The sequence below is a fragment of the Lentzea sp. HUAS TT2 genome (assembly GCF_051853195.1).
Classification (GTDB): Bacteria; Actinomycetota; Actinomycetes; order Mycobacteriales; family Pseudonocardiaceae; genus Lentzea.
Genome location: NZ_CP196667.1, coordinates 5,411,113 through 5,467,588, shown reverse-complemented (window position 1 = coordinate 5,467,588; position 56,476 = coordinate 5,411,113). Strand labels below are relative to the sequence as shown.

Here is a 56,476-nt window from a genome sequence, read left to right as displayed (position 1 = left end):
GGGCGGACGAGGCGGCTGTCGACGTCATCGAAGCCGGCCTCAAGGCCCACGGGATCGACGTGTTCAGGGACCGCGACATCCACGTGTTCGACCCGATCACGGACAGCCTGCGCGACGAACTCGACAGGTCCGACCTGCTCGTGGCGTACTACTCACGCCGCTATCCGACGCGCTACGCGTGCCAGTGGGAGCTCACCAGGGCGTTCCTGGCCGCGCAGCACAACGGTGAGCGGCCGACTGACCGAATCGTCGTGGTCAACCCCGAGGGTGACGACCGGCACATTCAGCCGCTGGACTTCACCGACGCCGCGTATCTGCCATGGCGGCACAATTCCGATGTGGACACACTCGCGAAAGCAGTGCTGGGCAAGGCGAAAAGGCTAACGACACCGATGGGCGGCGTGCCCGACGCCTCCAAGCGCGAGTTCCACGAACGCCTCCGGCACCCGCGGCGCTTCATCGGCCGCTACCCCGCGCTGTGGGACGTGCACAGTGCCTTGCAGGGCAACGGCCGCTTCGCCTCGCAGGCGCCGAAGTCGCACTCCGTCGCGCTGGTCAAGGCACCGCCCGGCATGGGCAAGACGGCACTCGCCGAGCAGTACGGGTTCCTGTTCCGCGACGCCTATCCCGGCGGGCAGGAGTGGACCGGGTTCGGCGACGTGTCTGACGTCCGGGCGCACTGGGCGGCGGAGCTCAACCGCGTGGCGCGCAAGCGTTTCCACATCAGCCTGAGCGGGCTGGACCTGCGGCAGGCGCTGGCCACGCTGGGCGAGAGGATCACCGACGGCGGCCAGGACGTGCTGTGGGTGCTCGACGACGTGCCGGACGGGCTCGGCAAGGACGTGCTCAAAGAGCTGATCATCCCGTCGCCGTTCGTCAAGACCGTCGTCACCAGTCGCACCGCGAGGCCGGACTGGCCGGTGCGCGCGGTGCCGCTCGACGGCCTCACCCAGGTCGAGGCGGAGGAGCTGTTCAAAGCGGAGTGGACCGATCTCGCCGACGACGAACGCTCGGCGATCGCGGACCTGGTCGAGCGCTCGCACGGCCACCCGCTGATCATCACCGCCGCCGTCAAAGAGTTGCGGAGTGGCCAGGGAACCGGTGCGCTGCACCAGATCCAGGCTGATCCGGGGGCGGTGGTCGGCACGCTCGCGCCGATCGTCAGGGACCGCAGCCAGCACGCACGGGTGGTGCTCGGCTTCGCCTCGTTGCTCGCCAGGGCGCCGTTCGGGGGTGATCTGCTGGTGGAGGGGCTGTCCGCGCAGCTGGGTGAGCGGACGCCGGTGCTCGTGGCCGAGGCGCTCGACGAGCTCGACGCGCACTGCCTTCTGCACCGCGTCCACCACGGTGAGGGCACGCGCAGGCAGTTGTGGCAGTTGCACGCGCTGGTGGCCGACGCCGCCCGGCAGGACCTCGGCCAGTCGTTGCTCGACGTGCAGGCGCAGCAGGCTTCGGGCGTGGTGCTGGCGGCGTTGAAGACGAAGTCGCCCGACATGTGTGCGCATGCGAGTCGGATCGCCGAGCATCCGGCCGTGCCCGCGAGTCGCAAGCTCGAACTGATGAGAGCGGTCGCGGAAATCCATGAAGAGCACGGAGATCTGCTCGCAGCACGGGCGGCGCGGCGTGCTGCTGTGCGCGCCGGTGGTGACCAGCCACTTGCGCGGGACCTGCTCGCTGCGGCGAGGCTCGCGGTGGAAACCGGTGACACGCAAGAGGTTCTGCGTCTCACCTCACAACTCACCGAAGGCTCCGACGGCCACACCGAGTACCGGGCGCGGTTCCTGGCTGCGTGCGCGCACGACATCGAAGGCGACAACGCCAAGGCCGACGAGGTCTTCCACGAGCACGAACTCGTGGGGCGCTTCGGTTTCGCGCCGGTCTGGATGCCGGAGGAGGAACGCGACAACACCGTCCTGATGAGGATGGCCGCGCTGCGCAGGCGTGGCCGGTACAAGGAGGCGTTCGAGGGGATCACCGGGCTGTGGACCGCACTGCGCGCAACGCATCCGACCGGCACCCACGTCGGTCCGTGGCCGCGCGTCGCCATCGAGGCGGCCAGGCTGCAGCTCCTCACCGGCAAGGTGATCGAGTCGAGGGCGACGGCCGACCAGGTCGTCCGCGTGCTCGGCGCCGCCGGCCTGCCCCGGCACCACCTGGCCAGGGAGGCCGTCGCCGTCGAGGCGGAGGGCGAGCTCGTGCTCGCGTGGTCGGAGCGGCGGGCACGGACCCAGGAGTGGCAGCTGGCCACGAAGAAGGTGGCCGGGGCGCTCGCGGAATCCGTTGCCTGGTACGGGAAGGACAACCCGCTCACGCTCGACCTCCAGGTCCTGCACGGGTTGACGCTGCACAACAACTCACGCCCGAGCGACGCGCTGCAGGTGCTCACCGAGGCCGAGAGGCGCATCCACGCCTCGCTCGGACCTCGGCACCCGCTGGCGCTGCGCGCGCGGCTCTACATCGGCCTGGCCACCGCGAACAGGGGTGACTGGGCAGGGGCAAGGAAGATCTACGAGGACCTCCTCCCCCGGCACGCCGAGGTGCTCGGACGGCAGCACCCCGAGAGCCAGCTGACGCGGTTCCAGCTGGGTGTGTGTTTGCTCAAAGCGCACGAGCTGGACCGGGCGCGGAAGCTGATCGACGAGGCCGCGCCCGTGCTCGTCGCACAACACGGAACCTGGCAGCAGTGGGCGTCGATGGCACGGGTGGCCCAGGGGCTGCTCCGGCTGCCGGGTCCGCTGCTGCGTCTCGCCAGCACCATCGAGAGCCTGACCCGAAAGAACGGAGACTGAGGTCCCACCCCGTTTCCCGCGCTCGCGGGAAACAGCAGCTGAAAACGGGTTTCCCGGTTTCCTCTTCTTCCTTTCAACAGGAAACCGGTTCCTGGCGGCACGGTCGAGATCGCACGATCAGCACATCGATGCGAAACGCCATCGCGAGGACGTGAAACCCCGACTCGTCTGGAGGACCTGTCATGCACACACACTTCATCATCGTCGTGCTGAGCACCCTGCTCGGCTGATCAGGGAACAGCGGACCTGCGGGCCTCCCGCCCGCAGGTCGCATTTCCGGTCCGTGGTGGGAAAACGAGAGCGACAGGGCATGGTGGAATTGGGACCCGAACTCCGGCGCCGGCGCGAGTCGGCCGGTCACTCGCTGGACAAGATGGCCGCGCTGGTGCACTTCACCAAGGGGTATCTGAGCAAGGTCGAGACCGGCCGCGTCCAGGCGAACAAGGAGCTCGCCGCCGCCTACGACCGCGTGCTGGGCGCGAACGGCGAGCTCGTCGCCATCGCGGAGGTCCAGCCGCCGCGGCGCAAGCCCCGCGGCCTGATGGGCCTGCCGGCGCACACCGCGCACTTCGTCGGGCGCGTTCCCGAGCTCACCGTGCTGGAGGCGGTGCTCAGCGAGCGCCAGACCATCAAGGTCGCCGTGGTCAGCGGGATGGCGGGGTCGGGCAAGACCGCGCTCGCCGTGGCCGCCGCACGGGCCGCCGCGGACTCGTTCCCGGACGGCTGCCTGCTGTTCGACCTGCGCGGCCACAGCCCCGGCATGCACGCCCAGTCGGCCGCGGAAACGGCCTACCACCTGCTGCAGTCGCTCGACACGGCGCACGACCTCATCCCGGCGGACCCCGACGGCCGCACGAACCTGCTGCGCGACACGCTGCGCAACCGGGACGTGCTGGTCGTGCTCGACAACGTGCGGCACGCCGACCAGGTGCGGCCGCTGCTGCCCGCGGAGGGCCGCAGCCGGGTGATCATCACGAGCCGCTGGCGGCTGCCGTCGCTGGACGACGCCTGGCACGTCGACATCGACGCGTTGGCGCCCCACGAGGCGTTGGTGCTGTTCCAGTCGTTGATGCGGGACACGACCACGGTCGACGACCAGGACGCGGCCGCGATCGTCGCGCACTGCGGGCATCTGCCGCTGGCGATCAGGATCGCCGCGGCCAGGATCCTGCGCGGCGGCTGGAGCGCGCGGCGGTTCCTGCAACGGCTGGCCGAGCGTTCCACCAAGCTCGCCTACCTGGAGGAGACCGAGCGCGGGGTCGGCGCGGCGCTGGCCATCACCTGCGACCTCCTGCCGCCTGAGCAGCGCGAACTGCTCGGGCTGATGTCGAACCACCCCAGCACGACCATGCCGGTGCAGTCGGTCCAGGCCCTCTCGGGACTCGGCCCCGGCGACACCGACCTGCTGCTCGACGGCCTGCACGAGGCCCACCTGGTCTCCAGGTCCGAGGACGAGCTGGTGCGCCTGCACGACCTCGTGCACACGTTCGCCATGCAGCACGTGCGCCCTGCGGAACCGGTGTCGCGCCCGGCGTTCGACCGGCTCGTCGACCACTACCTGGCCGCCGCGATCGCCGCCGACGAACTGCTCGAACCGGCCCGTCACCGCCCGGTGACCAGGGCCTCGCTGCACTCCGAGCCGCCGTTCGAGGACGCGGCCGGCGCGCTGGCGTGGATGCGGACGCAGTGGCCGACGCTCGTGCGGTTGACCGACCTGGTCACAGACCAGCGCTGCTGGCAGCTCGCGCTCGCGGTGAGGGGTTTCTTCTTCCAGGAGAAGCTGTACGACTCGTGGATCCACATGCACCTGGCCGCGCTCACCACCGCCGCGGACGACCCGGCCGCCACGGGCAGGGTGCTCAACGGGATCGGCATGGCCCGGCTGGAGCTGGGGCAGGTGGCCGAGTCCGTCGACTGCCACGAACGGGCGCACGCGGCGTTCGTCAAGGCGGGCGACAAGTTCGGCGCGATCGACGCCTCGGCCAGCCTGGCCTGGGCCCGAATGCACCAGGGCGAGGCAGCGGTGGCGTTGGCAGGGCTCACCACCGCCCTCGCCGAGTACCGCCGGGCCGGGCGCGACCGCAACACCGTGATCACGCTGCGGGGCATCGCGTTCGCGCTGACCTGCCTCGATCGGTTCGACGAGGCCAGGGCGCACGCGACCCAGGCCCGTCGCTCGGCATCGGCGCCGATCGACGTGGTCAGGGGCATCAACTGCCTCGCGTGGGTCGAGTACCGGTCGGGTGCGGCGGCGCTGGCGCGCGATCTCTACGCCGAGGCGGCCGACCTGGCCGAGCTAGCGGAGAACGGCTACGAGCGCGCCCGTGCGCTGACGGGCCTGGGCAACCTCGCCCACCGGAAGGGCGACCACGCCGAGGCCGCCGCGTGGTGGGGGCAGGCCGCCGAGCACTACGCGGATCTCGTGCCGGTGGTCGCGTGGGAGGCGGGAGCGCGCGCGGAACTGACCGGTGAGTGATATTCGAAATCAACTGGCATAACACACCGTTTCACCTGACGTGAATCTGTCCCTTATTTGTCCACTTCCGCATTTGTGACACGACTCAATAACTCGGCGCATTCCTTCGTAACGCTCAAAGTCGGCGCCGCGAAGAACGGACGCGGCAGAGACAACTCGCAATGACGGGAATCCACGGACATGGACGAACAACCTCTCGGCAGCAACTACCGCCTGGGCGAGCAGATCGGTGCCGGCCGGATGGGGCGGGTGTACCTGGCAAGACACGTCGACGGGCGCGAGTTCGCGGTCAAGAAGCTGCGCAGCGACCTGAGCGACGACACCGGCATCATCGCGCGGTTCCACCAGGAGTGGACGATCCTGCAGAAGCTCGAGGGGCCGAACCTCGTCCGGGTGCACGACCTGGTCGTCGAGGGCGAGACCGTCGCGTTCGTCATGGACCTGGTGCCCGGCGGCGACCTGCGGCACGTGCTGGAGGCGACCGGGCGGCTGCTGCCGTCCGAGGTGGCGCGGATCGGCGCAGGGATCGCCAGGGCACTGGCCACCGCCCACTCGCGCGGCATCGTGCACGGCGACGTCAAGCCCGAGAACGTCCTGATGGACTCCAGCACGGCCGAACGCACCCCGAAGCTGACGGACTTCGGCATCGCGTCGGTCGTCGCGTCCGCCGGCACGCGCACCAGCACCTCGCGGGTCGGCACGGTCGAGTACATGGCGCCGGAGACAGCCGCCGGAGGACCCGCGTCGCCCGCCGTCGACATGTACGCGCTGGGCGTCGTCCTCTACGAACTGAGCTGTGGCGTCACGCCGTTCGCATCGCCGTCGATCCCGCAGACCCTGATGGGACACGCGCAGCTGTTGCCCGGCAAGCCTCCTGGCATCAGCGAGGAACTGTGGTCGGTGATCGCCCTGCTGCTGTCGAAGAACCCGCTCGCCCGGCCGGACGCCGTGGTGGTCGCGGGCCTGCTCGACGAGCTCACCGTGCTCCTCGCCCAGCGCGCCGCCCCGGTCGCGGACCACCTGGTGGTGCCGCCTGCCGGACGGCCGATGGGCCACGAGGCGGAGACCATGCTGCCCGGCGCTTTCCGGACCACCGCACCTCCCCCGGCGAGGAGATCGATCATGGGCAAGCTGCGCGTGGCCGGGGTGGTCGTGGTGGTGGCGGCTGTTGCTGCCGCCGGGACGTACTTCTTCGCTTCGAACACCGAGAACAAGGGAACCGCGAGCACCTCTGGTGACGGTGGTGGTGCCACGACGTCGGTGACGACCACGAGGAGCAGTGCCACAACGGTTTCGTCGACGCGGGTGACGCAACTGAGCGAGATGCCCGACCTCGTGGGCAAGCTGCTCGGAGACGCTCGAGACGAACTGCCCGCGAGCCTCGACTTGGTCGTCGACGAGGTCTTCGACAACACCAAGCCCGACGGCATGGTGACCAAGCAGGACCCGGAACCCGGTGGCGCGGTGGGCAAGAAGGTCACGCTCACCGTCGCCAGGCCCGCGTTCACGACCTATCTGGACTCGGTCACCCCCGCGTCCGGGCGGTGGAACACCACCCAGGGGGAGATCGTCGGCATGAAGGACAAGTCCTACCCGCACTCGGTCGTGGCCGGAGTGAACGGCTGCTCCTCGAAGGACAGCGTCGAGTACAACCTGAACCAGGGCTACCGGCGGTTCGTCGCGACGGCGGGAATGAGCAACGACTCCTCGTACGCGAACCTGCAGGTGCAGTTCGAGATCTTCGCCGACGAGGGCCGCATCCTCAAGACCGCCACCGTCAAGCTCGGCGAGGTGGTCGACATCGACGTGGACGTCACCAAGGTGCTCAGACTGAAGATCCAGTGGCAGCCGATCCGCGACCGCGAGAGCTGCTACAACAACAACGCCTGGGTGCTCGGGGACGCCAAGCTGCTCGGTGTCGCCGGCGAGGTGCCGACCTCGGGGCTGCCGCCGACGTCCACTCGCGGTTCGGCGACCACCACCACGACGACTTCGAGGTGACCTGTGCTCGAAGTCAGTTCCGGTGGGCGCACGTGGACGTTCCCCGTGGGCGCCGACGTGGTGATCGGCCGCGGGCAGGAGTGCGACGTCGTGCTCGACGACCCGCGGGTGTCCCGGGAGCACCTGCGGATCGGCTATGCCGACGGCTGGGTGCTGCGCGACCGCAGCAGTGGTGGCACGCGGATCGGTGACCGGCCGATCCGCGAACACCACCTGCGGGGCGCGGTGAAGCTGTTGCTGTCGAGCAGTTGCGAGGTGTCGATTCGGGACTGCCGCAGCGGCACGGTCAGCATCGGCCGGTGGTCGGGCAACGACGTGGTGCTGGACGACCCGCTGGCGTCGCGCCGGCACGCGGTCGCGACGCGGGAGGGCGGAGGGTGGCGGCTCACCCAGCTCGGTGACAATCCCGTGCTGCGCCAGGGGGTTCCGGTCGGTGACGAGGTGGTTCCGCCTGGCGCGGTGCTCACGTTCGGCGCCACGGACGTCGCCGTCACCGCAGAGGGGTTCTCCGCCGGGGCGAGCGCGCGCAGGCTCGTCGTGCGGGAGGTCGAGCACCAGTTGCCTGGCGGGCGGCGGTTGCTGTCCGGGATCGATCTCGACGTCGGGCCGGGTGAGCTCGTCGCAGTCATCGGCCCGTCCGGGGCCGGCAAGTCCACGTTCCTCAAAGTGCTGACGGGGCAACTGGTTCCGAGCGGCGGGACCGTCGCGTTCGACGGGCACGACGTGCACGCGGGCGGTGACGAGGTGCGGCGGCGCATCGGCGTGGTGCCACAGGAGGACGTGCTGCACACGAAGCTCAGTGCCCGGCAGGCGATGCACTACGCGGCACGTCTGCGCCTGCCTGTCGACACGTCGCGTTCCGAGCGGCGTGACCGCGTGGGCGACGCTCTGTCCGAAGTGGACATGAACGCGCACGCGGCGACGCGGCTGAGCCGGATGTCCGGCGGCCAGCGCAAGCGGGTGTCGATCGCGCTGGAGCTGATCACCGAACCGCCGCTGCTCCTGCTGGACGAACCGACGTCGGGGCTCGATCCCGCGCTCGACCGGCAGGTCATGTCCGGGCTGCGGGCGATCGCGAACGCGGGCAGGGCGGTCGTCGTGGTCACGCACAACCTCGCGTGCCTCGACCTGTGCGACCGGATCCTCCTGCTCGCACCGGGTGGTGTGCCGTTGTTCTCGGGGCCGCCCGCAGAGCTCTTCGGCCACTTCGGCACCCAGGACTGGGCCGAGGTGTTCGAGGCCGCGGCACGGCATCCGCTCCCGGCCGCGACACCACCGTCCGAACCGGCACCACCGCGCCCCGCCACGTCTCCGCCCGCTCTCGCCCGCCCGTGGCTGCACCAGGTGAGAACGTTGGTGTCACGGCACTTCCGGCTGATCGCGGCCGATCCGGGCTACGCGATGTTCCTGCTGCTGCTCCCGGTGGTGCTGGGACTTCTCGCGCTCGTCGTCCCCGGCACCGGCGGCCTCGGCCCTCCCGACACCGCCGAACCGCAGGAGGCGGCCCAGATCCTGGTGCTGCTCTTCGTCGGCGCGGCGTTCGCGGGCGGGGCAGGCGCGGCCCGCGAGGTCGTGGCGGAACGGGCGATCCTCGCTCGCGAACGGGCCGCGGGCCTGGCACCTCGCGCGTACACGTTCAGCAAGGCCGTGGTGTTCGGCGTCGTCTGCGCCGTGCAGGCTCTTGTGCTGGTCGCGGTCGCCGTTCAGGTCAAACCCGGCCCGGACGACCCGGTCGCGCTCGGCCACGCCGTCGTCGAACTCGGGCTCGCCCTGTGGTGCACCGCCTTCGCGTCGGCCGCCCTCGCGTTGTTCGCCTCGTCGGTGGTCCGCACCGCCGAGCAAGTGATGCCCGTGCTCGTGGTGACGGTGATGCTCCAGCTCGTGCTGTGCGGCGGGATGATCCCGGTGGCCGACCGCCCGGTGCTGGAACAGCTCTCCTGGTCGGCGCCATCGCGGTGGGGCTACGCCGCCGGCGCGTCCGTGGTCGACCTGCCGGCCCGCACGCCGACCAAGGACTCGTTGTGGGAACACGATCCCGGGTCGTGGACTCTGGCCGTGTCGGTGCTGCTCGGCATGACGCTCCTGCCGCTGTACGGGCTGGGCCGCCGGGTGCGCCGGGTCCGTCAGGACTGACCGGCGTCCCACCCGAACCCGTAGGACAGCTGCGGTTCCAGGTCGTCGAAACTCGTGTGCACCTCGCCGAACCTGTTCGGTGCGGCGAGGTCACCGCTCCACACCGGATCGTCCAGCTCCAGCGGCGAAATGCCGGACAGCCGCCACACCTGCCGCGGGCACACCACCGTGCCGAACCGGACGTGCAACGAGAACCGGTCGCACTGGTACTTCGGCGTGCACACGTAATGCGGGGCGATGGCACGCTCCGGCGGCAGCTTCACCCGGAACGCGTACTCGTGCTCGTCCCCGCGAGAGAGCGGCTCCGGCAACCGCAACACGAACCCGATGCGGTTGCGCGACTTCATCATCCGATCGCTCAACTCGCCGCCGTAGAGCAGGTCGACCCCGAGGTCCTCGATGCTGCCGGGCCCGGTCCAGCCGTCGGGCGGCGTCAGCGTCATGCCGACCTCGACCTCCTCGACCCCGTCCTGCCCGGCGACGATCCGGCGCGTCTCGAACACCTCGGGCACCCGCAGGTCGAAACAGACCACCGCCCGCAGATCCGTGGTGTGCCAAGGAGAAGGCCGCCGCACGTCGAGCCGCCTCGTTTCGAGTGCGAGCTGGGTGAGCCGGACCAGCGCGCTGTCGATCCGGCGCTGCACCGTGCGCGGGTCGACGAACGTCGAGTCCGCGATCTCCTTGATCCGCTCCTGGTACATCCGCGGCGCGGCGGAGTCGAGCCCGAGCGCGGCCCGCAGCAGCCGTTGCTGGTCCGGGTGGCACTGGTTGATCAGCGCGTTCAGCTGGTCGCGCAGCTTGCGGCGGATGCGCTCGCCCGTGTCGCCCTCTTCGACGCCGCAGATTCGTTGCAGGGTGCGGCCCACCCGCGAGCCGATGTCGTCGGTCTCCACGCCCAGGCCTTTGCGGAGAGCCTTCAGCTCGGTCAGGAGCTGATCAGCCGGGACACTCATCGGACCTCCGGGTCGGGGACGGCCGTGGAGTCTAGTCGTGCTGATCAACGACTGGCCGGGGTCGATGTCCAGTCGTGGGTCGTTTTCACCCGAACGGACGGGGGTGCGGTGTCCACTTCTTGTTGGGCCGCACAGCCCAAGCCAACCGACCCGGCTGAACCCGGCACGCACACGCCTGACGTGCGACGTTCGTAGTGAGCCGAACGGGGCATTTCTGAAATCCCGCGTCCCGAATGCCGTCCCACCTCCTCTATTGGCGTGACGGGCCCCTGCACCCGCGCGGACTGCGCGGGCATCGCCCGCTGAGGAGTTGGAGGAATCGTGTTCCTGGGTTCACGATCACGCCTGCGCACCGCGGTCATCGCCGCGGCCGCGGGCGCCGGTGTGCTGACGGCGGCCACCCCCGCCGCCGCCGCACCTGCCGCGGGTACGCGTGCTTATCTGGTCATCACGGCCCCCGGTGCCACCGCCGGTGCGGCGACGGCTGTGGGTGGCAACGGTGGCACTGTGTGGACGAGTTACGACGCCATTGGTGTCATCGTCGCGCACTCTGGTGCTGCTGACTTCGCCACCAAGATGCGTGCCATCAGCGGTGTGCAGAAGGTCGGTGCCACGCGTACGACCGATGTCCCCGCCGAGGCCGCGAACCCGCCGATTCCCCCCTCGCCGACGCAGATCACCCCGGCGACTGGGGAGCCGGCGCGCGCGGACATGACCCAGATCGGCGCCGACCAGGCGTGGGCGGTCAACCAGGGGTCGTCCAGCGTCACGGTCGGCGTGCTCGACACGGGTGTCGACGACCAGCACGCGGACCTCAAGCCGAACTTCGACACCGCCAACTCCGCTTCCTGCGCCTACGGCAAGCTCGACACGCGCGCTGGTTCGTGGCGTGACACCGGTTCCCACGGCACGCACGTGGCCGGCACGATCGCGGCGGCCAAGAACGGGCGTGGCATGGTCGGGGTCGCTCCTGGCGTGAAGATCGCCTCGGTGCGCATCGCCGAGAAGCCGAGCGGGCTGTTCTTCCCCGAGAACACCATCTGCGCCATGGTCTTCTCCGGTGACCGCGGCTTCGAGGTGACCAACAACAGCTACTACACCGACCCGTGGCTGTTCAACTGCCCGGACAACGCCGACCAGGACGCGATCCTGGAAGGCGTGAAGCGCGCGGTGGCCTACGCCGAGGGCAAGGGCGTGCTCAACGTCGCCGCGGCGGGCAACGAGAACTACAACCTCGCGAACAAGACCCGCGACGCGAGCAGCCCCAACGACTCGACCCCTGTGCAGCGCACCGTCACCAACGCGTGCCTGAGCGTCCCGACCGAGGTCGCCGGCGTGGTCAGCGTCGCGTCGATCACCTCGGCCAACGGCAAGTCGACGTTCTCGAACTACGGCACCGACAAGATCCACATCGCGGCACCCGGCAACGACGTCTACTCCACGATCCCCGGCGGCAGGTACGACTCGCTGCAGGGCACGTCGATGGCCTCCCCGCACGTCGCGGGCGTCGCCGCGCTGCTCAAGTCGACCAACCCCACCGCCACCCCCGCCCAGCTCCGCACGCTGCTGGCGACCCAGGCGGACGACCTGAGCTGCTCCGACAGCCGGTGCAGCGGCACCACGGCGAAGAACAACTTCTTCGGTGAAGGCCGCGTCGACGCGCTCGCCGCGGTCGGCGGCACGCCTCCCGGCACCTCGTTCGAGAACACCGACGACGTGTCCATCCCGGACGCCGGCGCGGCGGTCACCAGCCCCATCACGGTCTCCGGCGTCACCGGCAACGCCCCTGCCACGCTCAAGGTCGACGTCAACATCGTGCACACCTACCGAGGTGACCTGGTCATCGACCTGATCGCCCCGGACGGCACGGCGTACCGGCTCAAGGCCTCCAGCAACGACGGTGCCGACAACATCGTCGCGACCTACACGGTCAACGCTTCCAGCGAGGTCGCGAACGGCACCTGGAAACTGCAGGTCAAGGACGTGGCGGCACAGGACGTCGGCTACATCAACTCCTGGAAGCTGACCTTCTAGAACGGCATTCGGACGAACCTCGGCGTCCACGGCTAACTAACGTCCCTGCCTGCAGCGATAGCAGTGACGTGGAACCCGATCTGTGGTCGTCGGCCGCCGAGGCCCTCGACGAGCACGAGCACGCCCTCGTGATGGCAAGGCTGGCAGGCACGATCGTCGGCCCCGGTCAGACCGAACGGCTCGCCAGGGGCGAGCGCGACGTCGTGTTCCTGCTGCCCGACCGGCTGGTGCTCGTGCGGCCGGAGCCGTTCTGGACGGGGTCCTACGACCGCAAGCAGATAGTGCGCATCATGCTCGCCGCCGGGCACGTCCAGTTCGACGTGACCGGCGGCGACGTGCTCGAGTTCTGGATCGACACCGAGCTCTCCCCCGCCGAGCCGTTCGTGGAGCAGGCCCAGAACTGGCTGGCCCCGCGCAAGAGCTCGGCCAGCGGCGCGGTCATCGGGTTCGGGCTCGCGATCATCATCGCGTTCCTGTTCGTCCTCGGGCCGGTGGACCTGATCCCGTCGGACGACCGCCTCACCGTCAAGTCCAGCTGCGGCGACTTCCTCCGCGCGGGACTCGACGAACAGGTCGAGCTGCTCCGCCGGCTCTTCGGGCAGGTCGGCAGGCCCGCGGAGGCGGACAAGCCGATGACGCTCGACGCCTCGCGGCGGCACTGCGGCGCGAACAACGGCGCGACACTGGACTCGCTCGTCACCGGGAAGTGAGCCTTACAGTGCGGACATGTTCGACACCCGCCAGCTAGAGGTCTTCGCGACGGTGGCCAGAACCGGGTCGTTCAGCGCCGCCGCCCGGCTGCTGCACTGCACCCAGCCCGCGGTCAGCCAGCAGATGCGTGCGCTGGAACGGCAGGTGGGCGGGCCGCTGTTCGTGCGGACGGGCCGGGGGCTGCACCTCACCGAGGCCGGGCGGATCCTGGCCGAACGCGGGTCGGAGCTGCTCGACCAGCTGGCGACGACCCACCAGCAGGTCAGCGCGATAGCGACGCACGACATCGGCACGATCCGGATCTGCGCGTTCCCCAGCGCCAACGTCTCGCTCGTGCCCGCGGCGGCGGCGATCCTGGCGGAGGAACGGCCCGCGCTGCGGCTCGAGCTGGTCGAGGAGGAGCCGCCGGACTCGTTCGCGCTGCTGCGGCGCGGTGAGGTCGACCTGGTGCTGAGCTTCAGCTACCTCGACGAACCTCAGGACGAGGCCACCGTCAACGGCATGCTGAGCGTGCCGTTGCTGCGGGAGCCGCTGGCGTTGCTCGTGCCTGTCGGGCACCGGCTCGCCGGGCGGGACCGGGTGTCGCTGACCGAGGCGGCTGAGGAACGCTGGATCGCCGGTTGTGTGCGGTGCCAGCGGGCGCTGCACCTGGCGTGCGGGGCGGCCGGGTTCGTTCCCGACATCACCTGCTCGACCGACGACAACCTGGCCATCCAGAGCCTCGTCACCGCAGGTCTGGGCGTTGCGCTCGTGCCGCGGCTGTTGTTGTCGTTCCTCCAGCACCCCGGTCTGACGCTGGTCGAAGTGGAGTCCGCGGCGCAACGGCTGACCTCGCTGTACACCTGGCCGGACCTCATCCGGCTGCCGATCATGCGCGCGACGGTGGACGCGCTGATCTCCGCGTCGGCGAAGGCATAAGCCCGCCTTATAGGCCCCCAACAAATGGCCATCTACTGCGCATAGCCGGCACTGGTCATCGTTGCCGGTATGGGCATCGTCAGGACCACTCCGCGCACGGCTGACTCGCTGCTGCCCGGCCTGGCCCTGGTCGCGGGCGGTGTCGCGGTCGCGATGCTCGTCTCGTGGCTGCAGCCCTCGATCAGCGCGCTCACGGTCGCGGTGCTGCTCGGCGCCCTCGTGGCCAACGTCGTGACGCTCCCGAAGTCGGTCACGCCGGGTGTGAAGCTCGCCGGACGCCGTCTGCTGCGGCTGGGCGTGGTGCTGCTCGGGCTGAAGCTCGTGTTCCAGGACGTGCTGAAGCTCGGTTACGAGATCCTGCTGCTCGCGGTCGTCGCCGTGGTGGTGACGTTCGTGGTGACGCGCTGGCTCGGGCGGGTGCTCGGGGTGAGCGAGGGCCTGTCGTTGCTGATCGCGACCGGGTTCTCGATCTGCGGCGCGTCCGCCGTGGCCGCGATGAACAGCGTGCGCGAACAGGACGAGGAGGACGTGGCGAAGGCGCTCGGCCTGGTCACGCTCTTCGGCACCGTCGCGATGTTCAGCCTTCCCGCGCTGTTCCCGCTCACCGGCCTCACGCCCGCGCAGTACGGGGTGTGGGCGGGCGGCAGCGTGCACGAGGTCGCGCAGGTCGTGGCCGCCGCCGGACCCGTGACCGGCGCGCTGGCCATCGCCGTGGCGGTGAAGCTGACGCGGGTCGTGCTGCTCGCACCGATGCTCGCCGCCGTGAGCTTCGCCGAACGCCTCAAGTACCCGGCGTCCGGGCAGCGTCCGCCGCTCGTTCCGCTGTTCGTGCTCGGGTTCCTCGCCATGGCGGCGGTCCGGGCGACCGGCCTGCTGCCCGACGTGGTGCTGACCGCGGCGACGTTCGTGGACAACGTGCTGCTCGCGGCGGGCATGTTCGCGCTGGGCACGGCGGTGCGCCTGCGTTCCCTGATCCGCTCCGGCCCCGCGGTGCTGCTGCTGGGCCTGCTCTCGACCACGGTGATCGTCGTCCTCGTGCTGACGGGCACGGTGCTGATCGGCTGATCTCCCCGTTCCTCGAAGGAGGACCCGCTCATGACGCACAGCCTGCTCTCCCCCACGGCCACGCTTCTGGTGGGCTCGCTCCGGGCCGCGATCGCCGGTGGTGGCGACGACGCGGCCGTCGCCGCGCGGGTGGCCAGGACGCTCGAAGGCCACCTCACCGACCCGTTCCTGCTGAGCGCGGCACAGCGGGAGCCCGACCCGGACGCGTACCGCCAGCACCTGCTGCACGTCGAGCCGGACGGCAGCTTCTCGGTCGTCGCGCTGGTCTGGCTGCCGGGCCAGGAGACGTGCATCCACGACCACGTCTCGTGGTGCGTCGTCGGCACGTACGTCGGCGAGGAGGAAGAGACCACCTACCGGCTGCGTGGCGATCGACTGATCCCGTTGCGCGTCAACAAGACCCCGGAGGGCGTGGCGGCGTACCTGGTGCCGCCGGGCGACATCCACAAGGTGTGCAACAACTCCAGCTCCGTGGCGATCTCGATCCACGTCTACGGGGCGGACGTCAGCATCCTCGGCACGAGCATCCGGCGGCGCTACGACCAGCGCGTCAGCGGGCGATGACGCCTCGTTCGATCGCGCTCGTGGCGAACGCGACCAGCTGAGCAGGCTTGACCCGGTTGATCCGCGCGCCCTGGAGCAGGAGGTCGTCCGCGAGGCCGATCAGCGAGTCCCAGACCCAGTGCGGCAACGCGGGGTCGTCGATCAGCTGCTGGCCACCCGCCTCCGCGGTCTCGCGCAACGCCTTCGCGAGCGCCTTGAGGGTCTTGCGGTAGTCCTGGGCCGAGCCCGTGACCTCCTTGCCCCGGCGGCCACCGGAGAGCACCTTGGCCTCCCACTGCGCCGCCGACCGCCCGAACCGGCGCCAGAACTCGGTGATCTGCGGCTCGATCTCCCTGAGCACGCCTGCGATCCCCAGGCTCCTGTCCACCGCGGCGAGGGTGCGTTGCAGCTCGTCCAGGCGCCGTTCCATCAAGGCCGCGAACACGTCCTCCTTGCCGGAGAAGTACTGGTACACGGTGCCGGAACTGACTCCGGCACCGACCGCGATCGCGCGCATGGTCAGGCCCGCATAGCCCTGCTCCTCGAGGATCAGCTCGGCTGACGACAGGATGTCGCGCCGCCTGCCCTCCGCGTCCCCCCAGGCCGTCTGCTCGGTGCTCACGTCCGCCAGCCTACTTTGAACAACGTTCAAAAGCATATTGAACGTTGTTCGGTTTGCTCCTACGCTCGGGTGCATGGCGGAGACCGATGCTGAGTTGGCCAGACGGCTGGCGACCGAGACGGGCCGGTTGCTCCTCAGCGTGAGACCCGGCGACGGTGACCACGTCGCCCAGATCTTCCTGGCCGCCCAACTGCACGAGCACCGTCCTGCCGACTCGGTGCTGTCGGAGGAGGCACCCGACGACCCGCGCCGGCTCACCGCCGACCGGGTGTGGATCATCGACCCGCTGGACGGCAGCCGCGAGTACGCCGAGCCCAGCCGTACCGACTGGGCCGTGCACGTGGCGCTGTGGGAACGCGGTGAGCTCGTGGCGGGAGCCGTCGCGGTGCCGCAGATGCCGAAGGTGCAACGGACTTCGCGCCGCCGCCTCAGGATCGTCGTCAGCCGCACCCGGCCACCGGAGCTGGCCCGGCGGATCGCCGCGAAGACCAACGCCGTGCTGGTGCCCATGGGCAGCGCGGGCGCGAAGACGATGGCCGTCGTCCGCGGCGAGGCCGACGCCTACCTGCACGCGGGCGGCATGTACGAGTGGGACTCCGCCGCGCCTGTCTACGTGGCCCGCGCGGCGGGGTTGCACGCCTCCCGCGCCGACGGACGGCCGCTCGTCTACAACCAGCCCGATCCGTGGCTGCCCGACCTGCTGATCTGCCGTCCTGAGCTCGTGGAGGTGCTCGCGTGAACCACCTGGACCAGCTGGAGGCCGACAGCATCGACATCTTCCGCGAGGCCGTGGCGGAGAGCGAGCGCCCAGTGCTGCTGTACTCGATCGGCAAGGACAGCTCGGTGCTGCTCCACCTGGCGCGCAAGGCCTTCTACCCGTCCAGGCCGCCGTTCCCGTTGCTGCACGTCGACACCACGTGGAAGTTCCGGGAGATGATCGCGTTCCGGGACGCCACGGTCGCCGGGCTCGGCCTGGACCTGATCGTGCACCGCAACCCGGACTGCGTGGCCCAGGGCATCAACCCGTTCGACCACGGTTCCGCGCGGCACACCGACCTGTGGAAGACCCAGGGACTGCGCCAGGCGCTCGACGAGCACCGGTTCGACGTGGCGTTCGGCGGCGCTCGGCGTGACGAGGAAGCCTCGCGTGCCAAGGAAAGGGTGTTCTCGTTCCGGACCGCGCAGCACCAGTGGGACCCGAAGAACCAGCGGCCGGAGCTGTGGCGCCTCTACAACACGCGGGTCGCGCCCGACGAGAGCATCAGGGTGTTCCCGCTGTCGAACTGGACCGAGCTCGACGTCTGGCGCTACGTCGAACGCGAGCGGATTCCCGTGGTGCCGCTGTACTTCGCGGCGCCACGGCCGGTGGTCGACCGCGACGGCGCGCTGATCATGGTCGACGACGACCGCATGCCGTTGGACGAGGAACCGCGGTGGGAGCTCGTCCGCTTCCGGACGCTCGGCTGCTATCCGCTGACGGGCGCGGTGCGCAGTGAGGCGCGCACGGTCGCGGAGATCGTGGAGGAGATGCGGGCCGCGACGACCTCGGAACGACAGGGCCGGGTGATCGACCACGACCAGAGCGGGTCGATGGAGCGCAAGAAGCGGGAGGGGTACTTCTGATGGAGCTTCTGCGGTTCATCACCTGCGGCAGCGTGGACGACGGGAAGAGCACGCTGATCGGGCGCCTGCTCTACGAGTCGAAACTGCTGTACGCCGACCACCTCGCGGCGTTGGAGGCGGACTCGAAACGGGTCGGCACCCGTGGCGGCGAGCTCGACTTCGCGCTGCTGGTGGACGGGCTGGCGGCGGAACGCGAGCAGGGCATCACGATCGACGTCGCCTACCGGTTCTTCGCGACCGAGGCGCGGCGGTTCATCGTCGCGGACACGCCGGGGCACGAGCAGTACACCCGCAACATGGTCACGGGCGCTTCCACCGCCGAGGCCGCCGTGATCCTGCTCGACGCGCGCAAGGGCGTGCTCGGCCAGACGCGCCGGCACGCGCGCATCGTGTCGTTGCTCGGGGTTCGGCACGTCGTCGTGGCGGTGAACAAGCTCGACCTCGTGGACTATTCGCGGGAGGTGTTCGACGAGGTCAGCGCGTCGTTCGCGGAGTTCGCCGCGGAACTCGACCTCGACGCGATCACCTGCGTGCCGATGTCGGCCACCGAGGGCGTCAACGTGGTGGGGCGCAGCGAGCTGACGCCCTGGTACGACGGACCGACCCTGCTGCAGTGGCTGGAGTCGGTGCAGCCCCGGCCGAGACGCGACGCCTCGTCCCGTTTCCTGGTGCAGTGGGTGAACAGGCCGGACGCGACGTTCCGCGGGCTGTCCGGGCGCGTGCTGGGCGGGACGCTCCGCCGGGACGAGCCGGTGCGTCTCGGCGACCGGACCACCACGGTGGCGCGGATCGTCACGATGGACGGCGACCTGGACGAGGCGCCGGCCGGGTCGTCGGTCACCGTCGTGCTCGCGGACGACGTCGACGCGAGCCGCGGGGACGTGCTGGGCGCCGCGCAGGACCCGCCGGGCGTCGCGGCCGCGTTCCAGGCGAAACTGGTGTGGCTGAACGAGAACGGGCTGCTGCCCGGCCGCCAGTACCTCGCCAAGATCGGCGCGCGCACGGTCGGGTTCACCGCGACGAAGGCGTTGGCGCTCAACGAGATCGGCGTCGACAACGTGCACCTCGACGCCCCCGTGCCGTTCGAGGGCTACGGCGTGAACCGCGACCTCGGCTCGTTCGTCGTGCTCGACCGGCTGTCCAACGCCACGGTCGGCGCCGGAATGATCGACTTCGCGCTGGGCCCGTCGAACGTGCGCTGGCAGACGCTCACCGTCGACAAGCAGGCCAGGATCGCGCGCAACGGGCACCGGCCGTGCGTGGTGTGGCTGACCGGGCTGTCCGGCGCGGGCAAGTCCACGATCGCGGACCTGGTCGAGAAGACCCTGCACGCCGAGGGCAGGCACACGTTCCTGCTCGACGGCGACAACGTGCGGCACGGGCTCAACTCCGACCTCGGCTTCACCGACGCCGACCGCGTCGAGAACATCCGGCGCATCGCCGAGGTCGCCGCGCTGATGGTCGACGCGGGCCTGATCGTGCTGGTCTCGTTCATCTCGCCGTTCCAGGCCGAGCGGGCACTCGCGCGAGAACTGGTCGGCGAGAACGAGTTCTGCGAGGTCTTCGTGGACACGCCGCTGGCCGTGGCGGAGCAGCGCGACCCGAAAGGCCTGTACCGCAAGGCCCGCAGGGGTGAGCTGGCGAACTTCACCGGCATCGACTCGCCCTACGAACCACCGCTGGAACCCGAGGTCCGGCTCGACACGACGGCGCTGAGCCCGCAGGCCGCCGCCGATGCCGTGGTGGCACGACTCCGCTCGCTCGGCATCTGTTGAACGTTGTCCAGAATCGTGTACGTTCAGCTAGAACACGTTCTAAATTCGGGAGGAAGTCGTGCCGGATCAGGCGTGGTCCCAGTTCTGCCGGGCGTTGGAGAAGGCCGGTGAGGTGATCCTCGCCGACCCGGCGCCGGACACCCCGCTCGACCGCGCGGAGGGCTACCGGTACCTCGCCAGGCTGACCCGGGAGATGCTGTACTCCTGCCTGGACAACGCCGATCCCGACTTCCCGCGCTTCCACGAGCTGGACCTCGTGAAGATCGGCGCGGACAACCCGGACAACGTCTACCTGTCCGCGAACATCCGCGGCGACCGGACGTACCGGATCACCGGGACCCGCGGCAGCATCGCGTACTTCAGCATCGGCTCGAAGGCCAACCGGTACGCCAAGGACGGCACGATGGCGTCGACCGGGGAGCTGTCCGACGCCGACCTGACGATCGCGCCGGACGGCACCGTGGAGATCATCGCGAGCGCCGAGCCGCGGAGCGGGAACTGGCTTCCGCTCGCCCCCGACTCCACCGGCCTGGTGGTGCGCCAGACCTATCTTGATCGCGGGACCGAGCTTCCTGGTCAGTGGCACATCGAGCAGGTCGGCGGTCCGGCCGAACCCGCCGCGCTGACGCCCGAGTTCCTGGCCAAGGCGTTGCAGCGGGCGGCACTGTCGGTGCACGGCACCGCGGCGACGTTCGCGCACTGGACGCGCACGTTCATGGCGCGCCCCAACGAACTGCCGGACTTCGGTCAGGAGATGTTCCAGCGCGCCGGCGGCGATCCGGAGATCTTCTACCTGCACGGGTACTGGACGCTGAGGCCCGGCGAGGCGTGGGTGATCGAGACCGACGTGCCGGACTGCCCGTACTGGAACTTCCAGCTCGACAACTGGTGGATGGAGTCGCTCGACCATCGCCGCAAGATCACCGTCAACAAGCACACGGCGTCGTTGCCGGACGGGCGGCTGATGATCGTGGTCGCCGCCGAAGATCCTGGTGTGGGCAACTGGATCGACACCTGCGGCCACAGTTCCGGCACGGCGCTGCTGCGCTGGCTCGGCGCGAGCGCCCACCCGATCCCGAAGTGCCGCGTGGTGCCACTGGAGGAGGTCCGATGACGGTCACGACCGCGCTGAACGTGCCGGAACTGCTGGAGAAGGCGTGTGCCAAGACCGGGCTCACCGACTTCGGCGACGACTGGTTCCGCGAGCCGCTGGACGTGCTCGTGGGCAGCCTCAACACCGAGGCCGCGTTGTCACCGCTGGGTTTCGAGCTGACGAGACACAGGCTGACCGCGCTGCTGTCCGACCGGCTGCGGCTGCGCGCGTTGCAGCGGGCGAACCCCGAGGTGCTCGACGTGGAAGTCCGCGTGGCCGCCGAGATCTGCGGACTGCCGCGCACCGGTTCGACGCTGCTGCACCGGCTGCTGGCCGCCTCGCCGCAGGTCACCTCGACGCTGTCGTGGGAGGTCGCGTACCCGCTGCCGTTCCCCGGCGAAGGCCCCGACGCCCCGGAGCGCAAGCGCCGTGCGCAGGAACGCATGCAGGTCTTCGCACAGCTCTCCCCCGACTTCGGCGACCTGCACACCGTGGTGTGGGACGGGCCAGAGGAGGACGTGATCCTGCTGGACAGGACGTTCGTGTCGATGAGCTTCGACTCGTTCTACTGGGTGCCGTCCTACGGCGACTGGCTGCGGTCAGCGGACCAGAGCCCCGCCTACCGCGAGCTGCGCGAGTGGCTGCAGGTGTTGCAGTGGCAGAACACCTCCCGCACGCTGCCGTGGGTGCTGAAGTCGCCGCACCACCTGACCGCGGTCGACACCGTGCTCGACGAGTTCGCCGACTGCAAGATCGTGATGACGCACCGTTCGCCGGTCAGCGCCGTGCCGTCGTACGCGTCGATGGTGCGCGCGATGTCCTCGCAGTACAGCGAGAAGGCCGATCCGGTCCTCATCGGACAGTACTGGTCCGGCCGGTTCGCCAAGACGTTGCGGGACTTCGCCTCCGCCCGGTCCGCACGCCCGGACCGGTTCGTGGACGTGCGCTTCGCCGACACCGTCAGCAAACCGCTCGAGGTCGCCCGCGAGGTGATGGACGCGCTGGGCCTGCCGGCCGGTCCCGCCGACGAGGCGGCGTTCGAGACGTACCTGGAGCGCAACCGGACCGAACGGCACGGCTCGCACTCCTACGCGCCACCGGACTTCGGGCTGTCCGAGGACCAGCTGCGCCGTGACTTCGCCTTCTACTCGGAGGTCTACCTGTGATGCTGCAAGACGAGGTCGTGGTGATCACCGGCGTCGGCCCCGGCCTGGGCTCGAAGCTCGCCGTCCGCGCCGCCGCCGAGGGCGCGAAGGTCGTGATGGCCGCCCGCTCCGCCGACGTGATGAAACAGGTGGAGAAGGACGTCGGTGCGGCCGGTGGCGAGGCTGTCGGCGTGCAGTGCGACGTGCGCCGCCCAGAGGAGGTGGCACTGCTGGTCGAGACGGCCGTCGACCGGTTCGGCACGATCACCGGCCTGGTGAACTCCGCGTTCGGGCACCCGGGCTGGTTCGACCTGCTGGAGACACCGGAGAAGGCCGTCCGCCGCTCGATGGACATCATCCTGTTCGGCGCGCTGAACGTGACCCGCGCGGTGGTGCCGCACATGAAGGCCGCCGGGCGCGGCTCGATCGTCAACATCGGCACGATGACCACCCGCAAACCGATGCGCGGCGAGGGCGGTTACGCCGTGGCGAAGGCCGCGATGGCGACCGCGACCCAGTTCCTCGCCCTGGAACTGGGTGAGCACGGCATCCGCGCGAACCAGGCGGTGCTGGGCTGGCTGGACGGACCTGGCGTGCGCTTCTACCTCAAGTTCACCGCGGAGGCGCGCGGGATCTCCGAGCAGGACGTCTACGACGAGATCGCCGCGCGCAACCCGCTGGGCCGCATCCCCGCCGACGAGGCCTGCGCCGGCGCGGTGCTGTTCCTGTTGTCCCGGCTGGCCTCCGAGGTCACCGGTGCCGTGCTGGACGTCAACGGCGGGGAGTACATGCCGTGACCCACCTCATCGAGTCCGTGGTCGTGGAGATCGACGCGCCCGCGTCGTTCGTGTGGGACGTGCTGCTCGACTACCCGCACTATCCACAGTGGAATCCCTACACCCTGGCGGTCGCCACGACGTTGGAGATCGACTCGCCGATCGACCTCACGCTGCCACGCCCGGACGGCGGCGAGGGCACGTTCATCAGCCGCGAGTACATCCGCGAGGTCGAGCCACCGCGTCTGTTGCGTTACGACACCGGCGACACGTTCCCCGGCCTGCTCGGCACACGTGACCAGCTGATCACGCCACTCGGGCCGCGGCGGTGCAGCTACCGCACCTTCGAGACGTTCACCGGCAAGTACGCCGACGCGGTCTTCGCAGCCCAGCAGACGTATGTGAAAAACGGTTTCGACTCCGTCGCCCACGCGTTGCGCGATCGGGTCGCCTCACTGCTCAGAGCGTGAGTAGTTGTACCGATGCCTCTCGCGAGAACCCACGGCACTCTCGACGTGTGACCAAAACGGACCGCGGCCGGACAGCCGGGCTGGCCGGCTTCGCCGCCACCGCCGCCCTGCTGGTGCTCATCTTCGCCGCCTTCCAGACCGATGCGCTGGCGTCGTTCGGGTGGCAGGGCGGCGAGTACGCCACCGCGTTCGTCTGGATCGTGCTCGGCTCGACGTTCGCCGGGATCGTGCTGAACCTGACCGCGCCCGCGCCGTGGCGGTCGGCCGGAATCGGGATGATCCTGGCGGGCACGCTCGGCGTGGGCGTCATCATCCTGCTGATCGTGGTGATCGCGTGGGGGCTGTCGAACATCTCGGTCCCCTGATCCGTCACAACATCCGCGACAGACCACGCAAGGCCGTGGCGATCTGCTCGCGGTGCCCCTCCAGCGTCTCCCTCGTGACACCACCGGCGGCGGACCGCGCGACGTCGTCCGTGGCGACCTTGAGCACCGCGCTCATGGCGGCGGCCTGCACCCGGATCTCGATGGCGCCGACCGGCAGGCCCGCGCGCTCGGCGAGCACCTCGGCCAGCGCGTTCTCCGCCCGTTCGCGCAGCATCAGGTACGCGGCGCGCAGCGGCCGTTCCCCGTGGGTCAGCCGCACGACGGCGAGGACCGCCTCGATGTCCTCGTCGGTGGCCGCGTCCAGCAGCGGGCTGTAGGCCTCGCGCAGGTGGTCGATCAGCTCGAGCTCGCGCGGCCAGTCGTGCAGCACCGCGCAGAAGGCGTCGACCATCTTGGTGAGCAGCGGTTCGACGCAGCTCTCCTTGTGCGGGAAGTAGCGCCAGAACGTGCGTTCGGAGACGCCCGCGGCCTGCGCGATCTGCTCGCCCGACGTGGCGGCGACGCCCTGCTCGGCGAACAGGTGGACCGCGTGGCGCGAGATGTCGAGGCGCTGACGCTGACGCTGCTCGTCGCTCACCGGCGGCCGGCCCCGGCGAGGCTTTTCTGTCGCAACGTCCGTCATCGGGCGATTTAAGCACGTCATCCGGCTGAGAACATTTATTGGCACCATCTGCCATTAAGCGCTACGGTCGGTGCATGAGCATTGACGCAGAGCGCCTGAAGCTGCCGCTGGCCAGGCCGAACGTCCTCGATCTCGCTCCGCTCTACGAGGTGCTGCGACGCGAGGCACCGATCGCACCGGTGACGACGCCGGCGGGCGACCCCGCCTGGCTCGTGACCCGCTACGAGGAGGTCCGCCTCCTGCTGGGCGACAAGCGCTTCGGCCGTTCCCACCCGGAACCGGAGAAGGCCTCGCGCATCTCGACCGCGGCCGTCCAGGACGGCCCGACCGGCGAGTACGAGACCGAGGAGGCCGACCACACGCGCATGCGCCGGCTGTTGACGCCGGCCTTCTCCGCCAAGCGGATGCGGATGCTGGGCGACAACATGGAGGAGCTGGTCGACGCCTGCATCGACGAGCTGATCGCCCAGCACTCGGTGACCGGCGAGGTGGACCTGCACCACGGCCTCGCGTTCCCGTTGCCCGTGGCCATGATCTGCCGGCTGCTCGGCGTGCCGGAGGAGGACAACGAGAAGTTCGCGTCGCTGTCCGAACGCATGGCGGGCACGGAGATCGGCGAGGAGGCGCACAAGGCGCGCGAGGAGTTCTTCCGCTACATGGTCGGCCTCGTGGAGAGCAAGCGCGGGGCGCTCGGCGAAGACGTGATCTCCGACCTCGTGCGCGCGCAGAGCGAGGACCCGTCGTTCGACTACGTGCAGATGGTCCGCCTCTGCGTCGGACTGCTGTTCGCGGGCCACGAGACCACCGTCAACCGCATCGGCCTCGGCGTGCTGTTCCTGCTCACCGACCGCTCGCGCTGGGACGCGCTCGTCGCCGACCCGGACGGCAGGGTCGACGCGGTGGTCGAGGAGGTCATGCGCCTCGGCGCCCCCGGCGACCTCGGCCTGCTGCGGTACGCGAAGGAGGACGTCGATATCGCGGGCGTGACCATCCAGGCGGGCGACGCACTGGTCCTCTCGATCAACGCGGCCAACCGCGACGTCACCGTGTACTCCGACGCGGAGGAGTTCAACCCCGACCGTCCGGAGAGGACACATCTCGGGTTCGGCCACGGCGCGCACTTCTGCATCGGCGCCTCACTGGCCCGCACCGAGCTGCGCGTGGTGTTCACCGCGCTGGCCAAGCGTCTGCCGGAGATGCGGCTGGCCAAGGACATCGACCAGCTTCAGGTCCGCGCGACGCTCACCGGTGGCGTCGCCGAGCTGCCCGTCACCTGGAGGTAACAGCCGTGAAGGTAGTGGTGGACCAGGGAAAGTGCGTCGGAGCCGGGCAGTGCGTGCTGGCCGCCGACGACGTGTTCGACCAGCGCGACGACGACGGTCTGGTGGACCTGCTCGACGCCAGTCCGCCGCCGGAGCGCCTGGCCGACGTCCGGCATGCGGCGGCGGTGTGCCCGGCGTCGGCGATCGCGGTCGAGGACTGACCTCAGGTCTCGACGAAGTACGAGTCGTGCTCGGCGAGGAACGCGGCGCGGTCAGCAGCCGCGACCTCGCCGAGCCGTTCGAAGTACTCCTCGCGTGGCGCGCCCGGCGTGAACAGCAGCAGCATCTCGGCCGGTGCGTCGGCGTCGTTGCGGAAGGCGTGCAGCCCGCCCTGCGGAACGTGCAGGAAGTCGCCTTCTCCTGCCTCGATCCACCTGTCGCCGTTGTACAGGCGCACAACACCGTTGAGGATGAAGAAGGACTCGGAGATGGTCCGGTGGAAGTGCGTCGCCGGGCCTCCCGCCTTCGGCCTCATCACGACCCGGTAGAGGCCGAACTCGCCGCGCGTGGTCTCGGTGGTGGCGAGGTAGTGGATGCCGCTGCCGGGCACACCGTTGTCGATCGGGGTGCTCGCGGGGCGGTAGTGCGCGCTCACCTCGCCGGTGTCGCCGAAGTAGACCTTCTCGGGGTAGGACATGGTGTTTCATCCCTTGTTCGCGGGTTCCTGAGAAGAAGACCGGACAGCCCGCGGGAATGTGACACCTACTGCTTCATCAACGGCTCCACCAGCTTCGTCCCGTCCGCCTTGCCGACGAAGCAGTGGATGAGCCGGCTGGAGGTGCGGTACCCGTTGTCCGTCTTCACCTTCCACGCCTCCGCGGTCGGGATGACGACCCAGTACCGCAGGGTCTTCTCCTTGTCCTGCCCGGTCACCTTGTCCGACAGGAACGTGCGCGTGCAGCCGGTGCCACCGAGCTTGGTCAGCGCCTCGGCACCGGGGTACGGGACGTCCTTCTCGATCTCGGTGCTGGCGAGGACGGTGTCGAGCAGCTCGACGTCGTGCTCCCCGTAGCAGCCGACGCGGTCCTTGGTCTTGGGCGGCGCGGCGTCCTTCGCGGGCAGCCAGGTGAGGCAGGAGTTGCGGAACGCCATCAGCGAGTCGTCCTTGATGTCCCCGTCCGGACCGAACGTCAGGACGGGCTGCATCGCCGGGGTGCTCGCGGGGCCGTCCGGCACGCCCAGGCCCATGTTCGTGAACATCGGCTTGAACACGGTGAAGTACAACAGGACCAGCGCGCCCGCGAGGAACAACGGGATCAGCGTGGCCGAGACGATCATGCCGACCGGGCGTTTCCTGGGCGGGGGAACGGGAAGGACCGGGGCGGGCGCGAACTGGCCGATCACGACCGGGCCCGAGGTGGGGCCGCTCGACAGCGCGGCGACGTCCACCTTCAGCGTCGGGCCCGCCATCGTCGGCCTGCCGTCCACCACCGGGCCGGTCACGACCGGCGGCCTGGTCGGGTAGAGCTCCGCGGCGGCGAGTGCGTGCTCGATCAGCCTGTGCGCCCTGGCCACGTCCAGGCGGCGGGCGGGGTCGGGGTCCATCAGGCCCGTGATCAGCTCGCCGAGCGGGCCCGCGACCCTGGGCACCGGGCGTTCGTTCATCACCGCGAGGATCGTCGCCGCGGTGGTCGGGCGGTCGAACGCGCCGCGCCCCTCCACCGCGAAGAACAGCGTCGCGCCGAGCGCCCACAGGTCCCAGGCCGGTGAGGCGTCGCCGCCCGCGAGCCGTTCCGGGGACATGTAGGCGGGCGAGCCGATCAACGTGCCGGTCGCCGTCAGCCGGGGGTCGTCGACGGACTGGGCGATGCCGAAGTCGGTGAGCTTCGCGGTGCCCTTGCCGGGCACCATCACGTTGCCCGGCTTGACGTCCCGGTGCACGACGCCGGACGAGTGCGCCGCCTCCAGGGCGTTGAGCAGCTGGCCCGCGAGCGTCGCGGCCGCTCGGGTGGTGAGCGGGCCGGAGGTCTCGACCAGCGACTCCAGCGTGGGGGCGTTGATCAGCTCCATCACGATGAACGTCTGGTCGTCCTCGGAGATGAGGTCGTAGACGGTGACGACGGCGGGATCCTGCAGCTGCGAGGCGATGCGGGCCTCGCGCAGCACCCGTTCCTGGTACACGGCGCGTTCGCCGGACGGCACGTTGCCGGGCAGCAGCAGTTCCTTCACTGCGACGTCGCGGCCGAGCACGGTGTCCTTGCCCAGCCACACGGCCCCCATGCCGCCGCGGCCCAGCTCCCGTTCCAGCCGGTAGCGTCTGTTGCCCACCTCGCGCATGCGCGGCAGTCTTTCACCCGGTCCAGTGACGTACACGAGCAGCGTCACCTGACGGGCGCGACGGACACGAGGCCCTGCATAACGTCGCGCGGCGTGAGACGACTGACGAAGCTGTTGGCCACAACGCTGCTCCTGACCGGCCTGACACCACTCGCGCCGGCCTCGGCGAGCACCCCGAACTGCACGACGGTCGCGGTCAACGCCCCCGCCGGTGCGAAGATCGAGTCCGTGGACGCCGTGAGCCGTCCCGAGCACTGCGAGATCACCGTGACGCTCACGCACACCGGCGACCACGTGAAGGTCGTGGTCGGCCTGCCGCTGACCGGCTGGACGGGCCGGCTGCAGGGCGTCGGCGGCAGTGCGTACGCGGCGGGTGACACCGGTGCGCCGTTCGCCCAGGCCGTGAAGGACGGCTACGCGGCCGTGACGACCGATGCGGGCGTGCTGGACGGTCTCAACACCAGCTGGGCGCTCAAGAACGGCGAGATCGACCGGACGCTGCTCACCAACTTCGCCACGCGCTCGGTGCACGAGGCCGCCGTGGTCGCGAAGCAGGTGGTGCGCAAGCACTACCAGCGTTCGGTGACGTACTCCTACTGGAACGGCTGCTCGACCGGCGGCCGCCAGGGGTACGCGGAGGCGCAGCGGTTCCCGGACGACTACGACGGCGTCCTCGCCAACGCCCCCGCCGTGAACTGGTCCCAGTTCGCCGTCGCGACCCTGTGGCCGCAGGTGGTGCAGGGCAACGACAACCACGTCGTCGGCAACTGCGTGCTGGAGGCGTTCCGCAAGGCCGCCGTCGAGGCGTGCGACGCCCAGGACGGTGTCACCAACGGCATCGTCGACCGCCCGGACCGGTGCGGCTACGACCCGCGCCGGCTCGTCGGCGCGAAGATCCTGTGCGAGGGCAACGAGGTCACGGTGTCGAAGGCCGACGCCGACGTCATGCGCAAGATCTGGGACGGCCCGACCGACGAACGCGGCCGCAGCCTCTGGCCAGGTCTGCCGAAGGGCGCCGACCCGGTCTGGCTGGCGGGCACGATTCCCGGCTTCCCCGGCCCCGGCTTCCCCGTCGCCGCGCTGTGGGTGCAGAGCTTTCTGCTGAAGCAGCCCGGTTTCGACACCTCGAAGCTCACCTACGCCCAGTACCGCGACCTGTTCCGGCAGTCGGTCCGCGAGTTCGACGACGTCATCGGCACGTCCGACCCCGACCTGTCCGCGTTCCGGCGCTCGGGCGGCAAGCTGATCACGTTCGTCGGCACCAACGACCAGCTGATCCCGCCGGGCGGCACGCTGAAGTACCGCGACGCGGTCGAACGGCGCATGGGGTACGTGAACGACTTCTACCGCCTGTTCACCGCTCCTGGCGTCGACCACTGCTTCGGCGGCAACGGCGCGCAGCCGACGAACGCCCTGGGCCAGCTCGTCGACTGGGTCGAGCGTGGCAAGGCCCCCGCGACGCTGACCGCAGCCACGGCCGACTCGGCGCGCGACCTCTGCGCGTACCCGAAGGTCTCGCGGTACCTGCACGGCGACCCGAAGGCGGCCTCCAGCTACCGCTGCATCTAGTCAGGGTTAGTGACTATCAACTAGAGTTACTATATCCGACGACGAGGGAGCTCCAGCGATGCGCGCCGCCTACTACGAGAAGCAGGGTCCCGCCCACGAGGGTTCCAGGTGGGCGAGGTACCCGTGCCCGAACCGGGTCCCGGCGAGGTGAGAGTGCGGGTCGCGGTCTCCGGCGTGCACGTCGGGGACGTGGGAAAACGGCGTGGTCACTGGGGTTCCGTGATGACGTACCCGCGGGTGATCCCGCACGGTGACGGCGCGGGGACCATCGACGCGGTGGGCTCCACAGTGGACCCGGCGCGGCAGGGTGAGCGCGTGTGGGTGTACCTCGCCCAGTCGTACCGGCCGTCCGGGACGGCGGCGGAGTTCGTCGTCGTCCCGGCCCGCTCGGCGGTGTCGGCCGGGCCGCGCTCGCCGTGGCACGCCGGGGTGGCGCGACGGTCATCGCGACCGTGCGGCACGCGAGCCAGGTCGAGGAAGTCCTGGCGGCGGGCGCACATCACGTCGTGCGGCTCGACACAGGTGATGCGGTGGAACGGATCAAGGCCATCGCACCGGACGGCGTGGACCGCGTCGCCGAGATCGACCTCGCGGGCAACGCCGCGTTCGACGTCGAGGTGGTGAAGTACAACGGGGTCATCGCCACCTATGCGACCAGCGACGCCGAGGCGCCGTTGCCGTACTGGCCGTTGGCGTTCAAGAACATCACCGTGCAGTACCTGAGCAACGACGACTTCCCGGAGGAAGCCAACGAACTGGCGGCCCGCGACCTCACGGCCGTGCTGGCGGCGGGCGAACTGCGGTACCCGATCGCCGCCCGGTTCAGCCTCGACCAGACCGCGGACGCCCAGGACGCGGCCGAACAGACCGGCGCCGCCGGCCGGGTGGTCATCGACCTCTGAACGACGAATCGGGGCCTGGGTGACCAGGCCCCGATTCGCGTTGTCAGGAAAGCTTGTCCGCCAACCACTTCCGCGCCACCGCCCACGCGTGCCCGTCAGGCTCGATCACGCTGAAGTGGTCACCACCGGGCGACTCCACGAACTCCACCGGCGCATGCGCCTTCGCATACGCGCGACTGAACTCCGCCGGGATCACCTCGTCCGCGCCGCCGTGGATCGCGAGCACCGGCACACCGGCGTCGGCCATCTCCACCGGCGACGTCACCGCGTACAGCCCGGGATCCTCCACCGCCGAGGCCCCGAGCAGCAGCCGCGTCATGCCGTGGCCGACCCCTGCGGCCACGATCGGCCAGTAGTCGGGCTCGGCCGGGCCGGGAGCCCCGCGCGGCGGTTCGCCGTCGAGGTCCGCCAGCCGCCGTGAATCATCACAACGACCGGGAACGGGCTGTCGCCATGCGGCAGGTGCAGCACGCCGAACTGGGACGGTTCAGGACCATAAGGAATCTTGCGAGACATCGGGAATCCTCTACTCCAACCGGTCGCGCACTGCCGGCGCGACCTCTTCGCCGAAACGGCGAGCCTGTTCGGCGGCGTTCTCCTCAGGCCACAGCACAAAACCGGTGAACGACTGCACGGCGAGCTCGGTCAGCAGGTCCACCCACCCCTGCGCGTCCGTGCGGATCGGCGCCGAACCCTGGAGCTCGACGGACCTGGGCGTGTCCGTGATCGTGCCCACGAGCTGCGCGATCCGGCGCACGTCCCCAGGTTCGCGACCCGCCTCGACAGCCGCCCGGTCGATGAGCGCGTTGCTCTCCGGCCACTTCTCGTACGGCAGGTACGACGGAATCGGTGCGGCCCAGCCGTCCGCGACCCGTCCGGTCAGCGCCAGGCTGCGCGGACCCTGCGCGCCGACCCAGATCTCGACCCCGCCGGGCGCGGGTGGCTGCGCGGCCAGGCCGTCGACCGAGAACCACTTCCCGGACGCGGTCACGTGGCCACTCGGCTGCCAGAGCCCGCGCAGCAACGCGATCGCTTCTTCCTGTGCCTCCAACGCTTCCTTGGGGCTGCGCCGAGCCACGCCGAGCTTGACGATGGCGTCCCAGTACCCGCCCGCACCGAGCCCCAGGTGGAACCGGCCGCCGGACAACCTGCTGAGCGCACTCGCCTGCCGCGCCAGCATCGGCGCGGGTCGCAACGGGAGGTTCGCGACGTCCGGGAAGAACGAGATCTTGCTGGTGCGCGCGATGAGATCGCCGATGAGCGCGAACGCGTCCAGGTAGTCGGCGACGTACGGGTGGTCCTGCACGCCGACGAGGTCGAGCCCCGCCCGCTCGGCCGCCGCGACGACGGCCCTGTTCTCCTCGACGTCCGTGGTCGGTGCGACTGAGACGCCGAAGCTGAGTGCCTGCAACACTTTACGTTCCCCTCTCCGTGCACTCCCCTAGACGGAGAGCACACCCTCTTCGGCCGTGACGAGCGAGTCGATCGCGTCGAAGAACGCCTTGATGCCGGGCAGGTTCGGGCCCTTCCGGCTGGAGGCGGCGTAGTCCTCCGAGGAACGCCATTCGACGATGTCGAGCCATTCACCATCGGGCAGCCGCACGAGCCGGGCGCCGAGGAACCCCTCCCGGTCGGCCTCGAAGTCGGCGATCATGCCGGGACGGGCGGCGAGCAGCGCCTCGACCTTTTCTGGTACGACGCGGAAGCGGGTCAGTTCGACTGAAGTGGTCACAGATTCATGATAGTCATGATTTGTTACTAAATCCAGGCAGTGAACGCCACCGATGGTGCCGATGAACACCGTGATCGCGGCCAGCAGAACGCCGGTCATCACGCGCCATCCGGCGAGCCGGGTGAGGTGCAGCCACTGCGCGCCGCGAACGCGTGAGCGGGCGGCCGGTCAGTCCACTGAGGACCGACCGGCCAGGCGCTGGTGCTCGGTGATGTCGGTCAGCAGGCGCTTGAAGCGCGTGTACTCGCCCTTGCCGACGCGCTGGGCGTGCCGTTCCTGCATCGCGGCCATGATGTGGTCCGCGGCCTGCATCTGCGCGAGGCCGCGGGCCGTCGGGCAGATCAGCTTCGCCCTGCGGTCGCTCGGGTCCGGCCGCCGTTCGACGTAACCGAGCGCCTCCAGCTCGTCGATCAGCGTGCCGATGATCTGCTTGTGCTGCCCGGAAAGCTGCGCGAGGTCCGTCGCGCGCACACCGTCCGGGTCCAGGTAGGCAAGCACCGCGCCGTGCCGGTGCTTCAGGTCGCCGAACCCCATGTCGGCGAGGGTCTGGAAGAGCTCGCGCTGCACCGCGAACAGCAGGCGGCCCGACAGGACTCCCAGATCGGGGTTCGAGGCGTTGCGTTCCGCGCGGGTGACCATCGGACCACCCTAGCGACGGACGAGTTCGCGCCCGAGGACCTCCCTCAGATGGACCTCGACGAAGACCCGCAGGTACGGGTCGTGCGCCAGCTCGTCGAACGCGGCCGCGAGAGCGGGGTCCCGCACGTCGGTGAGGTGCACGATCCGCCACAGGTTGAGCGGGTCCGTCTCCGTGCCGCCCACCGAGTGCTCGACGTGGAAGACCGGCTGCCCGGTCCCCGCGGTGAACACGCGGCCGTCCGGCGCCTCGAACCGGTCGTCGCCCACGAAGAACGCGCGACGGTGCCCGTGGTCGAGCCGCACGTGCTCGATGATCAGCGCGGTGCGGCCGGAGTCGGCCCACAGCCGCTGCTCCGACACCCGCGTGAACTCCTCGACCTGGCCGTGCCACGCGCTCGGGAACCTCTCCGCTCCCGGCATCACCACGGTCGGGATGAAGACGTCCGGCGCCTTGGCCTTGCGGACCTCCATGTCCCACAGCCGCGTGCCGGTGTACTCGAACGGTGGCGACACCCGGTAGCGCTCGCGCAGCACCTCGTTGACCCGCACGGGCGGCAGGTCCACGGTCGTGGTGCCCTGCTCGGTCCAGGCCTGCTCGAAAACGGCCTCGTGGTCGAGCGTGGTGATCATGACGGCTCCCAGCTAGTCATTCATCGTGATAGTCATGATACCTGACTATATCGAGCGAGGCCATCCACTCCCCTGTCAGGTCGAGCCGCCGGGACGCGTGCAGGACCGCCGACGGCCCGCGCGAGGCCTCCTGGAAGAGCACACGGGTGCGCCCGTCAGGTTCGGCAACCAGCAACCACGACTGGTAGAAGCTCAGCCCGTCGCTCACGGCGATCCAGCCGAACCGCTCAGGGCGTTCGAGCTCACCGACGATGCCGTCGAGGGTGTACAGGGCCGTCACCACGAGGAACCCGCTGCCGACCGCGAGCTCACCACTTCAGCGCCGTGCGGTGGGCCTCACCGAGCGGCGCCATCTCGTCGCCGAGGGGGAACAGCAGCTGGTTGAGCGTCGAGTAACCGACCTCGGACTCGAACTGCGCGCCGGCCGCCCGCAGCACCCGCGCCCCGCCCTCCCGCGCGGCGAGCTCGTCCAGGACGGCGGTCTTGCCCACCCCGGCCCCACCGGTGACGAGCAGCGCCCCGCCGCGCACGCCGGCGGTGTCGAAGTACGCCCTGATCGAACTGATGTCCTGCTCACGGCCGATCAGCGGCACTGGCCATTCCTTCCCCGCTGCGATGTTCCCGCGGGAACATGGCTCACGCCGATCGAGATGACCACACCCGAGCGACTCAGTTTCCGTCGGAATCGGATCTAGTCAAGGAATATGATAGTAGTGAATCGTGACTAATTTGAGCGGGCTCGTCCGCCTGGCACGGCCGGAGGGCGAGATCGACGTGCGCTGCCTGACGGCCGGGAGCGTGACGCTGGACAACCCGCGGGCGGACCCCGGCGTGGTGCCGTTCCACCTTTTGCTCGACGGCACCTGCACGCTCACGTCGGGCACGTACTCGGTCGACCTGCTGCCGGGCGACATGGCGCTCCTGCCGCACGGCGACGCGCACGTCGTGACGGCGCCGGACGAGGGCATCGACCTGTTCTGCGGCCACTACCGCTTCGAGCAGGGCGCCGGCGCGCTGCTGTTCCGCCTGATGCCCGCGGTCGTGCACGTGACACTGGACCCGCCCGCGCTGGCACTGGCCGAGGTGCTGCGCGCGGAGGCCGTGTTCGACGGCGCCGGCTCCCAGGCCGTGATCTCCGCACTGCTGGACGCGCTGCTGGTCATGACCCTGCGCAGCCGCCCGGACCAACGCCTGGACACCCCCGGCCTGTGGACGGCGATGGGCGACGACGTGCTCGGCCGCGTGATCACCGGCGTGCTGGAGCAGCCGGGTGAGCCGTGGACGATCGACCGGCTGGCGAGCGAGGCGGCGATGTCGCGGGCGACGTTCCTGCGCCGGTTCAGCGCCAGGACGGGCACGACGGTGGCGACGCTGCTGACCGCGATCCGCATGATGGCCGCTGCCGACCTGCTCAGCCGCACCGACCTGCCGGTGACGCGGGTGGCCGGGGAGGTCGGCTACCGCTCGGAGTCGGCGTTCAGCCAGGCGTTCCGCGCGGCGCTGGGCACGTCGCCCGCGAGGTACCGCCGCGAGTCCCGTCTACTCGTCAGTCACGGTCGAACGACCGCAGTCACCGCACCAGTCATCTGACAGGCTCAGCCAGGCTCGTGACTCGACCAGAGTCGTTCCCGACAGCAACACAGGACGGAGAAACGACATGCCCACGATCACCACACCCGACGGCGTCGAGATCTTCTACCAGGACTGGGGCACCGGCCAGCCGATCGTCTTCAGCCACGGCTGGCCCCTGTCGTCGGACGACTGGGACGCCCAGATGCTCTTCTTCGTGCGCCAGGGCTTCCGGGTCATCGCCCACGACCGGCGAGGCCACGGCCGTTCGTCGCACGTCGCCACCGGCCACGACATGGACCACTACGCGGCAGACCTGGCCGCACTCACCGACCACCTCGACCTGCACGACGCCGTCCACATCGGACACTCCACCGGCGGCGGCGAGGTGGTGCACTACATCGCACAGCACGGCGAGTCCCGCGTGGCCAAGGCGGCCATCCTCGCCGCGGTGCCGCCGTTGATGGTGCAGACCGACGCCAACCCCGGCGGCCTGCCCCTGGCGGTCTTCGAGGACCTGCAGGCCCAGCTCGCCGCGAACCGCTCGGAGTTCTACCTGGCCCTGCCGTCCGGGCCGTTCTACGGCTTCAACCGCGACGGGGTCGAGCCGCGCGAGGCGTTGATCCGCAACTGGTGGCGCCAGGGGATGATGGGCTCGGCGCTGGCCCACTACGAGGGCATCGTCGCGTTCTCGCAGACCGACTTCACCGAGGACCTGCGGAAGATCACCGTGCCGGTGCTGGTGCTGCACGGCGACGACGACCAGATCGTGCCGATCGCCGACTCCGCGTTGTTGTCCGCGCCGTTGCTGAAGAACGGGACGCTGAAGGTCTACGAGGGCTTCCCGCACGGGATGCCGACCACGCACGCGGACGTGATCAACGCCGACCTGCTGGAGTTCATCCGCGCCTGATCCGGACTGGGCCGGGCGCTGGAGCGCGCCCGGCCCGTGCGTCAGACCCGCTCCAGCGCCTTCGGGTACAGCCAGCTCCCCGGCGTGTCCTCCGCCGGGTTCGTGTAGTAGTCCCGCACCGCCGTCACGTACTCCTGCACGCTGATCGCGCCGTCGCCGTCGGTGTCGAGGTGCCCGAACGCCGTCAGGCAGTCCGCCTCTGCCAGCCCGCGCGCCTTCAGCAGCACCGCGAACTCGGCGGAGTCGACCCGGCCGTCACCATTGGTGTCCATGATGTCCAGCAGCGACTGGACGACCTCGAGGAAGTCCATGGCGATCGGCCCGCCCTCGACGAACGCCTCGATCATGGCCTCGCGGTACTCCTGCGGGCCGATGCGGCCGTCGCGGTCGGCGTCGCAGTGGTCGGCCAGCATCTCCCAGAACCGGTCGTAGGCGTCCAGCAGCTCGCGGCCCCGTTCCGAGGACGCCGGTTCGCCGAACGCCTGCAGCAGCCGGTTGGCCAGCGCGTAGATGTCCGCTAGTTCGATGACGCCGTTGCGGTTGACGTCGTAGTGGGCGAAGGTCGAGTCGATCCTGTGCTGCAGCACCTGCTTCATGACCAGGCACTGTGGTGACGGAACCGGCCGTTCGCAACGCGCGTCCCTCTCCTGGGTGGTGTTGTTCAGCCGGTTCCGCGAAGCCGGTATTGTTATACCGGTACCCGTTGATGGAGGAACACGTTGATCGAGCTCAAGTCACCCGCCGAGATCGAGCGCATGCACGTCACCGGCCAGTTCATCGGGGAGGTGCTCGACGAGCTCTCCGCCAGGGCCGAGGTCGGCGTGAACCTGCTCGACCTCGAGCACCACGCGCGGCACATGCTCAAGGAGCGCGGCGCGGTGTCCTGCTACTGGGACTACTCGCCGCCGTTCGGCCGTGGCCCGTTCCGCAACGTGACCTGTCTCGCCGTCAACGACGCGGTGCTGCACGGCCTGCCGAAGAGCTACGTGCTCGAGGACGGTGACGTGCTGACCATGGACATCGCCGTCCTCATCGACGGGTGGGCGGCCGACTCGGCCATGACCGTCGTCGTCGGCACGCCGCGCGAGGAGGACCTGCGCCTGATCCGCGCCACCGAGATCGCACTGGCGGCGGCGATCGAGGCGGCACAGGTGGGCAACCGGATCGGTGACATCTCCGCGGCGATCGGTGAGGTCTGCACCCGGTTCGGGTACACGCCCAACCTCGAGTTCGGCGGGCACGGTATCGGCCGCACCATGCACGAGGCGCCACACGTGACGAACAACGGCAGGCGCCGGCACGGCATGAAGCTCGAGCCCGGCCTGACCATCGCGATCGAGCCGTGGCTCGCCGCCACGACCGACAAGATCATCTACGACGAGGACGGGTGGACGCTGCGTTCGGCCGACGGGTCGCGCACGGCGCACTCGGAGCACACCGTCGCGATCACCGAGGACGGTCCGCTGGTGCTGACCCGCCGCCGGAGCGAGCTCGAGGCCCAGGCCGATTCTGACGCGGCGCAGGCCCGGCTGCCCTAGTCGCGAGGCCAGTGGCGGATTCCCGCACCCTCGGGTAACCATGCAGTGGGCGCAAGGAGAGGAAACGGATCACCCACAACACGGGAGTCTGGATGGCCTCAGGGGGCAGGACGGAGCTCGGCACAGATCTGGACGAGCTGCGTCTGCTGGGTGGATTGTCGTATCGCGAACTGGCACGCCGCACCGGGTGTGCCCGCAGCACGTTGCACGACGCGCTGACCGGCCGCCGGTTTCCCCGGCTGGACACGGTGCTGGCGATCGTGCGGGCGTGCGGCGGGGACCCGACGCGGTGGCGGTTGCGCTGGGTCGCGGCGTGCAGGCGCTCACGCTCCTCGCACCGCGCCGACGACGTCCCTGCAGTCGATCAGTCCGAGCTGACGGGAGTCCTGTGAACGCGGGTTGTCGCCCACCACGGCGACGAAACCGTCCGGTACGCGGGCCAGACCGGGCAACGTCCCGGCGAGCCACGCCGGCACCGGGTCTCCCGCCACCGCCGCCACCCGCTTGACCCGGTGCGGCAGCTCGGGGTCCGGCACCCGGAACACGATCACCTCGTGGTGCCGCGGCCGGCGGAAGAGCCTGCGCGCCAGGAGCTTCTGACCGTCGTGCAGGGCAGGCGACATGCTGTTGCCCCGCACGGTGACCCTGATCCACATCAGCTGAGCCTCACGTCCTGGTAGCCGTCCGCCTGCAACCGGAACAGGCGCGCGTACTCGCCGCCGGCGTCCATCAGCGCGTCGTGGTCACCCTGCTCGGCGATCCGCCCGCCGGCCAGGGTGACGATGAGGCCTGCACCGCGCAGCGCGGCCAGCCGGTGCGAGATCAGCAGTCGCGTCCGGCCGTCCGCGTGCCGGCGGACCGTGTCGTGCACCCGGTGTTCCCCCTCGGCGTCCAGGCCGGAGGTCGGCTCGTCGAGGATCATCAGCTCGGCGTCCGTGCGCATCAGGCACCGCGCCAGCGCCACCCGTTGCCACTGCCCGCCGGACAACGTGACGCCCGTCCGTTCCTCGTCCGCGTGGGTCCTCGACAGCACCGTGTCGTACCCGTCCGGCAGGGCTTCCAGCGTGTCACCGACACGTGCCGCCCCTGCCGCCGCGACGATCCGCGCCCGGTCGTTCAGCGCGCCCACCTGCCCGATGCCGATGTTCTCCGCCGCGGTCAGGTCGTAGGTCATGAACTCCTGGAACACCACGCCGATCCGTGCCCGCAGCGCGGCGACGTCGAGGTCGCGCAGGTCCACACCGCCCCAGGTGATCGAACCCCGTTGCGGGTCGTAGAACCGGCACAGCAACTTGACCAGCGTGCTCTTGCCCGCGCCGTTGACACCGACCAGCCCGACCGCAGCGCCGGCGGGAATGGTCAGGTTCACCCCGCGCAGCACCCACGGACCGTCGTCGGAGTACCGGAACCAGACGTCCCGCAGTTCGATCGCCGCCGCACCGGGCACGCCGGTACCGGCCGGCAGGTCGTCCGAGGTGCCGATCACGTCCAGGTAGTGCCCGAACAGCCGCACCGCGCGCCCGGCCTCGCCGAGCTGCAGCACCACCCCGGACAGCCCGGTCTGCACCCCGGCCACCGCCCCGAGGAACAGCACGAGGTCACCGACCGACGACCGCCCCGCCGCGACGTTGAGCGCCACCACAACCGTCCCCGCCCCGGCCACGACCGCGCCGAGCAACGCCAGCGCGCTCTGCACCACCGTGCCCCTGCGCTGCGCCTCCAGCCGCGCACCGCTGACCGTCTCCAGCGAGCCGACCATCCTGCCGTGCAACAACTCCCCGAGCCCGAACAGCCGGATCTCCTTGGCCGCACGGACATCCGTGAGCAACGCCCGGTAGAACAGCCGCCGCCGGTCCGTCGCCACCCAGGCCTCCTCCGTCGACGCCTCGCGCCGTGCGGTGGCCAGCCGGGCGAACACCGCCGTCACCACGCAAGCCAGCAGCAGCAACGTCATCGGCGGCCACACCACCAGCAACGCACCGGTGAAGCCGGCCAGCAGCACGACCGAGCGCACGACCTCCTGGGTGAACTGCGAGATCGTGCCGGGCGCCTCCTGCGCGGCCTGCTCGGCGAGCCGCACCCGGTCGTGGAACGCGGGATCCTCGATCCGCCGCAGCCCCGGCAGCGTGGCGATCCGTTCGAACAACCTGCTCTCCACCTCGACCGCGACCCGGTGCCGCACCACCTCCCCTAGATGCCCGCAGAGGTAGAGCAACGCGATGGCGACCCCACCGGCGAGCGCCGACGCGACCGCCAGAAAAGCCGCCCGCCCGGCACTGGCCCCGTCCGACGTCAGCCCGTCGACCAGCAACATCGTCAGCCACGCCCCGCTAGCAGGCGCGGCACCGGCGACCACCGTGAGCACGAGGGTCCCTCCGGCGAGCAGCGGCGCGGCCCGGAAGGGCAGCGCCAGCGCCGCCAGGGCGTTGCGGATCATGCCACCGGCGCCGGCACGCCGGCGAAGTCGGCGAGCTTGATCCCGGACGCCGTCACCACTCCCCCGTGCGTGTACAGCAACGTCGGGTAAGCCATGACCTCGAAGGCGGACAACACGGGGTCATCAGTGCCGACCACCGCCACCCGCCCCAGCCCGCTGACCTTCTCGACCAGCCGAGCCGTGGCCTCGGGATCACCAGGATCTCCGTCCACAAAGGACACGAACCGCGCGGCGGGCGGATCCTCGAGCAGGGCGTCGGTCAAAGTCCGGCACGGCCCGCACCCGACCGAGAAGAAGCCGACCTGCACCGGCCCGTCGAGATCCGCCTCGGTGAACGCGACCCCGTCCGTGTCCACCACCGAGAACGGCTTGACCACCATCCCCGGCCGCGGCAGGTTCGACTCGCGCTGCGGCCCGGCGTTCTCCTGCAGCTCCCGGACCCTGACCACCAGCCCGTACGTGAACAACACGTGCAGCGCCACCACCACGGCGAGCAGCACGACGGCAATCGTGATCAGGGTCAACGGTTCCTCCCAGGAATCGGGTGCCGGCACGAACGCGCCCACGGCAGCCACGGCGATCAGCGCCCCGTTGCGCACGAGGTGCCGGATCCCCAGCACGTCACCACCAGCGCCAAAACACTTGCAGCGCACTGCCTTCCGCCCCACCATCGCCAGGCTGATCCCGCCGCAGAACACCACGAGCAACGCGACGGCAACCCCGTACCCGAGCCGCGTTCCGGGAACGGCGAGCAGCACAACAGCCACCGCTTCTCCTGCGAGCACGGCGACGGCCAGAAAGCGGGCAGGCAAAGGCACCAGCGCGGCCAGCGAGTCGCGGAACTCCGCAAACCCTTGCCGCGACCGCACCTTGCCGGCGAAGGCCGCGAGGAACACCGCGGCGAGCAGCACACGAGCGAACAGGTCGAGCACGTCAGCCCCCAGGCAGCAGGCGGGGTGCCGGCGACAGGTCGCCGGCACCCCGTTGTGTCACTTGCAGGTGCTGCTCACGGACGAGCAGATGCCGTTGCAGTTGAAGCGGTAGCCCTTCTTGCAACACTGCCCGTGCTCCGGCACGCAGGCACCGGCATCGATCTTCGGCAGCACGAGTCCGACGAGCCGTTCGCCGGCCAGCTTCGCGAAACGCTTCACGGGTCCGCTCCTCCCAGTTCGACCAACATCAACACGCTCCACGCTGGCCGAGCGCGGCCCGATCACGAAGCGGGTCGGACGGTGTCGGACGCTCTCGGACTGCGGCTGCCCCGTGCGCAGGAACAGGGGCGAGGCCTTTCGGATCAGCGCGGACACACCCGGGAAAGGCCTGCGTCAAAAGGCTTCCAGTTTCTGTCCAATTCCAGGCCAGCGATGCCTGAGCAGGCACGATCTCCGCGGCCGTTGGTCGTTTCGGCGCAAGGAAACGTTAGATGTCGGCCTACCTGAACCCTTCATTGTTGCGTCATCATGGGATTGCCTGCACCGGCACTCGGCGTGAGGGGAATCGACACCATGGGCTCATCGGGCTTGGAGCCGGACCTGGAATCCGCGCTGATCGACCTCGAAGGCGTTCCGTTCACCAGGTTGCGCGAGCTCGACGGCGACCTCCTGAGCCGATCGCTGCGGCATGTCGTCGAACGAGCCGGCTGCGTCAGCGCGGGCTACAGAAGCGACAACAGCGGAGGCGGCGAACGGATCGACTGACATGGAGCAGGCCACCCCGTTCCACCGCCTGCCGTGGAGCGACTTCGACGCCTTCGCGCGCCTGAGCGGTGACGCGCACATGATCGGCCGGTTGCGCAGAGCCGAACTCAGCAGACGAAAACTCCTGGTGCACGCGTTGCTCGAACTCTCAGCGAAAGCACCGGGGGCGTACGGGCCCTTGCCACCTCTCGAAGTGGTGTGGGACCTGCTCGCCCGAGTGGAGAACGTATCGCCCACAGCCCTCGACCGGGCGTTCGCGCACCCGTACACCGGAAGCTGGGCCGGCTACACGACCCGGTTGCTGAACAATGGCGCCGACGGTGTTTGTCCACTGTGGATGCACCTCGGCCACGTGCACGCGCTCGCGGCGGCCGCGGCGATCATGGCCGACCTGGAGTTCGAGATCTCCGTACCACTGTGGGAAGGCAACGTGGTCCTGCCCTCGCTCGGGACCGCCCGGTTGCCGGTTCCGGACCAGTTCTCCACCGCCGAGGTGCGGGGCGGGCGTGGCCGCTACGTGGTCTCCGGCGAGCACGGCGAGGTGCGGCTGCCGGCCAGCTTCGACTCCGACTCTCCCGGCTGGTGGGGCCTGCGCACATGCGGAACCGGCACCGGGCCGAATCGGCTTTCGGTGACCCTGGACGACCTGGATCCCTATCGCGGGCTCCACGAGCCGCTGATGCCGGAACGACTGCAGATCACCGAAGTCCGCGCGTGGCGACGGCTGCTCAGCGATGCGCGCGAACTGCTGCTCGATGCCACACCGGAACTCTCGGGTGCGCTCGCCGCCGGGCTGAACTCGGTGGTGCCCAAACCGAACGTGCCGTTCCAGAACCCGAGCGCGTCGACCGGCGAGGCCTTCGGCAGCGCCGTGATCGGACTGCCCGTGGACGCCGCCGACCTCGCCGCCACGCTGGTGCACGAGTTCCAGCACATCGTACTGGGCGGCATCCTCCATTTGGCGCCGCTCTTCGAAGTCGACCGCACAGAACGGATCTACGTGCCCTGGCGGGATGATCCACGCCCGCTCAGCGGCGCACTCCAGGGCGTCTACGCGTTCTTCGGAGTCACCGCGTTCTGGCGTGGAACAGCCCGGTCCGGCGAATCGCGGCGCGCGAGCTTCGAGTTCGCGCACTGGCGCGGTCAGACGTGGCGCACCCTGCTGACCTTGCGACGCGACGCGACGTTGACCGAAGCAGGGCAACGGTTCCTGGACGGCGTCGCGGAGGTGCTCGGGCCGTGGCAGCACGAACCGGTGCCCGAGGACGTCCTGGGACTGGCCGAGTTGCTCGCCGCCGACCACCGGGCCGGCTGGCGGCTGCGCCACCTGCGGCCGGATCCCGCAATCGTCGCCGCGGCGGCTGATGCCTGGATGGCCGGGCGAGCGAGGCCGCCTGTCGCCCTGGCGCTGGCCGATCTCCCACCGACACCGGTGCCGGACGGGCCGTGGTCCCGAAGCCGTGCGACGCTGGCACGCCTCGGTGCGAGCGACGAGGGGCGTGATCTCTGGCGCGCGGTCCCCGGAGCCACCGAGGCAGACTTCGCCCTGATGACCAGCCGTCTCACCGACGCGGCGCGCGGCTACCGCGCGGAACTGCGGGTCGATCCCGACAGGCCTGCCTCCTTGGTCGGTCTCGGACTCGCCCTGAGCGGATCCGGTCCCAACCCGGCGGCACGGGCACTGCTGCACCTCCCGGAAGTAGTACGTGCGGTGCACCGCGAACTACGGCGCACCGCACGTGACGTACCCACTCCGGAGAAGCTCGCTTGGTGGCTCGGCCAGCTCGTCTCCGGCTGAAGCCCACTACATCAGCAGCGGGTCGATGTCGCAGTTCGCACGCACGCCCTTCATTGCCCCGATGGTGCCGGGGTGCGCCTCACCCAACACCTTGCGGTACCTGTCCAGCACCGGTTCGTGATGGGGCGCGGCTTCCTCCAGGCGGCCTGCCGCCCGCAGGTCGTAGCCGAGGTTGAGCGATGCCGCCAGCACAGTGGGGTGGTTGACGCCCAGCACCCGGCCGCCCCGCTCCACGGCGTCCTGGCCCAGCGCGATCGCGCGCTCGGTCTCACCCAGGGCCGCGAGGTCGCTCGCCAGGTTGATCGCGGTGACGATCGCGTAGGGGTGGTTCGGGCCGAGGCCGCCGCGGAAGAGTTCCAACGCCCGTTCGTTGAGCTCCCGCGCCTCGGCCACCTCTCCCTTGAGCCGCATCGTCACCGCGAGGTCGACGGTCGCCGAGATGGTGTGCGGGTGGCGTTCCCCGAAGCCGTTCCGGTAGTGCTCGAACGTGTCCTCGCCCAGCTTCTTCGCGGCGTCGAGATCTCCCGAGTGCCGGAGGTCGATCGAATGGGCCAAAGCACACGCCATCCGCGTCGCGTTGTCGGCCTTGTACAGCAGTGAGAACTGGGCGAGTGCAGGAGCGGAAAGCTCCAGCGCTCGCGCGTGGTCGCCGTCCTTGCGGCGCACCACCGAGAGCATGAACGAGAAGGTCGCCTGGTCCGGGTTGTCCGCGGGGAACCGTGCCCGGAACACCTCGGTGAACTTCTCCATCTCGATCCGGGAGCGCACGTACTCACCCGCCTCGCGCCGGTCGACGATCTCCGAGGCGTAACTGCTGAGCGTCCTCGGGTGGTCGGGCCCCAGCACCTCGCTGCGGCGGTCAGCGGTGTCGCGGTCGAGTTCGGCTGCCGCCAGGTACTCACCGGACAGCCTGAGGCTGATGCCGTGCTGGTAGGCGGCCTGGAGAGTCTCCGGATCGTCCTCACCGAACAACCGCTTGGACTTGTGGTAGATCTCCTCGCTCAGCTTCGTCGCCGCGGCGAAGTCACCCTGCACTCGAAGATCGACCACGATGTTGAGCTGGAGTTTCAGCACCTCCTCGCTGTCCTCCCCGGACACCGAGATCCGGCGTTGGAGCGTGCGCTGGTTGACCCGCGAGCCCTCTTCGTAGCTGCCCGCCGCTCGCAGGTAGAAACCGAGACGTGAGGCCACTTCCAGTGTCTGCGGATGCGTCGGCCCCAGCTTGCGCTCGAAGCTGTCGTTCGCGCGCTGCGCCAGGCGCGCGGCCTCCTCGTGGTCGCCCCAGGCGGAGAGGAAGCGCATCAGGTTGATGATGAGCTGCCGGGGCCAGTCGTCGTCGCAGTCGGAGATGTCGGACGCGTAGGCATGTGGCAGCAGCTCGCGATAACGCGGCCAGTGCCTGTTCGACTCGGGGTCGTTGGGGTCCAGACTGGCCAGGAGCTGGTGCGCGCCGTGCATCATCTGGGCGTGCACCTGTGGCGCCATGCTTCGGTTGCGGAGCACCAACTGCACCAAGCGGTGCAGCTGCAAGGTGTTGTTGGCGTGATCGATCTTCGCGAGGCCGTAGCGGTTGATGTCACGGATGGCCCGTGCGAGCTTGATCGGGTCGCGCAGCGCCGCGTCCAGTTCCGGGGAGATCGACACCCGGCTGACACCGGTGAACAGGTCGCGCGAGATCGGTTCCGGTGAGAAGAAGGCGCAGATGTGCAGGATCTGGTGCGCAGCCGGGTTGCGCTTCTTCAACTCGTCGAACGACACGTTCCAGGCGGCCGCGACCGACCGCTCGTAGTCCGTCTGGGCGGACGTGTCGAGGATCTCCGCGACGGACTCGTCGAACAGCCGGAGGTACTCGCTCACGGGCATGCCGGTGACCGCTCGCCAGGCAGCGGCCTGCTCGATGGCCAGCGGGAGGTCCCCCAGCTTCTCCGCAAGCACGTTCGCGTCCGCCTGGTCGATCTCAGGGCCGCGCTTGCCGAGCAGTTCGATGCTTTCCGCGCGGTCGAACACCGCGAGCTCCAGCGGCCGGGCCACCCCGGCCCAGTCCGGGTTACGGGAGGTGATCAGCACTTCGCCGGGACCGTTGGCCGGGAAGTACGGGCGGACCTCCTCCGGGCTCTCGGCCGCGTCGAAGACGAGCAGCCAGCGACGGAACGGGCGGCCGACGCGCAGTGCCTCGCGGACGGCGGGCACGGCGGTGTTCGCCTCGGAGGCACCGGGAAGTCCGAGCTGACGCGCCAGTTCGGTGAGGCCGGCACGGATCTGGGTCGGGCGGGCCGCCTCGATCCACCAGATGAGGTCGTAGTCCTGGAGATGGCGGTAGATATACTCGGTCGCCATCTGCGTCTTGCCGATACCGCCCATGCCATGCAGCGCGGAAGGGAGGACTGCGGTGGCGCCGCCAGCGGTCAGACGCTTGCCGAGCTGTTCGAGCAGTTCCACCCGTCCGGTGAAGTTCGGATTTCGCGGCGGTACATTTCCCCAGATGATCGGTGGATCATCCGACCTTCGTTCGTGAAACGATCGCGAGCTCGAAGCGGGAAGAACCGTCATACCGCTCACCTCGGGAAGGTCGATGTCGCGCGACCCCGGGAAATGCGCCACGTCCGAGACGGAATGCGCATGTGGTTCGGACAGCGTCGACTTACTGGTGCGCTCGGCCGCATCGGGCATTTCCTTGCTCGCCATCCTAGTCTTGATTGATTCAGAGGGTGGCGCCACCTCGCGCGCCACTGCTGCATTGCTCAGCCGATCCGCGCGCGACAGGTACGGACCCGACAAAGCCCCCATGACCGCACGCTGCAGCCCGACCTCAGCGGCGTTGGAAACGGAGGGCACCGGATCCGGCGCGTTGTCCGGATCCATGATGGCATCCCTGAGACGACCCAGTACCGGAATGCGATCTCCGAATACCGCCGCGACCGTTTGCACGACACCTGCGGTTTCGGACCGCCGGGCACCGCTGAGCAGCAGTTCTCGCACTTTCTCGGGAAAGACAAAAGCAGTGGAGTCCCATGTGGGCGCACCACCGCCGTGAGGAGAATAGTGCAAGACTCCGCTCAGGAGCAATTCGCTGAGATGCTCGGTCTTCGCCTCGGGAACGAATCGATGGCGAATGAGTTTCACGACCTCGAGATGTGCCGGGACCGCCGCGAGCAACGTTGCCAAACGCAACGCGGGCGGCGAGGCAAGGCTTCTGAACCTGCCGACATGCTCTTTTGCCGACACGTCTCCGTCCGGCGCGGCTCTCGTCTCCCGGGTGGCCAGGAGCACTGTCCCGGCGGCCGGGCCGCGGTGCCCTGCCGTGACCAGCTGCGCCCACCACTTCAGGTACCGGGGTTGCAGTTCGATCACCGGCACCGGCACGGCACCATCCCGCGCGTACGCCGACGGATCCTCGGAGAGCCAGGCGTCGGGCAGGTCGAACGTCCAGCGACTGTTGGGACGCAACGCCGCGGGCACCCTGAGGTTCGCCCGGTGCAACGGCACCGCGCCACGGCCCCACAGACGCTGGGGAAGCAGGTGCAGGATGCTCACCGGCATCGACCGCGCCCAGCGGGCCAGCAGCGGGCTGAGCACACCCGGCTTCCAGACGCCCCCGATCCCGACCGTCATCAGCAGCATGACCCTGCGGCCGGAGACGTCCAGCACCTCGGCCGGATCGCGCGCGGGCGCATCGGGCGTGCCACCGCGCAAAACCGGAACCTCCGTGCCGTCCTCGGTCCGGACGGTGCCGACCAATCGGAACTGGATCGTGCGGAAGGCACCCAGCCTCCCGAGCATCTCCATGAATGCGACGACTTCCGCACGCCACAGGGACAGTGAAGGACTATCGTCCACAACGACGGTCAGATCGAGCCAACGCTCCGCACTCGAACGGGTGATCGGCCACCAGGTTCCGGTCCGTGCCACCTGCTCCGCGGTCGCCACCTCGTCCAGAACCGTTGCGCCGTCACGGGTAGAGGCGACCTCCCGCTTCAGCGGCCGCAACGCCCGGAAGCACTCCAGCATGTCGGGCAGCACCGGGCGCACCGGGGCGGCCGGCTGGGGCTCACCACTCTCCTCCTCGTCGCGCCCCCGCAAGGGCGGCGGAGTCTCGGCAACGTCCTCCGGCTCAGCAACGTCCTCCGACTCAGCGAAGGGCACCTGTTCCGGTTCGGCCGGGGACGGCGGTGCGTGAAGGGGCTGTTCCTCGCTCACGGCCTCGGCGGGCACTGGCTTCACGGGATCGGGCGGATCGGAGTCGCCGAGCACGGGCTCGGGGCTTTCCGGTGTCTCGCCACGCATCGCGGCGGCCAGCCAGACGATGTCCGCTACTTCGGGCCAGTCCAAGCCCTCCAGGCCGTCCACGTCATTGCCCCGTCGTCAGTCTGCGCCACAGGGCGTCGAGCAACCGCTGCCACGCCACCCCGTCCGGCTGGTACGCACCGGACGTGGCGAGGTAGACGGCATCCAGCAGGCGGTCTGCGGGAAGGCCGCCTTCCATGCGGCTCTTGTCGATGAACTCCCGCACCAGCCTCTCGCGGTGCTCGCCCTTCGCATCCAGGAGGTGGTTGGCCACCATGGCCGCCAACTGCTCCACGGTCGGGTCCTTGATCTCCAGCTGGAGCACGCGACGCAGGAACGCCGGCGGGAACTCCCTCTCACCGTTGCTCGTCATGACGACGATCGGGAACGCGTGGCAGCCGACCCTGCCGTCGACGACGGTCGCCGTCCCGTTGGGGTCGTTCGTGTGAACGGTGACCTCGCGCGTCTGGTTGCGCACACGGGCCAGCTCCGGAATGACGAACTCGCCGTCCTCGAAAATGCTCAGGAGGTCATTGGGAAGATCCGACTCCGACTTGTCCAGCTCGTCGATCAGAACGACGCGCGGTAATCTTCCCGGCAAGAACGCCGTGCCCAGCGGACCCAGCCGGACGAATTCGCCGATGGACACTTCTTCAGCACTACCCGACTGCGCCTGACTGGCCGCCGCCTGAACTCGGCCAATGGCGTCGTAATCGAACAACCCGGAATTCAGCGTGGTACGACTGGTGATCGACCACCTGAGCACACGGCCAAGCCTCAATTCGCGTGCTACCTTCCACGCAAGAGAAGACTTCCCGACGCCCGGCCTTCCAGTGAGAAGCAACGGCCTGCGCAAGTACAAAGCGGCGTTGACGACATCGAGTTCATGCGCGTCGACATCGGATTCAGCGAGATTGATCTTCGGCCCGAGCCGGCGGTCCGCCTCACCGTCGTCACTCACCGGGACATCGCTCTCGGGAAGCGGACCGCCGCGGAAATCGCGCCACGGGGGCGGTTGCGGAAGAAGTTCGGCGAGATCGACGTCGTGGATCTCGCGGCCGGTGCCGCGGTAGATCCACCAGTCCGGTGCATCGAGACTCGTGTGCCTGGCAGCCGTGCCGCGTTCGTTCACGCTCATTTCAGACCCCCACTCGACGACGACAGCGGTCCCCCTGGATCGATTTGCCGATGTGGATCGTCGAGCAGCACCACGAGGTCACGGACTAACTCGTCACCGGTCGCGGCCAGATGCGCCGCCCGATGGCGGTCCGGCAGCTCGGAGATGCCGCCGTCACCGGCGACGAGGCGGCCGACGAGCTCGCGCAGGTCCTCGGCGCTCGCCCGCGGATGCCAGACGACCAACGGCACACCGGCCCGCAACGCGGCGGTCAGCGCGTCGGGCCCGGCAGTCGGATCCGGATGCGCGGAAGGTGGTTCGTCCATGACCAACCCAACCCACGTGGATTCACTCAGCACGGCGTCGATCGGATTCTCCTTGGTTTCCGCTGATCCGTACGGGTGAATTCGCTGCAACAACGTGTAGTCGTCGACAGCCGAATCCCACCTCATGCGCCACAGACGGTGCCAGTGAGCGGACCGCATTCTCTCCAGAGATCTCAGCGCCAGGGGATAATCGTACAGAAGCGGCCTCGGATAGCCCGACCGGTACTCCTTGCGCCAGCCCATGATGGGCATTTGCAGCAGAGGCCGGGGCACAACGAATTCCAAGGCAACGGAAATAGCCTGCTCAGACCACACACCCTCGGCCTCGATGATCACGTCGTCGATTCGCTGTTCCAGCTCGTCCACCGCGAGCTCGCACACTCCGCCGCACAGCGGATTCCACTCCAGCGGATCATCCTGCCGCCACCACGAAAGCACGCAGCGGCTGTCGTCGATCGCGTCGAGCTCGATCACGATCATCAGATGAAGTCTCGGTTCGGCAGGAATCGGAGATCTGATCTCATGCCGTTCCTGTTGCTCGGCGGCGCGCCGCAGGTTGTGAATCTTCTGCGCGACCCACGCCGTCAGGTCGTCGGCATTCTCGCCACCGATGTCCAGAGCGAGCAGCTCCAGAAATTCGACTGCGGGAGGAATGCCGTCCGGACCGGCGTTGACGTCGGCGAGGTACAGGAACGCGTCCCAGACCGAGTGGAACCGGCGCAGCGGAATCGCCGAGCGGGTCGCCCGGCTCACGATCATCGGCAACCGCGTGGTCTCCATGCCCGACAGCAGGCCTTGCAGGACCTTCAACTCGTCATCGGGGAACAGCGCGCGCACGACGACGTCCTCGTCCGGTGCGGGCGCGGCGGCCAGGGCCTGGGTCGACGCGCTCGGCACCCAGCCCCCGCCGTGCAGCCTCAGCCAGGCATGTCCCTCGAACGACTTCGCGGAGACACCGATGCGGCGGTACGACTCCGGCGCGCTACCTGGGTCCTGCTTGATGACCTCTTCGTAGAAGTGCGAGGAGGCGATGAGGGCGACGAGCTGCTCGGATCCGATCAACTCCGCCTTCGCCTCCTCCGCGTCAAGGATTCGGAAGGCCAGGTTCACCGCATGCCCGACCCAGCCGTGCTCGTTCTTGCGGATGTCCCCGGCGTGCAACCCCACCCTGAGCTTGAACTGGGCCGCTACAACCCTGGTCGCGTTGTACCGGCGGATCTCCGCGGCCAGGCGGTCGGGCAGCTTGTCGGCGAGCTCGCTCTTCGACACCGAGGGCGACACCAGGATCAGCGCGCCGTCACCCCGGTCGTCGATGACGCAGTCGTCGAGGCCGGCGCCAGCAGCGGTGAGCGCGGTCCGCAGCACGTCGTAGAGCCCTTCCTGCACCGCGAGCTGATGCGGCACGGATCTGTCCGGGCGGGTGAACTCCGCGACATCGACCACGACGATCGTCCGGTGTTCGGTCGGTGGTGAAAGTGGCACGACCGTCCTTCCCACGACATGACGCCGGCAGCCACCGGCGAGTCGACTCGTCGTGTACCAGACCAACCGGCCGGGTTGCGCGTCTTCTGACGCACAAGCCCAGTTCCACCCCGTGGGATCTCGCACAGCAGACACTCGTGGCCCAACTACAGCAGCATTCCCTTCACACCAACGAGCAGTCGGCGAGCCTCGTCGGAATTTTCAGCCAATAGGACGAGCGGCCACCAGCGTGACCCGACGGGTGTTACCGCCTGGCCGTGCCTGAGCGTTACACCTGTCGGCCGGATTAGATCGAACGGGCCAAAGACCGCGGTCCTGTTCCGTTGAATCATTGGTACATGGGGAACGACCAGTCGTTCTGGGGGATGCTCGGCGAAACCGACCGCACGGCGTTGCTGGGCGTGGCGACCCGAGTGGTGTTCGAGTCCGGATCGGTGATCTGCCACCAGGGGGACGAGACGAGGAACGTGCTGGTCGTGTCACAGGGGCGGGTGCGGGTCAGCCGGTTCACCCTCAGCGGTGAGGAGACCGTGCTCGCCGTCCGGGGGCCGGGCGAGATCATCGGTGAGGTCGCCGCCGTCGACGGTCAGGGGCGTTCCGCGACCCTCACCGCCGTGGACGACGTGAACGGCATCGTGATCCCCGCCGTTGTGCTGAAACGACTGTGCGAGGAACATCCCCGGATCACGTGGGCGGTGCTGCGTGTTGTGGTGTCGCGTCATCGGGCCGTGGGTGAACAGCAGGACCTCAGGACTGGGACCGCGTTGCACCGTGTGGGTGCCATGCTGCTCGACCTCTCGCACCGCGGGACCAGTGACATGATCGCCACGGTGCCGCTCAGTCAGCGCGAGCTCGCCGGTATCGCCGGCATCTCCCGTGAGACATTGGTGCGGGCGTTGAAGACGTTGCGGGACGCGGGGATCATCGCCACGCGCCGCACCAGGATCGACATCCTCCGCGAGGGCGAACTGCGTTCCCTGTGCGGCATCTGACGCACACGTTCTGACCCCATGGCGCTTTCCTTGGTGCACAAGCCGCAGAGCAGTCATCAGGGGAGACATCATGAAGCGCCACACTGTGCCGGAACCCAGCTCCCGCAAGCAGATGGCGCGCGCTCGCCGCAAGCACACGGAACGGGTGCTGTTCGCCGTCGTCTTCACCGCTGTCGAACTGTGGGCCGTCGTCGCCGCCGTGGTGCTGCTCGACGACGACGGTGTGCTCGCCGTCGCGGCCTCGGTCGTGCTGTCGGCCGCGCTCATCGCCGTGTGGGACACCTGGCAGTCGGTGTTCTCCTCCGGACGGGCGTTGCGCGTGCCGTCTTCGGAGGAGGAGCCGCTGACCGAGGAGACCGAGCCGGACCAGGAGATGAAGCTGGTACGGCTTTAGAAAACCAGGTGTGGCCGCGGCGTAGGGGGGCGCGGCCACACCGCCCAGCTCAGTGCCGCAGCATCCGGCGGACAGCGGACGCGATGAGCTCCGACGGCGACCCGGTGCCGTACGGCGACGGGATCTCCTGCAGCGCCGCTCGATGCCCTTCCACGTCGTCCAGCCACGCCAGCACCGAGGAACCCACCAGCGGGCCGGGGGGAACGAGCGTGCCGAACGTGCCCTCGATCTCCGGCCGTTCGGTGCTGCGCCGCACGACCACGACGGGCCGCTTCAGCACGCTCACCTCCTCCTGGATTCCACCCGAGTCCGACACGATCACGGCGGAACCGTGTGCCAGCGCGAGGAAAGGCCGGTAGGGCTGGGGTTCGATCACCTGCAGGCCGTGCAGCAGCGACTCCAGGCCGAACGCGGTGATGCGCTGTGCGGTGCGGGGGTGCAGCGGCAGCACGACGGGCAGAGGGAGGCCGCCGAGCTCGCGCAGGACGGTCTCCAGGTTGGCCGCGTCGTCCACGTTCTCCGGGCGGTGGATCGTGGCGAGGACGTAGCGGTCGTGCTTGAGGCCCAGGTCGCCGAGGACCGCGTCCACCTCGTCGGGTGACGGCAACGCGTGCGCGAGCGCCTCTACGACGGTGTTGCCGGTGACGGCGATGCGGCTGTCCGCGACGCCCTCGGCCAGGAGGTTGTCGCGGTTCAGCGACGTCGGCGCGCAGCACAGGTCGGAGAGGTGGTCGATGAGCACCCGGTTGTGCTCTTCCGGCATCGCGCGGTCGTAGCTGCGCAGGCCCGCCTCCACGTGCACGAGCGGCACGTCGCAGGCGTTGGCGGCCAGCGCGCCGGCCAGCGCGGAGGTGGTGTCGCCCTGCACGATCACGGCGCCGGGGCGTTCGGCCGCCAGCACCTCGTCCACCGCAGAGACGGCGCGGCCCAGCTGGTCTCCCCTGCGCAGACCGCCCAGCCGCAGCTCGTGGAAGCCGCCCGGTTCCGGCACATCGCGGCGGATGAGCGAGTACATCGAGCGGTCGTAGTGCTGCCCGGTGTAGATCATCGTGCACGCGCTGCCGAAGTGTTCCACGAGCGGCGCGAGTTTGATCAGTTCCGGTCTGGTGCCGCAGACGATCGTCACGATGTTCGTTTCCCGCACCGCGGCAAGGTACTTCATCGATCTTGACGAATCCGGGCGATTCCCGCACACGTTCACTCGAAAGAGTTGCCTCGGATATCGCTCGAAAGTGTTGCGCCACAAGCGTGTCGTAGTGTCCGCGCTCATGTCCGGTCATCTGGCACTTGCGGTGTCCACTGTGCTCTACGGCCTGGGGATAGTCGCGCAGACCGTCGCCGCGCGGAGGGCGGACGAACGTCCCGGCACCGGCGTGGGACTGCTCGCCCGGCTCGCCGCGGACCGGTTGTACCTGCTGGGGTTCACCGGTCAGGTCGGCGGTTTCCTGTTCGCGTTCCTCGCTCGCGAGGACCTGCCCCTCTACCTGGTGCAGGCGGGGTCGTCGAGCGCGGTCGGCCTGGCCACCGTGATCGGCGTGCTGCTGCTCGGCTGGCGGATCCGGCGCGTCGAGATCGCGGTGCTGGTGGTGATGGCGTGCGGTCTGCTTTTGCTGACGGGTGCGGCGGCGCCGTCGACGGCCCGTGAGCTCCCGCTGGTGCCCGCCCTGGTGGTGCTGGGGTTGCTGACGCTCGCGGTGTTGCCGCTGGCGCGGACGTTCAAGGCCCTGACGCCGGTGCTCGCCGGCATCGCGTTCGCCGTGGTCGCGGTGGCCGCGCGCAACGTCGCCGGCAAGCCGCCGCTCGACCTGCTGCTGCACCCGCTGACCTGGGTGATGGTGGTGGCCGCGTTCGTCGGGCAGGCGTGCCTCGCGACGGCGTTGCAGCGCGGTTCGGCCACGTCCGCGGTGGCGTCGATGGACGCGACCACCGTGGTGATCAGCTCCGCGGCCGGGCTCGCGCTGATGGGCGACCAGATCGCGGCCGGGCGTGAGTGGTGGGTCGTGCTGGGCGTGCTGCTGGTGGTGTCCGGCGTGCTGGTGCTCGGGTCCGTCGCCAAGCCCGCGCGGGAACTGGTCTCCGCCAGAGGCGAGCTGTGAAGCCCGTCGCCAGTGTCTCGCTGGACCTCGACAACCTCTGGGCGTACCTGCGCACGCACGGCGATCCCCGGTGGGAGAGCAGGCCGAGCTTCCTGCCGTCGGCGGTGCCGCGCCTGCTGGACGTCTTCGGCGAACAACGCCTGACCACCACGGTCTTCGTCGTGGGTGCGGACGCGGAACGGGACGACGGCGCCGAGGCGGTCGCGTCGATCACCGAGGCCGGGCACGAGATCGCGAACCACTCGTTCTGGCACCAGCCCTGGCTGCACCGCTTCTCCGCCGAGGAGGTCGAGAAGGAGGTCGTGCGCGCCGAGGAGGCGATCATGGCCGCCGGTGCGCCGCGGCCTCTCGGGTTCCGCGGGCCGGGATACAGCGTCACGCCCGCGTTGCTGGATGTCCTGCAACGGCGGGGTTATCGCTACGACGCCAGCGTGCTGCCGACGTGGATCGGGCCGCTGGCCCGCGCGTACCACAACCGGACGGCGGGCTCGACGGACGGCGGGGCCGACCTGTTCGGCGGCTTCGGCAAGGTGAAGGCCCCCAACAACGCGTATCGCTGGCGGGACAACGGCTTGGTCGAGCTGCCGGTGACGACGATGCCGCTGCTGCGGGTGCCGATCCACGGCGCGTACCTGCTGCAGCTGCACCAGGTCTCGCCCCGGCTGGCTCGTGGGTACTTCCGCACGGCGTTGCGGTTGTGCTTGGCGCGCAACGTCTCCCCGTCGTTGCTGCTGCACCCGACCGACGTGCTCTCCGGGGCCGAGGCGCCGGGGATGGAGTTCTTCCCCGGCATGGCGGTGCCGGGCGCTCAGAAGGTCGAGCTGCTCGGCTGGGTGTTGTCGTTGCTGCGCAAGCACTTCGACGTGGTCGGCACCGGGGAGCACGTCGAGCGCGTCGCGGGTTCCCGGCTGCGTGAACGGGATCCGGTCGCATGTGGCTGACCCTGCTGGTGCGCGTCTTCGCCTGCGGGACGGTGGCGCTGGCCCCGCTCGAAGGGTATCTGCTGCAGGTGCACGGCCAGTCGGCCAAGATCGTGCCCGCCCTGCTGATCGGCGTGTGGCTGTTCTCCCTGTACCGGCACCGGCGGTTGCCGTCGCCGCACCCGTTGCACCTGGTGGTCGCGCTGCTGGCCGTGGTGCTGCTGGCGACCTCGGCGGTGCACGAGGCGGAGCCGTTCACGCTGGAGTACCTGGTGCGGTGGGTGCCGTTCCTGGTGATCACGGTGGTGCTCGCCGACGTGGCCGCGCGGGAGGTGCCGGTGCGCGCGCTGCTGGCGGCGACGGTCGCCGGTGCGGTCGTGGCGGCGGCCGGTGGGCTGATCAGCGTGGCCGGTGGGTCGTTGCGCGCCACCGGGCCGTTGGAGGACCCGAACGACCTGGCGTTCTTCCTCGTGGCCGCCTTGCCGTTGCTGGTGGCGCTGCCCGCCAAGGGCAAGTCGCGGGTCGTGTTGTTGTTGCTGGGCACGGTTCTGGTGGCCGGTGCCGCGGCGACCTTTTCCCGTGGTGGTGGAATCGCGCTGGCCTGTGCGCTGGTGTGGCTGATCGCCCGGCGCGGGATCCCGGTGCGTGCGGTGGTCGTGACCGCGGCCGTCACCGGGGTCGCGGCGCTGGTGTTCGCGTCGGCGGCGCAGGCGGAGCTTTCCCGTGCGTTGCAGGAGAAGAGCCACATCGCGGGCACCAACGCGGACACCAGGATGCTGCGGTGGCAGGCGGCCTCGCGGATGCTGGCGGACAACCCGGTGCTCGGCGTCGGTCCCGGCGGGTTCCGGCAGGAGTACGCGGCGGCCGGGCACAACGCGGAGATCGACGAGCAGACCCCGGTGGCGCACAACCTGTTCCTGGAAGTGGCCGCGGAGCTCGGGGTTCCCGGGTTCGCGCTGCTGGTCGCGTTCGTCGCGGTCGGGTTCGTGGCGAGCGAACGGGCGTTGCGGCGGGTGGCGGACCGGCGTGAGGCCGTGGCCGTGCAGGCGGCGTTGATCGCCGTTCTGGTCGCCTCGATCTTCCTGTCCGAGCAGTACTACCTGCCCCTGTGGTCGCTCGTCGCCCTCGCGGTCGCGATCGAACGGCGTTCTTCTTCGAAGGAGAGTCGATGCGCGTTCTCCACGTGATCAGCGAGATGGGCGCGGGCGGCGCGGAGTCGCTCGTGGCCGGCATGGCGCTCGCGGGCGGTGACGTCGGCTGGGAGTCGGCGGTGGCGAGCGGCGGCGGCTTCCGCGCCGAGTCGTTGCGTGCTGGCGGCGTACCTGTCTTCGACGTGCCGGTGGCGCGCCGCTCACCGTTGGGTGTGCTGCGCGCGGTCCGGGCGGTGCGGGTGGCCGTGCGCCGGTTCCGGCCGGATGTCTTGTTGGCGCACAACGTCTCCGCGTCTTTGGTTTCGCGCATCGCCTCTCCGCGCAGGCCTGTGGTGACGGTGTTCCACGGCGTGGCCGAGACGGACGTGGCCGGTGCCGTGCGGGTGCTGCGGCGGGTGTCGACCGTCGTCGTGACCGTTGCCTCGGCTGCGGCATCGCGGTTGTCCGACGCGGGGCTCGACTCCGTGGTCGTGATACCCAACGCCGTCTTCCCGACGGTGCCCTCGGCGGACCGCGCGACCGTGCGTGCCCGTCTGGGAACGCCGCTCGGCGTGCC

Annotated in this window: 54 protein-coding genes and 1 pseudogene (2 of these 55 running past the window's edge); 34 read left to right on the top strand and 21 right to left on the bottom strand. The window is 69.6% G+C overall.

Annotated features, from left to right (window positions below):
* From ACSHWB_RS27250 to ACSHWB_RS27235, 4 genes are all read left to right on the top strand, one after another.
* Positions 1–2,789: the 3' portion of a TIR domain-containing protein gene (locus ACSHWB_RS27250; RefSeq protein WP_439656126.1), read on the top strand. The gene continues 40 nt to the left of window position 1, outside the view; 2,789 of the gene's 2,829 nt are visible here — the last part of the coding sequence; its start codon lies off the left edge, out of view; its stop codon occupies positions 2,787–2,789.
* 310 nt (positions 2,790–3,099) lie between these two features.
* The gene (locus ACSHWB_RS27245) at positions 3,100–5,265 is read left to right on the top strand and encodes a helix-turn-helix domain-containing protein (RefSeq protein WP_439656125.1); all 2,166 of its coding nucleotides are present in this window, start codon (positions 3,100–3,102) and stop codon (positions 5,263–5,265) included.
* Between the two features lie 180 nt (positions 5,266–5,445).
* Positions 5,446–7,266 carry a protein kinase domain-containing protein gene (locus ACSHWB_RS27240; protein WP_439656124.1) on the top strand — a complete coding sequence of 607 codons (1,821 nt, stop codon included), beginning with the start codon at positions 5,446–5,448 and terminating at the stop codon, positions 7,264–7,266.
* Positions 7,267–7,269: 3 nt separating this feature from the next.
* A complete protein-coding gene (locus ACSHWB_RS27235; RefSeq protein WP_439656123.1) occupies positions 7,270–9,399 on the top strand; it encodes an ATP-binding cassette domain-containing protein in 2,130 nt (709 codons plus the stop codon).
* On the opposite strand, the gene ACSHWB_RS27230 is transcribed toward ACSHWB_RS27235, so the two are convergent.
* Positions 9,390–10,352, bottom strand: a complete 963-nt coding sequence (locus tag ACSHWB_RS27230; RefSeq protein ID WP_439656122.1) for a hypothetical protein — start codon at positions 10,350–10,352, stop codon at positions 9,390–9,392. The genes ACSHWB_RS27235 and ACSHWB_RS27230 overlap by 10 nt on opposite strands.
* Before the next feature lie 321 nt (positions 10,353–10,673).
* Here ACSHWB_RS27230 and ACSHWB_RS27225 point away from each other — a divergent pair, with 321 nt between their 5' ends.
* From ACSHWB_RS27225 to ACSHWB_RS27205, 5 genes are all read left to right on the top strand, one after another.
* Positions 10,674–12,386: a S8 family peptidase gene (locus tag ACSHWB_RS27225; protein ID WP_439656121.1), complete on the top strand. Its 1,713-nt coding sequence runs from the start codon at positions 10,674–10,676 to the stop codon at positions 12,384–12,386.
* A 68-nt stretch (positions 12,387–12,454) separates the two neighbouring features.
* Positions 12,455–13,096, top strand: a complete 642-nt coding sequence (locus ACSHWB_RS27220; RefSeq protein ID WP_439656120.1) for a hypothetical protein — start codon at positions 12,455–12,457, stop codon at positions 13,094–13,096.
* Between the two features lie 16 nt (positions 13,097–13,112).
* Complete coding sequence (locus ACSHWB_RS27215; protein WP_439656119.1) at positions 13,113–14,015, top strand: LysR family transcriptional regulator; 903 nt, start codon at positions 13,113–13,115, stop codon at positions 14,013–14,015.
* A 69-nt stretch (positions 14,016–14,084) separates the two neighbouring features.
* The gene (locus ACSHWB_RS27210) at positions 14,085–15,080 is read left to right on the top strand and encodes a YeiH family protein (protein ID WP_439656118.1); all 996 of its coding nucleotides are present in this window, start codon (positions 14,085–14,087) and stop codon (positions 15,078–15,080) included.
* A 30-nt stretch (positions 15,081–15,110) separates the two neighbouring features.
* The gene (locus tag ACSHWB_RS27205) at positions 15,111–15,644 is read left to right on the top strand and encodes a hypothetical protein (RefSeq protein ID WP_439656117.1); all 534 of its coding nucleotides are present in this window, start codon (positions 15,111–15,113) and stop codon (positions 15,642–15,644) included.
* On the opposite strand, the gene ACSHWB_RS27200 is transcribed toward ACSHWB_RS27205, so the two are convergent.
* The gene (locus ACSHWB_RS27200; RefSeq protein WP_439656116.1) at positions 15,631–16,245 is read right to left on the bottom strand and encodes a TetR/AcrR family transcriptional regulator; all 615 of its coding nucleotides are present in this window, start codon (positions 16,243–16,245) and stop codon (positions 15,631–15,633) included. The genes ACSHWB_RS27205 and ACSHWB_RS27200 overlap by 14 nt on opposite strands.
* A gap of 73 nt (positions 16,246–16,318) precedes the next feature.
* Here ACSHWB_RS27200 and ACSHWB_RS27195 point away from each other — a divergent pair, with 73 nt between their 5' ends.
* Genes ACSHWB_RS27195 through ACSHWB_RS27160 form a run of 8 tightly spaced genes read left to right on the top strand, consistent with a single transcriptional unit; the run spans position 16,319 to position 23,492 of the window.
* Entirely contained in the window at positions 16,319–16,984 is a 666-nt protein-coding gene (locus tag ACSHWB_RS27195) for a 3'(2'),5'-bisphosphate nucleotidase CysQ (RefSeq protein ID WP_439656115.1), read from the top strand.
* Positions 16,981–17,868 (top strand): sulfate adenylyltransferase subunit CysD, encoded by an 888-nt coding sequence (gene cysD / locus ACSHWB_RS27190; RefSeq protein WP_439656114.1) that lies wholly within the window; start codon positions 16,981–16,983, stop codon positions 17,866–17,868. Before ACSHWB_RS27195 ends, cysD begins: the two co-directional genes overlap by 4 nt.
* Positions 17,868–19,643 (top strand): adenylyl-sulfate kinase, encoded by a 1,776-nt coding sequence (cysC, locus tag ACSHWB_RS27185; RefSeq protein ID WP_439656113.1) that lies wholly within the window; start codon positions 17,868–17,870, stop codon positions 19,641–19,643. Before cysD ends, cysC begins: the two co-directional genes overlap by 1 nt.
* A 58-nt stretch (positions 19,644–19,701) precedes the next feature.
* Positions 19,702–20,757 (top strand): DUF1214 domain-containing protein, encoded by a 1,056-nt coding sequence (locus ACSHWB_RS27180; RefSeq protein WP_439656112.1) that lies wholly within the window; start codon positions 19,702–19,704, stop codon positions 20,755–20,757.
* Positions 20,754–21,902, top strand: a complete 1,149-nt coding sequence (locus ACSHWB_RS27175; RefSeq protein WP_439656111.1) for a sulfotransferase family protein — start codon at positions 20,754–20,756, stop codon at positions 21,900–21,902. Before ACSHWB_RS27180 ends, ACSHWB_RS27175 begins: the two co-directional genes overlap by 4 nt.
* Complete coding sequence (locus ACSHWB_RS27170) at positions 21,902–22,678, top strand: SDR family oxidoreductase (RefSeq protein ID WP_439656110.1); 777 nt, start codon at positions 21,902–21,904, stop codon at positions 22,676–22,678. Before ACSHWB_RS27175 ends, ACSHWB_RS27170 begins: the two co-directional genes overlap by 1 nt.
* The gene (locus ACSHWB_RS27165) at positions 22,675–23,127 is read left to right on the top strand and encodes an SRPBCC family protein (RefSeq protein WP_439656109.1); all 453 of its coding nucleotides are present in this window, start codon (positions 22,675–22,677) and stop codon (positions 23,125–23,127) included. The genes ACSHWB_RS27170 and ACSHWB_RS27165 overlap by 4 nt, the downstream gene beginning before the upstream one ends.
* A gap of 47 nt (positions 23,128–23,174) precedes the next feature.
* Complete coding sequence (locus ACSHWB_RS27160; protein WP_439656108.1) at positions 23,175–23,492, top strand: hypothetical protein; 318 nt, start codon at positions 23,175–23,177, stop codon at positions 23,490–23,492.
* 4 nt (positions 23,493–23,496) lie between these two features.
* Here ACSHWB_RS27160 and ACSHWB_RS27155 read toward each other — a convergent pair whose 3' ends face one another.
* On the bottom strand, positions 23,497–24,135 hold the full coding sequence (locus tag ACSHWB_RS27155; RefSeq protein WP_439656107.1) for a TetR family transcriptional regulator: 639 nt from the start codon (positions 24,133–24,135) through the stop codon (positions 23,497–23,499).
* A 74-nt stretch (positions 24,136–24,209) separates the two neighbouring features.
* On the opposite strand from ACSHWB_RS27155, the gene ACSHWB_RS27150 reads away from it, so the two are divergent.
* Entirely contained in the window at positions 24,210–25,418 is a 1,209-nt protein-coding gene (locus tag ACSHWB_RS27150) for a cytochrome P450 (RefSeq protein WP_439656106.1), read from the top strand.
* A 5-nt stretch (positions 25,419–25,423) separates the two neighbouring features.
* Positions 25,424–25,618, top strand: a complete 195-nt coding sequence (locus ACSHWB_RS27145; RefSeq protein ID WP_330277729.1) for a ferredoxin — start codon at positions 25,424–25,426, stop codon at positions 25,616–25,618.
* A gap of 2 nt (positions 25,619–25,620) precedes the next feature.
* Here ACSHWB_RS27145 and ACSHWB_RS27140 read toward each other — a convergent pair whose 3' ends face one another.
* Together ACSHWB_RS27140 and ACSHWB_RS27135 are read right to left on the bottom strand one after the other, a co-directional pair.
* Positions 25,621–26,094, bottom strand: a complete 474-nt coding sequence (locus ACSHWB_RS27140; protein ID WP_439656105.1) for a cupin domain-containing protein — start codon at positions 26,092–26,094, stop codon at positions 25,621–25,623.
* A gap of 65 nt (positions 26,095–26,159) precedes the next feature.
* Positions 26,160–27,734, bottom strand: coding sequence for a serine/threonine-protein kinase (locus ACSHWB_RS27135; protein ID WP_439656104.1), 1,575 nt, complete (start codon positions 27,732–27,734; stop codon positions 26,160–26,162).
* Between the two features lie 93 nt (positions 27,735–27,827).
* On the opposite strand from ACSHWB_RS27135, the gene ACSHWB_RS27130 reads away from it, so the two are divergent.
* From ACSHWB_RS27130 to ACSHWB_RS27120, 3 genes and pseudogenes are all read left to right on the top strand, one after another.
* Positions 27,828–29,303 (top strand): tannase/feruloyl esterase family alpha/beta hydrolase, encoded by a 1,476-nt coding sequence (locus ACSHWB_RS27130; RefSeq protein ID WP_439656103.1) that lies wholly within the window; start codon positions 27,828–27,830, stop codon positions 29,301–29,303.
* Between the two features lie 108 nt (positions 29,304–29,411).
* Positions 29,412–29,639, top strand: a pseudogene (locus ACSHWB_RS27125) (alcohol dehydrogenase catalytic domain-containing protein); the annotation flags it as partial.
* Positions 29,621–30,205 (top strand): zinc-binding dehydrogenase, encoded by a 585-nt coding sequence (locus tag ACSHWB_RS27120; protein ID WP_439656102.1) that lies wholly within the window; start codon positions 29,621–29,623, stop codon positions 30,203–30,205. The pseudogene ACSHWB_RS27125 and the gene ACSHWB_RS27120, both read left to right, overlap by 19 nt.
* A gap of 43 nt (positions 30,206–30,248) precedes the next feature.
* On the opposite strand, the gene ACSHWB_RS27115 is transcribed toward ACSHWB_RS27120, so the two are convergent.
* The 7 genes from ACSHWB_RS27115 to ACSHWB_RS27085 all read right to left on the bottom strand — a co-directional run bounded on the left by ACSHWB_RS27115 (position 30,249) and on the right by ACSHWB_RS27085 (position 33,799).
* Positions 30,249–30,548 carry a hypothetical protein gene (locus tag ACSHWB_RS27115; protein ID WP_439656101.1) on the bottom strand — a complete coding sequence of 100 codons (300 nt, stop codon included), beginning with the start codon at positions 30,546–30,548 and terminating at the stop codon, positions 30,249–30,251.
* A 183-nt stretch (positions 30,549–30,731) separates the two neighbouring features.
* Positions 30,732–31,619, bottom strand: a complete 888-nt coding sequence (locus tag ACSHWB_RS27110) for an LLM class flavin-dependent oxidoreductase (RefSeq protein WP_439656100.1) — start codon at positions 31,617–31,619, stop codon at positions 30,732–30,734.
* Between the two features lie 27 nt (positions 31,620–31,646).
* On the bottom strand, positions 31,647–31,937 hold the full coding sequence (locus ACSHWB_RS27105) for an antibiotic biosynthesis monooxygenase family protein (RefSeq protein ID WP_439656099.1): 291 nt from the start codon (positions 31,935–31,937) through the stop codon (positions 31,647–31,649).
* Positions 31,938–32,105: 168 nt separating this feature from the next.
* A complete protein-coding gene (locus ACSHWB_RS27100) occupies positions 32,106–32,576 on the bottom strand; it encodes a MarR family winged helix-turn-helix transcriptional regulator (RefSeq protein WP_439656098.1) in 471 nt (156 codons plus the stop codon).
* A 9-nt stretch (positions 32,577–32,585) separates the two neighbouring features.
* Positions 32,586–33,206: a hypothetical protein gene (locus tag ACSHWB_RS27095; protein WP_439656097.1), complete on the bottom strand. Its 621-nt coding sequence runs from the start codon at positions 33,204–33,206 to the stop codon at positions 32,586–32,588.
* Positions 33,207–33,222: 16 nt separating this feature from the next.
* Positions 33,223–33,486, bottom strand: coding sequence for a hypothetical protein (locus ACSHWB_RS27090; RefSeq protein ID WP_439656096.1), 264 nt, complete (start codon positions 33,484–33,486; stop codon positions 33,223–33,225).
* Positions 33,487–33,514: 28 nt separating this feature from the next.
* The gene (locus tag ACSHWB_RS27085; RefSeq protein WP_439656095.1) at positions 33,515–33,799 is read right to left on the bottom strand and encodes an ATP-binding protein; all 285 of its coding nucleotides are present in this window, start codon (positions 33,797–33,799) and stop codon (positions 33,515–33,517) included.
* A 127-nt stretch (positions 33,800–33,926) separates the two neighbouring features.
* Here ACSHWB_RS27085 and ACSHWB_RS27080 point away from each other — a divergent pair, with 127 nt between their 5' ends.
* On the top strand, positions 33,927–34,796 hold the full coding sequence (locus ACSHWB_RS27080) for a cupin domain-containing protein (protein WP_439656094.1): 870 nt from the start codon (positions 33,927–33,929) through the stop codon (positions 34,794–34,796).
* 67 nt (positions 34,797–34,863) lie between these two features.
* Positions 34,864–35,688: an alpha/beta fold hydrolase gene (locus tag ACSHWB_RS27075; protein WP_439656093.1), complete on the top strand. Its 825-nt coding sequence runs from the start codon at positions 34,864–34,866 to the stop codon at positions 35,686–35,688.
* A 41-nt stretch (positions 35,689–35,729) separates the two neighbouring features.
* On the opposite strand, the gene ACSHWB_RS27070 is transcribed toward ACSHWB_RS27075, so the two are convergent.
* The gene (locus tag ACSHWB_RS27070; RefSeq protein WP_439656092.1) at positions 35,730–36,284 is read right to left on the bottom strand and encodes an EF-hand domain-containing protein; all 555 of its coding nucleotides are present in this window, start codon (positions 36,282–36,284) and stop codon (positions 35,730–35,732) included.
* 123 nt (positions 36,285–36,407) lie between these two features.
* On the opposite strand from ACSHWB_RS27070, the gene map reads away from it, so the two are divergent.
* A complete protein-coding gene (gene map, locus ACSHWB_RS27065; protein WP_439656091.1) occupies positions 36,408–37,226 on the top strand; it encodes a type I methionyl aminopeptidase in 819 nt (272 codons plus the stop codon).
* Between the two features lie 92 nt (positions 37,227–37,318).
* Positions 37,319–37,618 carry a helix-turn-helix domain-containing protein gene (locus ACSHWB_RS27060; RefSeq protein ID WP_439656090.1) on the top strand — a complete coding sequence of 100 codons (300 nt, stop codon included), beginning with the start codon at positions 37,319–37,321 and terminating at the stop codon, positions 37,616–37,618.
* Here ACSHWB_RS27060 and ACSHWB_RS27055 read toward each other — a convergent pair.
* The 4 genes from ACSHWB_RS27055 to ACSHWB_RS27040 are packed head-to-tail and all read right to left on the bottom strand — an operon-like array spanning position 37,550 to position 40,814.
* Positions 37,550–37,882: a S26 family signal peptidase gene (locus ACSHWB_RS27055; RefSeq protein ID WP_439656089.1), complete on the bottom strand. Its 333-nt coding sequence runs from the start codon at positions 37,880–37,882 to the stop codon at positions 37,550–37,552. The two genes, ACSHWB_RS27060 and ACSHWB_RS27055, sit on opposite strands and share 69 nt — an antisense overlap.
* Entirely contained in the window at positions 37,882–39,663 is a 1,782-nt protein-coding gene (locus ACSHWB_RS27050; RefSeq protein ID WP_439656088.1) for an ABC transporter ATP-binding protein, read from the bottom strand. The genes ACSHWB_RS27055 and ACSHWB_RS27050 overlap by 1 nt, the downstream gene beginning before the upstream one ends.
* Positions 39,660–40,595, bottom strand: coding sequence for a TlpA family protein disulfide reductase (locus ACSHWB_RS27045; protein WP_439656087.1), 936 nt, complete (start codon positions 40,593–40,595; stop codon positions 39,660–39,662). Before ACSHWB_RS27045 ends, ACSHWB_RS27050 begins: the two co-directional genes overlap by 4 nt.
* A 57-nt stretch (positions 40,596–40,652) precedes the next feature.
* Positions 40,653–40,814, bottom strand: a complete 162-nt coding sequence (locus ACSHWB_RS27040) for a hypothetical protein (protein WP_382444912.1) — start codon at positions 40,812–40,814, stop codon at positions 40,653–40,655.
* A 354-nt stretch (positions 40,815–41,168) separates the two neighbouring features.
* On the opposite strand from ACSHWB_RS27040, the gene ACSHWB_RS27035 reads away from it, so the two are divergent.
* Both ACSHWB_RS27035 and ACSHWB_RS27030 read left to right on the top strand, forming a co-directional pair.
* A complete protein-coding gene (locus tag ACSHWB_RS27035; RefSeq protein WP_439656086.1) occupies positions 41,169–41,360 on the top strand; it encodes a hypothetical protein in 192 nt (63 codons plus the stop codon).
* A 1-nt stretch (position 41,361) separates the two neighbouring features.
* A complete protein-coding gene (locus ACSHWB_RS27030; protein WP_439656085.1) occupies positions 41,362–43,158 on the top strand; it encodes an HEXXH motif domain-containing protein in 1,797 nt (598 codons plus the stop codon).
* A 6-nt stretch (positions 43,159–43,164) separates the two neighbouring features.
* On the opposite strand, the gene fxsT is transcribed toward ACSHWB_RS27030, so the two are convergent.
* From fxsT to ACSHWB_RS27015, 3 genes are read right to left on the bottom strand one after another with little or no spacing between them, the layout of a single operon-like run.
* Positions 43,165–47,505 carry an FxSxx-COOH system tetratricopeptide repeat protein gene (fxsT, locus tag ACSHWB_RS27025; RefSeq protein WP_439656084.1) on the bottom strand — a complete coding sequence of 1,447 codons (4,341 nt, stop codon included), beginning with the start codon at positions 47,503–47,505 and terminating at the stop codon, positions 43,165–43,167.
* Between the two features lies 1 nt (position 47,506).
* A complete protein-coding gene (locus ACSHWB_RS27020; protein WP_439656083.1) occupies positions 47,507–48,580 on the bottom strand; it encodes an AAA family ATPase in 1,074 nt (357 codons plus the stop codon).
* Positions 48,577–50,250 carry a hypothetical protein gene (locus tag ACSHWB_RS27015; RefSeq protein WP_439656082.1) on the bottom strand — a complete coding sequence of 558 codons (1,674 nt, stop codon included), beginning with the start codon at positions 50,248–50,250 and terminating at the stop codon, positions 48,577–48,579. Before ACSHWB_RS27015 ends, ACSHWB_RS27020 begins: the two co-directional genes overlap by 4 nt.
* A gap of 455 nt (positions 50,251–50,705) precedes the next feature.
* On the opposite strand from ACSHWB_RS27015, the gene ACSHWB_RS27010 reads away from it, so the two are divergent.
* The gene (locus ACSHWB_RS27010) at positions 50,706–51,359 is read left to right on the top strand and encodes a Crp/Fnr family transcriptional regulator (protein WP_439656081.1); all 654 of its coding nucleotides are present in this window, start codon (positions 50,706–50,708) and stop codon (positions 51,357–51,359) included.
* A 70-nt stretch (positions 51,360–51,429) separates the two neighbouring features.
* A complete protein-coding gene (locus tag ACSHWB_RS27005; protein WP_439656080.1) occupies positions 51,430–51,753 on the top strand; it encodes a hypothetical protein in 324 nt (107 codons plus the stop codon).
* A 49-nt stretch (positions 51,754–51,802) separates the two neighbouring features.
* Here ACSHWB_RS27005 and wecB read toward each other — a convergent pair whose 3' ends face one another.
* The gene (gene wecB / locus ACSHWB_RS27000) at positions 51,803–52,897 is read right to left on the bottom strand and encodes a non-hydrolyzing UDP-N-acetylglucosamine 2-epimerase (RefSeq protein ID WP_439656079.1); all 1,095 of its coding nucleotides are present in this window, start codon (positions 52,895–52,897) and stop codon (positions 51,803–51,805) included.
* Positions 52,898–53,021: 124 nt separating this feature from the next.
* On the opposite strand from wecB, the gene ACSHWB_RS26995 reads away from it, so the two are divergent.
* The 4 genes in view from ACSHWB_RS26995 to ACSHWB_RS26980 are tightly spaced (each overlapping or abutting the next) and all read left to right on the top strand, a layout consistent with a single transcriptional unit that may run on beyond the window.
* Entirely contained in the window at positions 53,022–53,849 is an 828-nt protein-coding gene (locus tag ACSHWB_RS26995) for a hypothetical protein (RefSeq protein WP_439656078.1), read from the top strand.
* Entirely contained in the window at positions 53,846–54,790 is a 945-nt protein-coding gene (locus tag ACSHWB_RS26990; RefSeq protein ID WP_439656077.1) for a polysaccharide deacetylase family protein, read from the top strand. Before ACSHWB_RS26995 ends, ACSHWB_RS26990 begins: the two co-directional genes overlap by 4 nt.
* Complete coding sequence (locus ACSHWB_RS26985) at positions 54,781–55,956, top strand: O-antigen ligase family protein (protein WP_439656076.1); 1,176 nt, start codon at positions 54,781–54,783, stop codon at positions 55,954–55,956. The genes ACSHWB_RS26990 and ACSHWB_RS26985 overlap by 10 nt, the downstream gene beginning before the upstream one ends.
* A protein-coding gene (locus tag ACSHWB_RS26980) for a glycosyltransferase (RefSeq protein WP_439656075.1) crosses the window boundary here: on the top strand, positions 55,938–56,476 show its 5' portion. 496 nt of this gene lie beyond the right edge of the window; 539 of the gene's 1,035 nt are visible here — the first part of the coding sequence; its start codon is at positions 55,938–55,940; the stop codon falls past the right edge of the window. The genes ACSHWB_RS26985 and ACSHWB_RS26980 overlap by 19 nt, the downstream gene beginning before the upstream one ends.

Excerpts from the sequence above, each read along its gene's own strand:
- ACSHWB_RS27245 (WP_439656125.1), top strand. The coding sequence starts at position 3,100 with ATGGTGGAATTGGGACCCGAACTCCGGCGCCGGCGCGAGTCGGCCGGT.
- ACSHWB_RS27240 (WP_439656124.1), top strand. The coding sequence starts at position 5,446 with ATGGACGAACAACCTCTCGGCAGCAACTACCGCCTGGGCGAGCAGATC.
- ACSHWB_RS27230 (WP_439656122.1), bottom strand. The coding sequence starts at position 10,352 with ATGAGTGTCCCGGCTGATCAGCTCCTGACCGAGCTGAAGGCTCTCCGC.
- ACSHWB_RS27215 (WP_439656119.1), top strand. The coding sequence starts at position 13,113 with ATGTTCGACACCCGCCAGCTAGAGGTCTTCGCGACGGTGGCCAGAACC.
- ACSHWB_RS27210 (WP_439656118.1), top strand. The coding sequence starts at position 14,085 with ATGGGCATCGTCAGGACCACTCCGCGCACGGCTGACTCGCTGCTGCCC.
- ACSHWB_RS27205 (WP_439656117.1), top strand. The coding sequence starts at position 15,111 with ATGACGCACAGCCTGCTCTCCCCCACGGCCACGCTTCTGGTGGGCTCG.
- ACSHWB_RS27195 (WP_439656115.1), top strand. The coding sequence starts at position 16,319 with ATGGCGGAGACCGATGCTGAGTTGGCCAGACGGCTGGCGACCGAGACG.
- cysC (WP_439656113.1), top strand. The coding sequence starts at position 17,868 with ATGGAGCTTCTGCGGTTCATCACCTGCGGCAGCGTGGACGACGGGAAG.
- ACSHWB_RS27175 (WP_439656111.1), top strand. The coding sequence starts at position 20,754 with ATGACGGTCACGACCGCGCTGAACGTGCCGGAACTGCTGGAGAAGGCG.
- ACSHWB_RS27170 (WP_439656110.1), top strand. The coding sequence starts at position 21,902 with ATGCTGCAAGACGAGGTCGTGGTGATCACCGGCGTCGGCCCCGGCCTG.
- ACSHWB_RS27155 (WP_439656107.1), bottom strand. The coding sequence starts at position 24,135 with ATGACGGACGTTGCGACAGAAAAGCCTCGCCGGGGCCGGCCGCCGGTG.
- ACSHWB_RS27150 (WP_439656106.1), top strand. The coding sequence starts at position 24,210 with ATGAGCATTGACGCAGAGCGCCTGAAGCTGCCGCTGGCCAGGCCGAAC.
- ACSHWB_RS27140 (WP_439656105.1), bottom strand. The coding sequence starts at position 26,094 with ATGTCCTACCCCGAGAAGGTCTACTTCGGCGACACCGGCGAGGTGAGC.
- ACSHWB_RS27135 (WP_439656104.1), bottom strand. The coding sequence starts at position 27,734 with ATGCGCGAGGTGGGCAACAGACGCTACCGGCTGGAACGGGAGCTGGGC.
- ACSHWB_RS27100 (WP_439656098.1), bottom strand. The coding sequence starts at position 32,576 with ATGGTCACCCGCGCGGAACGCAACGCCTCGAACCCCGATCTGGGAGTC.
- ACSHWB_RS27095 (WP_439656097.1), bottom strand. The coding sequence starts at position 33,206 with ATGATCACCACGCTCGACCACGAGGCCGTTTTCGAGCAGGCCTGGACC.
- ACSHWB_RS27075 (WP_439656093.1), top strand. The coding sequence starts at position 34,864 with ATGCCCACGATCACCACACCCGACGGCGTCGAGATCTTCTACCAGGAC.
- ACSHWB_RS27070 (WP_439656092.1), bottom strand. The coding sequence starts at position 36,284 with ATGAAGCAGGTGCTGCAGCACAGGATCGACTCGACCTTCGCCCACTAC.
- ACSHWB_RS27060 (WP_439656090.1), top strand. The coding sequence starts at position 37,319 with ATGGCCTCAGGGGGCAGGACGGAGCTCGGCACAGATCTGGACGAGCTG.
- ACSHWB_RS27055 (WP_439656089.1), bottom strand. The coding sequence starts at position 37,882 with ATGTGGATCAGGGTCACCGTGCGGGGCAACAGCATGTCGCCTGCCCTG.
- ACSHWB_RS27050 (WP_439656088.1), bottom strand. The coding sequence starts at position 39,663 with ATGATCCGCAACGCCCTGGCGGCGCTGGCGCTGCCCTTCCGGGCCGCG.
- ACSHWB_RS27035 (WP_439656086.1), top strand. The coding sequence starts at position 41,169 with ATGGGCTCATCGGGCTTGGAGCCGGACCTGGAATCCGCGCTGATCGAC.
- ACSHWB_RS27030 (WP_439656085.1), top strand. The coding sequence starts at position 41,362 with ATGGAGCAGGCCACCCCGTTCCACCGCCTGCCGTGGAGCGACTTCGAC.
- ACSHWB_RS27020 (WP_439656083.1), bottom strand. The coding sequence starts at position 48,580 with ATGAGCGTGAACGAACGCGGCACGGCTGCCAGGCACACGAGTCTCGAT.
- ACSHWB_RS27010 (WP_439656081.1), top strand. The coding sequence starts at position 50,706 with ATGGGGAACGACCAGTCGTTCTGGGGGATGCTCGGCGAAACCGACCGC.
- ACSHWB_RS27005 (WP_439656080.1), top strand. The coding sequence starts at position 51,430 with ATGAAGCGCCACACTGTGCCGGAACCCAGCTCCCGCAAGCAGATGGCG.
- ACSHWB_RS26995 (WP_439656078.1), top strand. The coding sequence starts at position 53,022 with ATGTCCGGTCATCTGGCACTTGCGGTGTCCACTGTGCTCTACGGCCTG.
- ACSHWB_RS26985 (WP_439656076.1), top strand. The coding sequence starts at position 54,781 with ATGTGGCTGACCCTGCTGGTGCGCGTCTTCGCCTGCGGGACGGTGGCG.